At 43.3% G+C, this 57,671-nt stretch carries 44 protein-coding genes (2 of these 44 cut by a window edge); 30 read left to right on the top strand and 14 right to left on the bottom strand.

Features of this window, described 5'->3' with window-relative positions:
- The 4 genes from FFR00_RS08545 to FFR00_RS08530 form a co-directional block, all read left to right on the top strand.
- Positions 1–661 carry the 3' portion of a 3'-5' exonuclease gene (locus FFR00_RS08545; protein WP_137672976.1) on the top strand. The gene continues 41 nt to the left of window position 1, outside the view, so the window shows 661 of its 702 coding nt (coding positions 42–702); its start codon lies off the left edge, out of view; its stop codon occupies positions 659–661.
- A gap of 22 nt (positions 662–683) precedes the next feature.
- Positions 684–953, top strand: a complete 270-nt coding sequence (locus tag FFR00_RS08540) for a hypothetical protein (RefSeq protein ID WP_137672975.1) — start codon at positions 684–686, stop codon at positions 951–953.
- A 78-nt stretch (positions 954–1,031) separates the two neighbouring features.
- The gene (locus FFR00_RS08535; RefSeq protein ID WP_137672974.1) at positions 1,032–1,517 is read left to right on the top strand and encodes a GNAT family N-acetyltransferase; all 486 of its coding nucleotides are present in this window, start codon (positions 1,032–1,034) and stop codon (positions 1,515–1,517) included.
- Positions 1,518–1,759: 242 nt separating this feature from the next.
- Entirely contained in the window at positions 1,760–2,275 is a 516-nt protein-coding gene (locus FFR00_RS08530; protein ID WP_137672973.1) for a shikimate kinase, read from the top strand.
- Between the two features lie 242 nt (positions 2,276–2,517).
- Here FFR00_RS08530 and FFR00_RS08525 read toward each other — a convergent pair whose 3' ends face one another.
- Positions 2,518–4,296: a sodium:solute symporter family protein gene (locus FFR00_RS08525; RefSeq protein ID WP_137672972.1), complete on the bottom strand. Its 1,779-nt coding sequence runs from the start codon at positions 4,294–4,296 to the stop codon at positions 2,518–2,520.
- Between the two features lie 477 nt (positions 4,297–4,773).
- Here FFR00_RS08525 and FFR00_RS22015 point away from each other — a divergent pair, with 477 nt between their 5' ends.
- Entirely contained in the window at positions 4,774–5,496 is a 723-nt protein-coding gene (locus FFR00_RS22015) for a FadR/GntR family transcriptional regulator (RefSeq protein WP_137672971.1), read from the top strand.
- A gap of 551 nt (positions 5,497–6,047) precedes the next feature.
- Positions 6,048–7,883: a polysaccharide lyase family 7 protein gene (locus FFR00_RS08515; protein ID WP_137672970.1), complete on the top strand. Its 1,836-nt coding sequence runs from the start codon at positions 6,048–6,050 to the stop codon at positions 7,881–7,883.
- 51 nt (positions 7,884–7,934) lie between these two features.
- Here the strand turns inward: FFR00_RS08515 and FFR00_RS08510 are convergent, their stop codons facing one another.
- Complete coding sequence (locus FFR00_RS08510) at positions 7,935–8,189, bottom strand: hypothetical protein (RefSeq protein WP_137672969.1); 255 nt, start codon at positions 8,187–8,189, stop codon at positions 7,935–7,937.
- Between the two features lie 310 nt (positions 8,190–8,499).
- Between FFR00_RS08510 and FFR00_RS21810 the strand changes: the two genes are divergently transcribed.
- Positions 8,500–8,700 carry a hypothetical protein gene (locus FFR00_RS21810; protein ID WP_201798717.1) on the top strand — a complete coding sequence of 67 codons (201 nt, stop codon included), beginning with the start codon at positions 8,500–8,502 and terminating at the stop codon, positions 8,698–8,700.
- Entirely contained in the window at positions 8,679–9,113 is a 435-nt protein-coding gene (locus FFR00_RS08505) for an SDR family NAD(P)-dependent oxidoreductase (protein WP_201798716.1), read from the top strand. The genes FFR00_RS21810 and FFR00_RS08505 overlap by 22 nt, the downstream gene beginning before the upstream one ends.
- A gap of 132 nt (positions 9,114–9,245) precedes the next feature.
- On the opposite strand, the gene FFR00_RS08500 is transcribed toward FFR00_RS08505, so the two are convergent.
- Genes FFR00_RS08500 through imuA form a run of 4 tightly spaced genes read right to left on the bottom strand, consistent with a single transcriptional unit; the run spans position 9,246 to position 15,018 of the window.
- Positions 9,246–9,875 (bottom strand): CDP-alcohol phosphatidyltransferase family protein, encoded by a 630-nt coding sequence (locus tag FFR00_RS08500; RefSeq protein ID WP_137672968.1) that lies wholly within the window; start codon positions 9,873–9,875, stop codon positions 9,246–9,248.
- A gap of 48 nt (positions 9,876–9,923) precedes the next feature.
- Positions 9,924–12,983: an error-prone DNA polymerase gene (locus tag FFR00_RS08495; RefSeq protein ID WP_137672967.1), complete on the bottom strand. Its 3,060-nt coding sequence runs from the start codon at positions 12,981–12,983 to the stop codon at positions 9,924–9,926.
- On the bottom strand, positions 12,983–14,365 hold the full coding sequence (locus tag FFR00_RS08490; RefSeq protein WP_137672966.1) for a DNA polymerase Y family protein: 1,383 nt from the start codon (positions 14,363–14,365) through the stop codon (positions 12,983–12,985). Before FFR00_RS08490 ends, FFR00_RS08495 begins: the two co-directional genes overlap by 1 nt.
- A gap of 26 nt (positions 14,366–14,391) precedes the next feature.
- Positions 14,392–15,018: a translesion DNA synthesis-associated protein ImuA gene (gene imuA, locus FFR00_RS08485; RefSeq protein WP_161985126.1), complete on the bottom strand. Its 627-nt coding sequence runs from the start codon at positions 15,016–15,018 to the stop codon at positions 14,392–14,394.
- 221 nt (positions 15,019–15,239) lie between these two features.
- On the opposite strand from imuA, the gene fbp reads away from it, so the two are divergent.
- Positions 15,240–16,256: a class 1 fructose-bisphosphatase gene (gene fbp / locus FFR00_RS08480; protein ID WP_137672964.1), complete on the top strand. Its 1,017-nt coding sequence runs from the start codon at positions 15,240–15,242 to the stop codon at positions 16,254–16,256.
- A 2-nt stretch (positions 16,257–16,258) separates the two neighbouring features.
- Here fbp and FFR00_RS08475 read toward each other — a convergent pair whose 3' ends face one another.
- Entirely contained in the window at positions 16,259–17,077 is an 819-nt protein-coding gene (locus FFR00_RS08475; protein ID WP_137672963.1) for a DUF1853 family protein, read from the bottom strand.
- Positions 17,078–17,213: 136 nt separating this feature from the next.
- Here FFR00_RS08475 and FFR00_RS08470 point away from each other — a divergent pair, with 136 nt between their 5' ends.
- From FFR00_RS08470 to FFR00_RS08460, 3 genes are all read left to right on the top strand, one after another.
- Positions 17,214–17,417, top strand: coding sequence for a DUF2517 family protein (locus FFR00_RS08470; protein ID WP_137672962.1), 204 nt, complete (start codon positions 17,214–17,216; stop codon positions 17,415–17,417).
- A 77-nt stretch (positions 17,418–17,494) separates the two neighbouring features.
- Positions 17,495–18,247, top strand: a complete 753-nt coding sequence (locus FFR00_RS08465; RefSeq protein ID WP_137672961.1) for a Nif3-like dinuclear metal center hexameric protein — start codon at positions 17,495–17,497, stop codon at positions 18,245–18,247.
- Positions 18,248–18,318: 71 nt separating this feature from the next.
- Entirely contained in the window at positions 18,319–18,510 is a 192-nt protein-coding gene (locus FFR00_RS08460) for a bacterioferritin-associated ferredoxin (protein WP_137672960.1), read from the top strand.
- A gap of 13 nt (positions 18,511–18,523) precedes the next feature.
- Here the strand turns inward: FFR00_RS08460 and FFR00_RS08455 are convergent, their stop codons facing one another.
- The 3 genes from FFR00_RS08455 to cdd are packed head-to-tail and all read right to left on the bottom strand — an operon-like array spanning position 18,524 to position 21,919.
- Positions 18,524–19,885 (bottom strand): hypothetical protein, encoded by a 1,362-nt coding sequence (locus FFR00_RS08455; RefSeq protein WP_137672959.1) that lies wholly within the window; start codon positions 19,883–19,885, stop codon positions 18,524–18,526.
- A 2-nt stretch (positions 19,886–19,887) separates the two neighbouring features.
- Positions 19,888–21,063, bottom strand: coding sequence for a formate-dependent phosphoribosylglycinamide formyltransferase (purT, locus tag FFR00_RS08450; RefSeq protein WP_137672958.1), 1,176 nt, complete (start codon positions 21,061–21,063; stop codon positions 19,888–19,890).
- Positions 21,064–21,073: 10 nt separating this feature from the next.
- Positions 21,074–21,919 (bottom strand): cytidine deaminase, encoded by an 846-nt coding sequence (gene cdd / locus FFR00_RS08445; protein WP_137672957.1) that lies wholly within the window; start codon positions 21,917–21,919, stop codon positions 21,074–21,076.
- 170 nt (positions 21,920–22,089) lie between these two features.
- Between cdd and FFR00_RS08440 the strand changes: the two genes are divergently transcribed.
- Complete coding sequence (locus FFR00_RS08440; RefSeq protein ID WP_137672956.1) at positions 22,090–23,823, top strand: glycoside hydrolase family 36 protein; 1,734 nt, start codon at positions 22,090–22,092, stop codon at positions 23,821–23,823.
- A gap of 18 nt (positions 23,824–23,841) precedes the next feature.
- On the opposite strand, the gene FFR00_RS08435 is transcribed toward FFR00_RS08440, so the two are convergent.
- Entirely contained in the window at positions 23,842–24,384 is a 543-nt protein-coding gene (locus tag FFR00_RS08435; RefSeq protein ID WP_137672955.1) for a hypothetical protein, read from the bottom strand.
- Positions 24,385–24,461: 77 nt separating this feature from the next.
- The gene (gene sbcB, locus FFR00_RS08430) at positions 24,462–25,874 is read right to left on the bottom strand and encodes an exodeoxyribonuclease I (RefSeq protein ID WP_137672954.1); all 1,413 of its coding nucleotides are present in this window, start codon (positions 25,872–25,874) and stop codon (positions 24,462–24,464) included.
- 202 nt (positions 25,875–26,076) lie between these two features.
- Between sbcB and FFR00_RS08425 the strand changes: the two genes are divergently transcribed.
- The 6 genes from FFR00_RS08425 (at position 26,077) to FFR00_RS08400 (ending at position 38,383) form a co-directional block, all read left to right on the top strand.
- A complete protein-coding gene (locus FFR00_RS08425; protein ID WP_137672953.1) occupies positions 26,077–26,850 on the top strand; it encodes a dienelactone hydrolase family protein in 774 nt (257 codons plus the stop codon).
- A 197-nt stretch (positions 26,851–27,047) separates the two neighbouring features.
- Positions 27,048–32,123 carry a PAS domain S-box protein gene (locus FFR00_RS08420; RefSeq protein WP_137672952.1) on the top strand — a complete coding sequence of 1,692 codons (5,076 nt, stop codon included), beginning with the start codon at positions 27,048–27,050 and terminating at the stop codon, positions 32,121–32,123.
- Between the two features lie 82 nt (positions 32,124–32,205).
- Entirely contained in the window at positions 32,206–33,240 is a 1,035-nt protein-coding gene (gene pyrC, locus FFR00_RS08415) for a dihydroorotase (protein WP_137672951.1), read from the top strand.
- 497 nt (positions 33,241–33,737) lie between these two features.
- Positions 33,738–34,157: a CBS domain-containing protein gene (locus FFR00_RS08410; RefSeq protein ID WP_137672950.1), complete on the top strand. Its 420-nt coding sequence runs from the start codon at positions 33,738–33,740 to the stop codon at positions 34,155–34,157.
- Positions 34,158–34,223: 66 nt separating this feature from the next.
- Positions 34,224–38,084: an ATP-dependent RNA helicase HrpA gene (gene hrpA / locus FFR00_RS08405; protein ID WP_137672949.1), complete on the top strand. Its 3,861-nt coding sequence runs from the start codon at positions 34,224–34,226 to the stop codon at positions 38,082–38,084.
- A 2-nt stretch (positions 38,085–38,086) separates the two neighbouring features.
- Positions 38,087–38,383, top strand: coding sequence for a SelT/SelW/SelH family protein (locus FFR00_RS08400; protein ID WP_137672948.1), 297 nt, complete (start codon positions 38,087–38,089; stop codon positions 38,381–38,383).
- Between the two features lie 76 nt (positions 38,384–38,459).
- Here the strand turns inward: FFR00_RS08400 and sodB are convergent, their stop codons facing one another.
- The gene (gene sodB, locus FFR00_RS08395) at positions 38,460–39,041 is read right to left on the bottom strand and encodes a superoxide dismutase [Fe] (RefSeq protein ID WP_137672947.1); all 582 of its coding nucleotides are present in this window, start codon (positions 39,039–39,041) and stop codon (positions 38,460–38,462) included.
- A gap of 214 nt (positions 39,042–39,255) precedes the next feature.
- Between sodB and FFR00_RS08390 the strand changes: the two genes are divergently transcribed.
- The 9 genes from FFR00_RS08390 (at position 39,256) to FFR00_RS08350 (ending at position 54,227) form a co-directional block, all read left to right on the top strand.
- Entirely contained in the window at positions 39,256–39,594 is a 339-nt protein-coding gene (locus FFR00_RS08390) for a Grx4 family monothiol glutaredoxin (RefSeq protein WP_137672946.1), read from the top strand.
- Positions 39,595–39,755: 161 nt separating this feature from the next.
- Positions 39,756–41,489, top strand: coding sequence for a DEAD/DEAH box helicase (locus FFR00_RS08385; RefSeq protein ID WP_174235938.1), 1,734 nt, complete (start codon positions 39,756–39,758; stop codon positions 41,487–41,489).
- Between the two features lie 84 nt (positions 41,490–41,573).
- Positions 41,574–42,950, top strand: a complete 1,377-nt coding sequence (dacB, locus tag FFR00_RS08380) for a D-alanyl-D-alanine carboxypeptidase/D-alanyl-D-alanine-endopeptidase (RefSeq protein ID WP_161985125.1) — start codon at positions 41,574–41,576, stop codon at positions 42,948–42,950.
- A 198-nt stretch (positions 42,951–43,148) separates the two neighbouring features.
- Positions 43,149–44,528, top strand: coding sequence for a sodium-dependent transporter (locus FFR00_RS08375; RefSeq protein ID WP_137672944.1), 1,380 nt, complete (start codon positions 43,149–43,151; stop codon positions 44,526–44,528).
- A 143-nt stretch (positions 44,529–44,671) separates the two neighbouring features.
- Positions 44,672–47,296 (top strand): aminopeptidase N, encoded by a 2,625-nt coding sequence (gene pepN, locus FFR00_RS08370; RefSeq protein ID WP_137672943.1) that lies wholly within the window; start codon positions 44,672–44,674, stop codon positions 47,294–47,296.
- A 15-nt stretch (positions 47,297–47,311) separates the two neighbouring features.
- Complete coding sequence (locus tag FFR00_RS08365; RefSeq protein WP_137672942.1) at positions 47,312–47,530, top strand: DUF2835 family protein; 219 nt, start codon at positions 47,312–47,314, stop codon at positions 47,528–47,530.
- Between the two features lie 158 nt (positions 47,531–47,688).
- The gene (locus FFR00_RS08360) at positions 47,689–52,518 is read left to right on the top strand and encodes an NAD-glutamate dehydrogenase (RefSeq protein WP_137672941.1); all 4,830 of its coding nucleotides are present in this window, start codon (positions 47,689–47,691) and stop codon (positions 52,516–52,518) included.
- Positions 52,519–52,575: 57 nt separating this feature from the next.
- Positions 52,576–53,586 carry a quinone-dependent dihydroorotate dehydrogenase gene (gene pyrD, locus FFR00_RS08355; RefSeq protein ID WP_137672940.1) on the top strand — a complete coding sequence of 337 codons (1,011 nt, stop codon included), beginning with the start codon at positions 52,576–52,578 and terminating at the stop codon, positions 53,584–53,586.
- 89 nt (positions 53,587–53,675) lie between these two features.
- Positions 53,676–54,227, top strand: a complete 552-nt coding sequence (locus FFR00_RS08350; protein WP_137672939.1) for a cell division protein ZapC domain-containing protein — start codon at positions 53,676–53,678, stop codon at positions 54,225–54,227.
- Here the strand turns inward: FFR00_RS08350 and FFR00_RS08345 are convergent, their stop codons facing one another.
- Positions 54,228–54,866, bottom strand: a complete 639-nt coding sequence (locus FFR00_RS08345) for an arylesterase (protein WP_137673115.1) — start codon at positions 54,864–54,866, stop codon at positions 54,228–54,230.
- A gap of 21 nt (positions 54,867–54,887) precedes the next feature.
- On the opposite strand from FFR00_RS08345, the gene FFR00_RS08340 reads away from it, so the two are divergent.
- Together FFR00_RS08340 and FFR00_RS08335 are read left to right on the top strand one after the other, a co-directional pair.
- The gene (locus FFR00_RS08340; protein ID WP_137672938.1) at positions 54,888–55,586 is read left to right on the top strand and encodes an ABC transporter ATP-binding protein; all 699 of its coding nucleotides are present in this window, start codon (positions 54,888–54,890) and stop codon (positions 55,584–55,586) included.
- 10 nt (positions 55,587–55,596) lie between these two features.
- Positions 55,597–57,671: the 5' portion of an ABC transporter permease gene (locus tag FFR00_RS08335; RefSeq protein ID WP_137672937.1), read on the top strand. It continues 424 nt past the right edge of the window; only the first 2,075 of its 2,499 coding nucleotides appear in the window; its start codon is at positions 55,597–55,599; the stop codon falls past the right edge of the window.

Genomic DNA, 57,671 nt, shown 5'->3' with positions numbered 1-57,671 from the left:
CCGCGCAAAGGTGATAGCTAGTGGTGGTTTACCTAAAAAGTTTATTGGGCTGTTAGAAGCCACGCTTCCCAGTGAAAGCTCCAATATTAAAGACCTCGAGTTTCTCGCCTTCGATCTTGAAACCACCGGCTTGCACCCAGAAAACGATCATATTCTTAGTATTGGCTACACCGTGATGAAGAATTTGAGCATAGACCTAAACAGCGCCTCGCATTGTTACATCAACAGTGGCAACAAAGTTAAAGCAGAAACCGCGGTTATTAATCAGATTGTGCCAGAAATGCTCGCGCAAGGGATTAGCCTAGACCAAGCTATGGATCAGCTTTTTGAAGCGATGCAGGGCCGAGTATTACTGGTGCATGGCTGTTGTGTAGAGCAGCAATTTATTGATTATTACCTAAAGCAGCGATACCAGTTGAATACCTTGCCTTTGGTTTGGGTAGATACCCTAAGTTTAGAGAAATCTTTAATTGCCAATGCCAATCATCAAAAAACCGGGGATTTTCGATTGTCGGCCATTCGCCAACGTTATGGCTTACCCGAGTACCATGGGCACAATGCACTGATGGATGCGGTAGCCACTGGCGAGTTATTTCTCGCCCAAACTAAGCGCATTTTTGCAAAATCTCCGCAAGTGATTGGGTCACTGATTAAAAAATAAAGTTGTTACAAGGAAGGTAATAATGGATACACCTAAGAAGAAACGACCTTTTCTAACAAGGCTTGTTTGCGCGACTTGTTCAATGACGTTTCTCGGCGCAGCTTTCTATTTGCTTGTCTTTGGTTTCGAAGTAGCGGCAGCACTAATAGTGACGATTGCGTTTGGTGGCTTGGCAACTACCAGTGTTGTATACAGTGAAGGTTTGCTAGATTTTTTAGTTACTCTAACCGAAGTCTTTGTTGAAGGCCTTAGTGCTGTTTTCGAAGGAATCGCCAGCATTTTTAGTTTTTGATTTAGTTCGTGAGATATTAAAAGATGGTGTCAACCATCTAGTTTTCAGCTGTTAAGCTTTGAGAGGAAAATTTCAGCGGTGCGTGTTGTAAACTATAACAAAAATCGTTGGGGCGCTGCTGTTGCTGATTTGTTTGCCTCGATATACCCTGATTGGGACACTCAGCAATGTAACCGAATGGCATATGATGAAACCCATCCTTGGCATGTACTTACTTTGCTTGCTGTTGAAGGGTGTGACTTAGTCGGGCAAATCAATATTTTTAGGGTAGGCGAGTCAGCTGAAATGGCAAATGTCGGCTACCATGTTCATCCTCATTGGCACCGGAAAGGGGTTGCATCACTATTGCTAAGTGGTGCATTAGCTAAGATTACCAATATATTTAGTGATGGTTTGGTCATTCAGACTAATGAATCGAACATTGCGAGTATAGCGTTGGCAAGAAAACTCGGTTTCGTTGAGCTACCTAAGGAAATTTTCACTTACTATTGTCATTCACTTAAGTTTCATTCTGTTGATGACGGTGTTTGTTTCCATTTACCTTGTGCTAAAACAACCTTCTGACAAGTCCTCTTGTTGTTCAAAGAATCATGCTTGATTGTTTTTCACTCAACACCAATTGACAACGTCCTCTCCATCGTTAAGGATAAAGCTATGAATACTTATCTTACGCAAGCAGCGCTACGAATTATCATCATTCCTTAGGAATGGTGGGATTGTTAATGCGCTGTTGATGTGTAAAACCCACCCAAAGAGGTGGGTTTTTTGTATCTGCCTCATGAGGATTATTACTACAAGGAGTTCACATGAAGAAAATAGCGATTTTTGGTAAGCCGGGCAGTGGTAAATCCACCTTAAGCAAAGCGTTGGCCTCAGCGGTAGGCATTCCCTTATATCAACTCGATTCGCTGGTGTTTAAGGCAAATGGCGAAAGGGTAGCGCGTGAGATATATGACCAAACACATCAGGACATCTTGTCTCGCGAGCAGTGGATCATCGACGGCTTTGGTCCTTTAGCTTCCTTCAACCGGCGTTTAACAGCGGCAGACACTTTGATTTACATCGACCTGCCTTATCCAACCAGTTATTGGCTTGCGACTAAACGAATGCTTAAAGGCTTGTGGGTAAAGCCTGAGGGTTGGCCAGATGGTAGTTCGGTGCTAAAAGGCACGCTGCAGAGCTATAAAATGCTCAAGCTAAGTCCAACATTCTGGAATGATGATTTTGTAAAAGGCTTAACAGAGCGGTCTCAAGATAAAGAGTTGCATCATATTAAGAGTGTTGCTGAGCTAAATGGTTTTGTTAGGTGTGTGACTAAGTAGTGGCGTATACACTGGCAAATGGCGGCTTACTTTAAGCGAGAGCCTAGCAAACTCGTGTTGTTCGGCTCTTTAGAAAAAGCAAAAAGAAAAGCTAAGCAGGTTACGCTTAGCTTTTTATCTACTAGAAGAGACCCAGCTTTGGCGTTTTTACCAAGGCCTAGCACCAAAAAGGCAGTGTTTAGGCCAACACCCTAAACACTGCAAAAGAAGGAATGGTCAGTTCCTATATACTACAGGTCTTACTATGATTCTGATTCTACTGCTGGTTGGCTAGTAGGGGGTGTTTTGTTACTGGTGTTCGCTTTAATCAGTAGCACACCAACACAAAGGATAATGGCTCCACATAAGATAAACACTAAACGGTCACCCATGCTGTTTGGCAATACCACTAACAGCATAACAAAGGCACCTGCTGCGGCGATTAACTTACCTAACATGCTACGTTGTTTGTTATCTAGCACTTCTTGTTCTGCAGACTCGTTCACTAGTGGTGTATGCAAGTTGTTAAAGAACTTGTCTACATCTTTAGAACGCTCTTCGCTCAAGCCTTTGTAGAACAACTGAGACATTACAAAGAAACCACCGGTAAGAACAATGTGGCCAATTAGAGCAATGGCTACTTTAAGGTCTTTCCACTCACGGTTGGTTAAGTCTTGGTCTAGGTTGAAGATATCTTGGATATGCTCTGGACCAATCACAAAACCTACTACGTAAGATACACAAGCACCTACTAGTAGTGTTCCCCAGCCAGCCCAATCTGGTGTCTTCTTAATGAAGAAGCCAAGGAAGGCAGGAATGGTCATTGGGAAGCCAAGCATGGCACCGGCAAACATCATTGCGTCGAACAGGCTTAACCCTTTGAGCGAGTTAATGAATAGGGCGAATAAGATAATTAGTACACCAAACACTGTAGAGGTAATTTTTGAAACGGCGACTAACTCTTTTTCTGATGCGTCAGGGCGTAGTACTGGTTCGTAGAAGTTTTTAACAAAGATACCAGAGTTACGGTTAAGGCCTGAATCCATTGAGCTCATTGTTGCGGCAAACATTGCAGCGATAAGCAAACCTACCATACCTGCAGGCATGTAAAGCTCAACAAAGGCTAGGTATGCTGCGTCGGCAGCTTTGCTGCCCATTTCTGGGTGCATGGCGGCTAGATCTACGCCTTGGCCTGCTAAGAACCATGGTGGAATAAACCAAATCACCGGGCCTAAGGTCATTAAACAACAGGCTAACAAAGCCGCTTTTTTAGCATTTTTTGAATCTTTAGCCGCTAGGTAACGGTAAGAGTTAAGCATGTTATTGGTAATGCTGAACTGTTTAACAAAGATGAAGAATGCCCAAATAGTTAAGATGCTTACGTAGTTAAGGTTGTCACCAATAACGAAGTCACGCGGGAAGTCATCTAGAATGTTACCTACACCGCCAGAGTGGATAATGGCAACAATACAACAGGTTACTGTTACGGCCATAATCACCACCATCTGCATAAAGTCAGATGCGATTACCGCCCAAGAGCCACCCGTTACAGACATAATAAGTACGACTAAACCGGTTAGTACAATGGTCCAGGTCATGTCGAAGCCAAAAATACCAGAGGCAATAATGGCCAAACCATTTAGCCAAATACCGGCAGATACCACACTGTTTGGCATACCAGACCAAGTAAATACTTGCTCGTTATATTTACCAAAACGCATGCGGATTGCTTGAATTACCGTTACAACACGAAGTTGACGGAATTTAGGCGCGAAGTAGGCGTAGTTCATAAAGTAACCAAAGGCATTGGCTACGAAGATAATGGCAACGGCTAGGCCGTCGGTGTAGGCTTTACCGGCGGCACCGGTAAATGTCCAAGCACTAAACTGTGTCATGAAGGCGGTTGCACCTACCATCCACCACAACATCTTGCCGCCCCCGCGGAAATAGTCACTGGTATTATTGGTAAATGTACGGAACATCCAACCGATTGCGATTAGAAAACAAAAATAAATGAGTACGATAAGGACGTTTAAATCCATGCCTGTAATTCCTCTTCCATAGTAGATAACCTTACCTTAACAAGCACTATGGCATTATTGTATTACATAAGGAGCTAAGTGAGATTATGATCTCACTTTTATATCTTGTCAGATTGAAAACGTTATCTAGATCCCATCAAAATAGTCTCAAGCTTCTTATTTAATTTTTAGTTATCGGTGACTCTCTCGCACAAACAGTGTTTAGCTATTACGTTTAGGGGGAAGAGAAAATAACATTAATTGTAATACATATGTGGTGGTTTTTTAAGCGATACTGTCGGGAATAGGCAACACATTTAGTCATTTTTGGTAGTGACTGTATTGAAAAAAGTACAGTAATATCAAAATCCTATGTGCAGTTAGCTAGTGTAAATGTTGAAATCTGTTAACGTAGACACACTTTAGTTGAGCGGTATTGAATATGCTGCACTAAATTAATATGTATGGTTGATTTCATAGGATAGCAAAAGGACACCTATGGCTAACGAATTTGCAATGATTGAAGGCGCATCGCGCAGCTTACACTTACAGGTAGCAAGGGAAATAGCTAAAAGCATTTTGTCTGGCGCGCTTCCTCAAGACAGTATTATTCCTTCAGAGATGGAATTGTGTGAGCAGTTTGGCGTAAGCAGAACCGCGTTGCGTGAAGCAATTAAACACCTCAGCTCTAAAGGCTTGTTAGAATCGCGCCCCAAAATTGGCACCCGAGTGAAAACTAGGGACCATTGGAATATGCTGGATTCTCAGTTGTTAAGTTGGATGGCAGGGATAGGCGAAACCCAAGACCTGCTAACCGAGTTTTTAGCACTGCGACGTGCCATTGAGCCAGAGGCCGCAGCGCTAGCGGCAAAGAACGCTTCGGCTGAACAACGGGTATTGTTGTCTGAATGCTTTCAGCAGATGGTAGCCATTGCTAATGGCGATGAAGATGCCTCTGGTTGGGTACAGGCTGATTTACAGTTCCACCGTTTGGTTTACTTAGCAACCGCGAATAATTTCTATATTCCATTTGCTAACGTGCTGCAGGTAATGTTTGTGGGTTTCTTCAAACACTCTTCAAAAGAAGGGGGCACATGTATGGCCGAGCATACTGCTATTTATCAAGCCATTATGGCAGGTGACTCTGAAAAAGCCCGAGCAGCTAATTTAGAGCTCTTAAATAACAGTAAGCACCGCCTTCCAGAGGAAGATGTGGCTTAAAACGGTTAGTAATGAAAAAAAGCCTCGCGTCGCGAGGCTTTTTTATTTCATTTAGTTAGCTTACACCTTATATGCCATACAATTGGTAGCGTATTACCTCATTATATTTTGTCTTAAAAAATCACTAAATCCTCATTCATTACCGCTTTTGCACAAAAACATCCTGCCAACTTATTTCGTCCATTGGTTAAATTGACGGCTTACTCTGTAAATTCAGTGATATTTACATTAAATCACTATTCTTCGTTTAATTTACTGATTTTATTGCACTTATGTAATTGAAGTTAATTAACCAGGCTTAGTGAGCTGCCTCAAGTTTTTGGCAGAGAATTAGCTCGGTGGTCAGAAATGTGATCATCACAAAGGTGGTATTGTATTATTTATTGCTAAGGTTTATTTAACATTTCTAAGCAGTAGTGAATAGGAAATTACCGCAATGTGGTATAGCGGCTAGCCTGTTAGCGCATGGATGTGTAAGCGATGCCAACGACGAGAGCGAGGGCACGAAATGGACAGCCTTTATTGGGCGCATATACATAGGACATATAATAATGAAACTGACGCGAAATCGCATCACTGCTGGGCTAGGTGCCTTAGTATTGTTGCAATCTCCTGTATTGCTAGCAGAAACAATTTCTCTTACTAACCCCGGATTTGAAAGTAGCAGCCAATTTGATGGCTGGACAGATACCGATCCTTCTTCTTTGTCTGGTGTTGCTCAAACCGGGAGTAAATCAGTAAAAATTAACGGCAGTGGTGGAAGTGTAGAGCAAACGCTTAACATTGCGGCTAATACTTCCTATACGCTAACGGCCTTTGTTAAAGGCTCTGGCACTATTGGTTTGCGTTTTGGTTCGCAAGAATATACTAAGAAAATTAGCGCTAGCAGCGATTGGACGAAAGTGAGCGTAACCGCCAGTGCTGGCTCTGCTAACCAAGTGACGGTATTCGCAGAATACAACGGTGCTGAAGGCCGTTTTGATGATTTCTCTTTGAGCGGCAGTTCTGAACCTAGCTCTGTTACTCCGCCTGTCAGTGCTGGTTCATGTTCTTCGCCAGCTAACCTTACTATTGCGTCTGCCAGTGATAATGGCAGTAATGATGGTCATGGCCCAGAAAACGCTATAGACGGCAACCTAAGCACTGAGTCTCGTTGGTCATCTCAAGGTATTGGCAAGCAGATAGTGTTTGATTTACAAGCTAACGCCAATGTGACGAGTATGGATGTGGTGTTTTTAAAAGGCGACCAGCGTTCGAGTTACTTCGATGTGGCTACCTCTAGTGATAACAGTAATTGGACACCGGTATTAACGGGTGCGATGTCGAGTGGTATTGAAAGCGGTTATGAAAGTTTTGATATTAGCGACAGTGACGCTCGTTATGTAAGAGTTACCGGGCAAGGGAATTCTGCCAATAACTGGAATAGCATTATTGAAGCGAAAGTATTTGGCTGTATTGATGGAAGTGCTCCCGTTGACCCTGTCGATCCGGTTGACCCAGATCCCGTAGACCCAGTAGATCCTGCACCGGTTGATCCTAACCTTAATCCGTCTTTACCCCCATCGGGTAACTTTGATTTGTTAGATTGGACCTTAAGTGTTCCAGTAGATGATAACGGTGACGGTAAAGCCGATACGATTAAAGAACAAGCCTTATCAAGCGGTTATCAAAGCAGCGAGTTTTTCTATACAACGACAGACGGAGGCATGGTATTTAAAGCGCCGATTAGTGGTGCTAAAACATCCTCGAGCACCTCTTACACTCGCTCTGAATTACGTGAAATGTTGCGTCGTGGCGATACCAGCCATAGCACGAAAGGGGTTGGCAAAAACAATTGGGTATTCTCAAGCGCTCCTTCGTCGGCTCAAAATGCAGCGGGTGGGGTAAACGGGGTATTAGACGCAACCTTGGCAGTAAACCATGTAACAACCAGTGGTGATAGTGGTCATGTAGGCCGAGTGATTATTGGTCAGATCCATGCAAATGATGACGAACCAGTGCGTATTTACTTCCGTAAGTTAAAAGACAATGTACGTGGTTCAATCTACATTGCTCATGAGCCACGCAGTGGCAGTGAACAATACTACGAGATGATTGGTAGCCGAGACAATAGTGCCAATGATCCTGCAGACGGTATTAAATTGAATGAGCGTTTTTCATATCAGATTAAAGTAGTTGCAAATACCTTAACGGTAACTATTAGTCGCCCTGGTAAGAGTGATGTTGTTCAAGTGGTTGATATGAGTAATAGCGGTTACGATATCTCTAGCCAATATATGTATTTTAAAGCTGGGGTTTATAATCAAAATAAAAGTGGCAATGGCTCAGACTATGTTCAAGCAACTTTTTATTCTTTGAGTAATACCCACAATGGTTATTCTTACTAAGTTAACTGTTGAATAAATAAAAGCGGCAGCCTATGGCTGTCGCCTTCTATTTTAATGCGATGCATATATACGACGGCTGTATGATACGTTCTTAGGTCTAGTTAAATCGTTTACCTTGATGTAGCTATCTACTGTCGAATACTGTTTTATCGACGGCGCTGTGTACATGTTGCGCTGCATGTCCTCAGTTTTTTCCCACATGCTAATGGTAGAGTAATGCTTATTACAGCAAGGGCCGCTGGCCATACCTAGGCTAGAATAAAACATTCCCATAAATAAACTTAATGCGATTAGTATTTTATTCATTGTTCTTTCCTCTTATTGATTACACTTAAATAGAACGTTTGTTTTTGTGTTTATGTTCACGTTTATTTTAATTATTTTGTTTTTACTGCTTCTGAAATTTCGATGTTCTATTTAAATCATTTACTTAGCGCCTTTACCTGTTTAATTCGTTTTTAGTCTTTTAGATGCATTGAGCAAGTCACTGCTTGGCGATTTGCTAGGTAACTTACCTTGTGCCTCTGGTTTGTAACTCTGTTACTCGCGCCGTAAGCGTTAACTTAGCGTCATTCCAGAGCAGCAAGTGGCTGCACAAACAGAGTAGGGGTAAGCAATGAATCACTTTTTTAATTTAAATGAAAAGGTAGCGGTAATTACTGGCGGTACGTCTGGCATTGGTGCTGTAACTGCTGAGCGCTTAGGCGGAAGTTTTGTTAAAACCGACGTCTCTGATGAAACGTCGGTTAAAAACCTAATGGCTGTCGCCCATGATCTCTATGGAAAATCGATATTTTGGTTAACTGTGCTGGTGTAAATCGTGGTTACAACACGCTATTGGAGTCTGAGTACGGAGATTTCGACTTCAACTTTAAGGTTAATACCATGGGGGTGGTGTTTGGAATTAAACATGCGACTCCTCATATGCCAACAGGCGGTAGCATTGTGAATGTCGCCTCAGCCGCAGGTATGCAAGGGGGGCCATATTTAGCTCCCTATGTTAGCTCTAAGTGGGCAATGTTGGGTATAACTAGAACTGCCGCCTTAGAGCTTGGTGAGCAAAAAGCTGTGCCGCTTGGCCGAATCGCCGAACCAGAAGAAGTTGCGGCTATCATTCATTTTTTATCTGCGCCTGATTGCGTCTTTGTTAATGGCCAAACTATTGGTGTAGACGGTGGTTTTGCTGTAGGTATGAGCATGAATGCTTATAACTGCTTAGCCGAGAGTTAAGTTTACATAAACCGATAAGTATCTGGTGAGTGGTAATCACTGCCTGCTGCCACTTTGGTGCTTATTCATAGCTTTATTAGCCACCGGTAATACGCGGTATTACCGGTTTTTTTAGGTTCTAAAAACGCTTTGTTAGTCGCACTCTTTGGGGCTGGCGTCGATAAAAGTAGCTTTGGCCGCCAATATTCGAGTGACAGTGGTAATGCTGCACAATGCTGCAAAGGTAAACGCCAAAACGGCAAAGTACTGCGGAAACAAACAAAACAATACAAAGGTGGCAATGGTTTCGGTTCCCTCAGTTAACCCTCCCAGATAGTACAACGACTTATGCGGGTACACGGTATTATCTATGTCGCGTTTAGCGGCCATAATGGCAAAGGTTAAAAAGCTAGACCCGGTGCCCATAAATGTCCAAATAAGCACATTGGCTGCGATGGCATTTTGCTCTGGCGCGGCGAGGGCGAATCCCAATACAATGCCGGAGTAGAAAATAAAGTCACAGACAATATCTAAATATCCGCCAAAATCGCTACAGCCTTGTCGTCTTGCCAATGCGCCGTCTAAGCCATCAAAGATCCGATTGAGGATTATCAATAACAGAGCTATTTGATATTGTTGAAAGGCTAAAAATGGAATGGCACTTAAGCCAATAAAAAAGCCGATAATGGTGACTTGATTAGCACTAAGGCCTGCTTTGTCGAGGATTTGTGCGCTTAAATCTAATGGCGTCTTTATGATTTTTATGGCGTAGCGGTCTAACATTGTTGTCCTATTTACTTGCTGCTTAACTGTACATTGTCGTTGCTTAGTTCAGTGAAAATCGCGTGAACGCACTGAAAGATCGGCTAATAACCACGAACAGTCTTCTAGCTTCCCTGCAATAATGTGTATTACCTCATCGCAGCGCTCTAAACGACCATGAACCTTAAGTAAACGAGATGAGATAAGGGCTTGGCGCTGCGCTTTAGCGGTTGCTGACCAGACTATCACATTGCTGTTGCCTGTTTCATCTTCTAAGGTAACGAAGGTGACATCTGCCGAAGAACCAGGTCGTTGTCGACCCACGACTAAACCTGCCACCTTAACCAACTGACCGTGCTTACACTGATGTAATTGCGTTTGCGAGTAACAATTTTTTAGTGCTTGATGTTCGCGCAATAAATGCATGGGGTGGCGCCGTAAACTCAAGCGTGTAGCGAGGTAATCTTGTTTAATATCTTCAATTTCGCTAGGGGCTGTGAGGTTTACCTCGGCTTCATTGGGCATATCAAATAATGGCAGTGGCGCTTCTGTGCCACTCATTTGCCAGCGAGTTTGATGGCGATGACCCGCTAGGCAAGCAAAAGCATCGGCGGTAGCTAAAGACTCTAGGCTGGTTTTATCTAACTGTTGGGTGAGTTGATTTAAGTGGCTAAACCCTTGGCTAGGGCGGTTTGCTAATAGATGAGCAAATTTGCCTTTATTTAAGCCCTTAATTTGTTTTAAACCCAGCCTAATCGCCCCTTTAGCATGTTGACTGTAATCAAGGCTATGCTCCCAATCACTTTGGTTTATATCGATAGGTAGAATGGTTACGCCATGGCGCTGAATATCTTGAATTAGCTGGCTAGGGCTATAAAAACCCATGGGTTGGCTATTGAGTAAGGCACAGCAAAACGCGGCGGGCTCATGACATTTTAACCAAGACGATATATACACCAATAATGCAAAGCTGGCGGAATGCGATTCTGGAAAACCATATTCGCCAAAGCCTTGAATTTGTGAAAACACGCGCTCGGCAAAATCTGCAGGGTAGCCACGTGCTTGCATACCGTTAATCAGTTTGTCTTTAAAGTAAGCCAGTTTGCCGTTACGTTTCCAGCTGGCCATTGCGCGGCGTAACTGATCGGCTTCGCCGCCACTAAACCCTGCGGCCACCATCGCGAGTTTAATCACTTGTTCTTGAAAAATAGGCACGCCTAGGGTTCTGGCTAATACCGACTCTACTTCGGGGCTAGGGTAGTCTACAGTTTCTTCACCATTACGCCTGCGTAGATAGGGATGCACCATGTCTCCTTGAATGGGGCCTGGGCGAACAATGGCCACTTCAATGACTAGGTCATAATAGTTACGCGGTTTTAGCCGCGGTAGCATGCTCATTTGCGCCCGCGATTCCACCTGAAAAATTCCTACACTGTCACCTTGGCAGAGCATGTCGTAGGTGGCCTTATCATCTTGAGGAATATCGCTAAGGCTAATGGTGTGTTGTTCTCGCTGGCTTAAACTGGCTAAACAGCGGCGAATAGCACTTAACATGCCAAGGGCGAGCACATCTACTTTCATTAAATGCAGTGCTTCTAAGTCGTCTTTATCCCATTGAATTATGGTTCGGTCAGGCATGGCGGCATTTTCTATCGGCACTAAATCGCAGAGCTTATCCTGCGCAATCACAAAGCCGCCAACATGCTGTGATAAGTGCCGAGGAAAACCACGTAATTGCGATACTAACTCTGCAAAGCTGCGGGCATTATTTTCGGGTAACAAACCCGCCTGCACGATCTTATTCACCGTATTGCTGTTGCCATCGCGCCAATCAATATTGTGGTTTAGCCCATGTAAAATGTGCGCGGGGATCGCCAAGGCTTTACCTATTTCGTTAATTGCACTGCGAGTGCGATAGGTGACAATACTGGCTGCCAACGCTGCACGGTCACGGCCATATTTGTTGTAGATATATTGAATGACTTCTTCGCGGCGTTGGTGCTCAAAATCAACATCAATATCAGGTGGCTCATCGCGTTCTTTTGAAATAAAACGCTCAAACAATAAACCCACTTGCTGGGGGTTAACTTCGGTTATGTTTAAGCAGTAACAGACCACCGAGTTAGCGGCCGAACCGCGCCCTTGGCAGAGTATTTTTTGGCGCCTTGCATACGCCACAATGTCGTAGATAGTGAGAAAGTAGTGCTCGTAATGTAGCTCACTAATTAACGCCAGCTCATGTTCTATTTGTGTGCGTAACTCTGTCGATAGGTTATCTCCAAAACGTTGCTTAATGCCTGCTTCTACTAGTTGACGCAAATATTGCTCGGCGCTGTAGCCTTTAGGGACATTGTCTTTGGGGTATTGGTAGCGTATTTCGTTTAGGCTAAAGCTGCACTGTGCTGCCAGTGTTGCACTGCGTGTTAGCTCTTCGGCCAAATAGCGCTGTTGTAAATGCGACCACTGTAATAAACGCCGCTCGGCATTGCTGCTAAGTAAAAAACCTGCCTGCTGTACCGTGCTGTGTTGGCGAATGGCATCGAGTATATCGGTTAGTTTTTTTCTATTAGCAAGGTGCATGCGGGGGTTGATAGACGCTACGCAATCTATTTGTTGTTGTTTAGCAAGCTGGCGAAAGTTATCAAGCAGGCTAACAGGTTGCGATAAATCGTTATGCAGCAGCAAATAAATAGGCTGCTTCAGCTGCTGTTTAAGTTGACTAAGTTGAGTGGCTTGCAGATTTTTATTGGCTTTTACCAGCACCAAACACTGATCTAAGCCTTGATCAAACTGCGCCAAACTTAGTTGATAGCTGCCTTTTTTACTGTGTTTTCTGGCCTGAGTAACAAATCGGCAAAGTTGCTGATAAGCATTAAGGTTTTTAGCCAATACCACTAATTGGCATTGCTCATCGGTAGTGAATTGGCTGCCAATGATCAAGTTAATATTGAGTTGCTCGGCCGCTTGATGAGCTCGAACGACACCACTTAACGAGCAATCATCGGTAATTGCGATGGCTTGGTAGCCATAGCGTTCAGCTTGTTCCACCATTTCTTCTGGGTGAGACGCGCCATACAAAAAACTGAAGTTACTTTGTGCGTTAAGTTCGGCAAAAGGGAGAGTACTCATTAGGCAAACCAGCCATGTAAAAACCACTGTTTATTTTCTTGGAAAATCCACGCTATGCCTTGCTGCGGGCATTGCGCCATATAGTAATCTCGATTAATGCTTTGTTCGTCCCACCAACCACTGGCGATACGCTCTGGTGGCGAAAGCAAAGTGAAGTGCCGAATATTAATAGGTTTTAACTGAGGCAATAGCCAGCAGGGCCGAGGAAATAGGCTCGGGTAGCTAAGCGTGTCTTGCTGTTGCAGAGGTAAATACTGGCTGGCACGCTCGGGGCGATAATCGGCTTGGCAACTTAAGCGGCTGATGGTGTGCTCGCCTAAACGTACGCTGAGCTGATCAAACAATAAGTTGTCATCGCTGGATTGCTGCTGTTCAAATAGGCTACTCACCTCACTACCTAATGGATAAAGCGCCTGGCAATATAGGGAAAACTCAAGCACCGCCGCAGGCAGGCGTAGCGTGTCTAGTTTTAGCCTAAATAGGGCTAACCAATCTTGGCTGGTTTGTAATAAGCGAGCGCTTTTAAGGCTTACTTGCTCACTGGGTTTATCGCGAAAAGATAAAGTAAGCAGTAAGGTGTTACTGCTTAACTGGCGCTGCCTTAACCACTGCTGTAAATGCTGGCAGGCTTGCTTGAGGGGAAAGCTTAAACCTTGAATAGTGTGAGTTTCACTTAATAAGGGGAAACGTTGTTGATAGCAGGCCTTTGTTTGAATAAAAGTAAACGGCGTATTTTGCAACCCCAGCGCTTGGTCTAGAGCACCTAAGCTCTCTTCACCAAGGCGTTTACGCAATTCGGGACGGGGCAGGTTGCTAAGTTGTTTGATGGTATATAAACCCATTGCCTGCAAGCTAGTGACTTGGGCACTAGGAAGATCGCTATAACTTAAAGCGAGGTCGGGCAAATGCTTGGTACCTGTTTCAGGGTGCTTTATATCTTGCGAGCGCACTAACCAACGCGCGGCTATGGCTGTTTCTGCGTAAGCGATGCGAAAACTAACTTGCTGGCGCTGATAATGTTCTGCTAGTTGTTTTAGGTGCTTTTCTGGTTGCTGATAAATACTCAACATGCCAGCCCCGCTGATATATAAACCCTGCTCTTCATGTAAAGCCACTTGAGCACAATACTGTAAAGCTTGTTGAGCCAAGCTGTCGAAATAGGACTCGCATGATAAATCGGCTTGTTGGTACAAATGTAATTGTGGCGCTAGTTGGTAGGCTGTGTTTAGAGAGCTACCTAAATAGACACCTAGCTGATAAGCGACTTGGTTAAGTTGAATGATCTGTTTGTTGTGATGAATCGCCAAAGCGTGCTCAGCGGGGTGCTCGCGCTGTAGTAAGTCCAGCGCGAGCTGAGGAAAATCAAGGTAAATCCAGTACATGTGTTGCTTGCATCATTAGCACCGGCTTAATTAAGTCGTGGCATGCTTTGCTCGTAGAGCGGCGCGCCACCACGGCGTTTTAGCAGGTGGTAGTTAATTTGGTTAGGCGCCTTACTAGGGTGTAGGGCCATTCGTACACTGGCGCTAGAGCTTTGCTGTTGTTGCTGTAGCGGTCTAAATAAATAACTTAGGCAGTCGCCCTGTTCTGCAGCCAGTTGTAAACGGCGACTGGCTTTTAAATCTAAACCATCTACCCAACCTAATACCGCACTGCATGAGCCACTTTTTAAGGCTTGTTCAATGGTCCACGTTATATCGCTACATTGCTCTGGGCGAATAACAATGACTTTGCTTATGTCTACGCCATGTTGTTGTAGGGCAGGCGCATTAGGCATAAATGGCGGTGCTACCCAAATGATCCATTGAGATTGTTGACTCAATTTTGCCAGAGCAGGAAGCAGCAACTGTAATTCGCCAATTCCGTGTTGCTGATAAAGCACCTCGGTAATACCGCCTTGTGGCCAGCCATGGTTAGGTAGCTGTTGGTCAAGCTGTTCAAAGCCACTTGAATGAACGTCAAGATGACTGTGTTGCCATTGGCTGCCTTGCCATACCTTGTTGCTTTGTAGCAGTTGTTCAATTTGTTGTGCCATTGTTCGCTCCATGCTCTAAGTCAATGTCGAAGTTTAACTGTGTTTATATACAGTGTATGGATATACAGTATTACCTGTTCAAAGAATTTGCAAATATTTTTTTCAACTATATGTATGACAATTAGTCCTCGGCGCTAGTAATTTTTCGTAAATACTTGCAAAATAACATTGAGGACTGAAAAGGTTTTCATTAGGAAGCGTGCTAATAAATAGGGATAAAAATGATAACTCTTGGTGAATACATAATAGAAAAACAACACCAGTTTCCCGATGCAACAGGGGAGCTAACCCAGCTGTTGGGGGCTATTCGTTTAGCTTCTAAAGTCGTTAACCGTGAAATCAACAAAGCCGGCCTGGTTGATATTATTGGTGCCACGGGCATTGAAAACGTTCAAGGAGAGGTACAACAAAAGCTAGATTTGTATGCGAACGAGAAATTTAAAGCGGCCTTAGAAGCCCGTGGTGAGGTATGTGGTGTAGCCTCTGAAGAAGAAGATGAGTTTGTGAGTTTTGATAGCTCGCGCTCCATAGACAGTAAATACGTCGTATTGATGGATCCTTTAGATGGTTCGTCGAATATTGATGTAAATGTATCAGTAGGCACTATTTTTTCTATCTATAAGCGTATCAGTCCCTGTGGTACGCCTGCAGTATTAGAAGATTTTTTACAGCCGGGTAACCAGCAAGTGGCAGCAGGTTATGTGGTATACGGCTCCTCAACAATGTTGGTATATACCACGGGTCATGGGGTTCACGGTTTTACTTGCGACCCATCGCTAGGAGTGTTTTATTTATCTCACGAGAATATGTCCATTCCAGAAGATGGTGTGATTTATTCAATTAACGAAGGTAACTATCTTAAGTTTCCTACGGGCGTGAAAAAATACCTTAAGTACTGCCAAGAAATAGAACCGGACACTAAGCGCCCATATACCTCGCGTTACATTGGCTCGTTGGTCTCTGATTTTCACCGTAATTTATTAAAAGGCGGGATTTATATATATCCTTCCACGGCTTCGGCACCAGAGGGTAAGTTACGCTTATTATATGAATGTAACCCAATGGCCTTTTTGATTGAGCAGGCAGGTGGTAAAGCCAGCGATGGCTTTGATCGGATTATGGACATTGTTCCTAGCGAGCTTCATCAGCGTATTCCGTTTTTCTGCGGCAGTACTCAGATGGTAGAAACCGTAGAAGGCATGATGCGTGAATATTCCTCTGAAGAGCGAAAGCGCTAAATTTACCGGCTATGTAGCTTAGCATTTGCCCTAACGAGCCAATTGTTAGGGCAAATGAATATTCGTTTAGCAGATTGTTGGCCATTTTTAGGTAGATACAACTGTACTGGTCCTTTACTGAGGTCTAAGTCTTGTTCACATTCGCTGAGATGATAAGCCGCTGGATTTAACCATTGCTGCTTAGTTAAACGCTTCCACTGGCTTTGCTGCATGTATTGCCAGTGCTGAAGGTCATACCAATGAAGATCTTGTGGTTGAGTGTGATTAGGATCAGCAAGTTTAAATAAATAACCCGGTAATAAGATTCGTTGTTTAAATGTGTAATTAGGGTAGGGGCTGCGCAGTTTTTGAATCTGCGGATGGCGGCCAAGCGGCACCTGCTTTAGCAATAGTTTACTGAGCTTACTGTTGAGCCGATCCTGCTGGTTGGGCCCTAAATAATGTTCACTCTGCGGAGATGATTGAGTAGCTAGGTAAAACTTTACCGCCAGTTCCCAATGTTCTATCTGTTGCTGCGAATGATTAAGCAATAGAAAATCGATAGCTCCTTGAGTGCGACCATCTTGTTGCACCGCTACATTGTCGGCCAATAATTGCCAATCGGGGTGAAGCGCAATTAAACTGCGCCACAGTTGCTCAAAGTACAAACCTAAGCGAGGATTAACATCAACTTGCTCGGCTAATGCTAAATGCTGCTCTACTGCTTGTTGCCAGCTTTTCTGCCAACCCTTATCTACGGTAAAAGGAAGCGGGTTAATACCTAGCAGAGCAGGGGCGTGTAAACACCAACGTAAATCCTCAATGAAACTCTGCCTATCCAAAAATGTTACCCCTTTGTTATTTTTTTACATCTTTTTAAACCGATAGCTTTTTATTTCGACGTTTTCCACGGTTTTTGTAGTTTTATTACTAAATGTTGGCTACTATTTAGTGGTCAAACCAGTCGAGGTGTTCGAAATGAGTAAGCAATTTTCTACCAGCATTATCATCGTTCGTCGTATCGCGTTATTTCTAGTTGGCCTAGTGTCTTTCCCTTTTGTAGCAATGGCTGGTGTTAGAGCGCCATTTTACAGCGCATTACACCGCCAGTGGATCAAACGTAACGATCGTCCAAGCTGGATGCAACAAGCAGAGCAAAACAGCCAGTTTGTATTGTTTTAAGTAAAGCCTACCAGCTAAAGCTTGTTTCTGATCGGGTCTGCTACTTACAATGTGCCAAACCATTGTGAGTTAATGTAATGAAAAATACCCGATTAGAAAACATATTAAACCAGCATTTAGAAAGCGTTAAGTTTAAAGACTATTGCCCTAATGGTCTGCAAGTAGAAGGCCGTGAGCAGGTTAAGCGAGTGGTTACAGGTGTTACTGCCTGCCAAGCCTTAATTGACCAAGCTATTGAAGTAAACGCCGATGCTATATTGGTTCATCATGGTTTTTTCTGGAAAAACGAAGCTGCAGTCGTTACCGGTATGAAACGCCGTCGTCTACAAGCGTTGTTAAATCACGATATCAACCTTTATGCTTATCACCTCCCATTAGACGTTCATCCCGAACTAGGCAATAACGCACAGTTAGCCAAGCATTTGGGGATTACTTTAAAACGTGGTTTAGAGCCGTGGGATCCACGCAGTGTGGCAATGGTAGGCAAGCTCGCCGAACCTGTCTCAGGTGAAGCTTTTGCAGAGCGTATTGAACAAGTATTACAGCGTAAGCCTTTACACATCTCCAATCAGAAAAATATTCAGAAAGTCGGTATTTGTACAGGTGGTGGTCAATCATATTTAACATTGGCCGCAGAGCAGGGCTTAGATGCCTTTATTAGCGGTGAGATATCGGAAAATACCGTACATACAGCCAGAGAGATGGGTATTGACTACTTTGCGGCGGGTCACCATGCTACCGAGCGCTACGGCGCACAAGCATTAGGTGAGTGGTTGGCAGTAGAGCATGGTCTTGATGTCAGCTTTATTGATATAGATAATCCAGTATAAACTGAAAAAGATATTGCGAATGATAATGGTTCGCAATATAATTGCTGTATTGTTATTAGTGAGGTGCAGCAATGTTTGTATGTTTATGCCACGGAGTTACCGACAAGCAAATTAAAGAAGCGGTGCAGCAAGGCTGCGAAAGCTTAGCCGATGTACGAGAAAAGCACGGTGTTGCGTCGCAATGTGGTAAATGTGCCAGAATGGCTAAAACCATCATTGATAAAGAATTAGAAATAACCCCAAAATACTACGAAGTAGCCTAACATATTGGGCTACTTACTCCGCATCATCGCGGTGGATCAGCAAGTCAAAACCTTTATCCCGCCAATATTGAATCAATTCAGATTGTACTCCTAGGATCGCCAGCGACACTTGCTGATCTTGGCAGCGTTGTTTTACGCTTTGCCAAAAAGCGCGGTTATCATTATTCACGTTTAGCAAAATCCACATATCCAGTGAAATCACTAATACATCTACTAAATCTAATACCGTAGGGTGGTTTTTGAGTTGAGCTACTAAGTTAGGCTGCCAAGCTAATTTTACTTGTTGTTGCTTAATTCTTATCAGGCTCGACAAATTATCCATGGGAAATTCAGGGCTAAAGGCCAGCATGATGTTGCTATAGTGCTTGGCAATACACGTTAGCTCTATGTTGTTTTTTAACAGCTCATATTTGAAGTGATGCCAATACACCGCGTTAACCGGTTCACTAAATTCGAGTGTTTCGTCGCTTTGGCGCTGCGTTTCTGGCCAGTCCCAATATCCTATTAGTTCATTTTCATAGGTACAATGAATTAAGTAGTGGCTATGTTTAGTAGTATGGCTGAGCTGATTAAGTTTATGTCGATAAAGCCGGAAAAATTGACGGCTAAGGTAGGCAACTTGATGCGTAAACTGGTTATAAAGCAAAGACGTATAAAGGTTTAAACCATAGTGTTTAGTGAGCAAGGTAATGCTGTTTTTAAGGGTAGATTGTTCTTGAAACAATAAAAACAAGCCAGGACGGTGTAACACTGAGGCGAGACTTTCTATCACGTCGATGATTTCTGGGTCATCATCAAATACCGATACCACTACCAAATTTGCCTGCTGCAATAGCATTTGCACATTGTCTTGTTTAGCTTGCCAGGTATGGGTTTCGCCAAACCCTAGGTTTTTCATCTGCTGTTGTAAATCTTGGTCTGCCACTGGGCTATAAATGTAGACCGATTTGTTCGCTGCCCACTCACGATATTGCGCATTAATTGAATTACACCAATGGGTAAACTGCTCAATCAACTCTTGTTGGCTTTCGCAGTAAGTAAAGTCCGGTAAATTAAAGGCCATATTGGGCATTTGCCCTACCAAAAATACCGAAATCTGCGATTGTTCTTCTAATAAACCCGCTAATAACGTGAGTTGGTTGCTATCAAGCTGAGCGCAGTTAAATACAATGGCATCAAATTCATTAGACTGCTGCAGTTGTAACTGCAATTCGTCAATTTGCGTGACTTCTACATTTTCTAAGGGATAGTGAGATGGGATGGCAGTTTGCTGAAACCACAATATTCTGAGTAATTTTGAGGAGACAGGGGTGGTACTTGGCGCCAGTAATAGCGCCAATTCATCGTCATTTATGGAAAATGACCCCGAGGTCATGCTTAGTAAGTGACCTTAACCTTAGCGGCTACGTGCTTAGCGTTAGTTACCGCTTGCTCGATGCTGTCGCTAAGATTTAGCGCTACGCCTAAACGGCGCTGGCCATTAATATCTGGCTTGGAGAATAAACGCAATTGGCTGTCGGGGAAATCTAAAGCCTCGGCTAAACCACTATAGCGAATATTTTCTGAGTTACCGTCGCCCATAATGACAGCAGAGGCGCTGGCGCCAAACTGGCGAACTTGTTTAATCGGTAAACCCAATATGGCTTTTGCATGTAAGGCAAACTCAGATAAGTCCTGAGAAATTAGGGTAACCATACCGGTATCATGGGGCCGCGGTGATACTTCACTAAAGAACACTTCGTCACCTTTAATGAATAGCTCTACACCAAATAAACCATAACCACCAAGTTCGGTGACAATTTTACGCGCTACATCTTGAGATTTAGCTAATGCTTGCTCAGACATGGCTTGAGGCTGCCATGACTCACGGTAGTCGCCGTCTTCTTGGCGATGACCAATGGGTGCACAAAAATGAATACCGTCTACTGCACTAACGGTGAGCAGGGTAATTTCGTAATCAAAATCAACAAAGCCTTCTACGATAATTCGGCCCGCGCCAGTACGGCCGCCTTCCTGTGAGTAATCCCAAGCGGCGTTGATTTGGCTGTTATCACGTAGCGTCGATTGGCCTTTACCCGATGAACTCATTACCGGTTTAAGTACGCAGGGCAAACCTACATTGGCAACGGCCTGTTGGCATTCTTTTAAGCTATCGGCAAATTGATAAGCAGAGGTCGGCAAGCCTAGTGTTTCTGCTGCTAAACGGCGAATACCTTCGCGGTTCATGGTGAGTTGCGTAGCGCGAGCGCTAGGGGTAACAGCAAAGCCTTGCTGCTCCAACTCAACTAAAGTTTGGGTTGCTATGGCTTCAATTTCTGGAACAATGTGCTGCGGTTGTTCTTTTAATATCAGCGCCTTAAGCGCTTCGCCATCAAGCATATCAATCACATAACTGCGGTGAGCTACGTGCATTGCAGGAGCATTGGGGTAGCGATCTACCGCGATAATCTCAACGCCGTAACGTTGTAATTCAATGGCAACTTCCTTGCCGAGTTCGCCAGCTCCGAGCAATAACACTTTCGTTCCAGAAACGCTTAGCGCAGTTCCTAACATTTAAATACTCCTACGTTGAAGGGTAGCTATGGTGGACCATAGGTTTTTGAGAATGTTCCGCAAAATTCTGTAATTCTTGCTTAAAGCTGAATTGATTGTCCTTATGTTCCCATAATTCGAAACGTTCTACTTTGTCTAAGCTCAGATGATTTAGCGTTAGCTGTGATAATAAAGTGAGAAGCGGCGAGAGAGAAGGGTTAAACGCAACGTTTTCTAGGTAACAGCTCCAAGCGAGCACTTTGTCGCCAGCGTAAGCAAACATCGCACTTTGTACTTGGGTGTAGGGCGCGTAGCTGGCTTTTGCAAAATCGGGCGCTTTTGAGGCGGTGCTTAACGCTAAACGGGCTAGCGGAGTAGTAACACCTAAATCTTCAGGACCAAAGGATTGTGGTAACAACTCTGGAAAATTATAGCTCTGCTGATTAAAGCGAACACTTAGCTGATTGGCATTGGCTAATTCATTAATGAACTGGCGGCAATAACCACAGGGCGCAGCGTTAATCACTAAGTGAGTGAGCTCGCTGGCTTGGTGGCTTAAGGCATTAAAAATCGCGCTTTGTTCGGCGTGCAAGCTGCCAGTGAGCGGGCCATAGGCTAACTCGTAATTAGCGCCTAAAAACAGTTGTTGCTGTTTATCTACTGCCACTGCACCAACATTAAAATTAGACTTGGGTGCAAAAGAGAAGCTCGCGGCTAGTGGTAATAGTCGTTCGGCTAATTCAATTGTCGTGCAGTTTAACCTTTGGCAAAGCGCAGCGGTTTGTTCGCTATTTAAGCGACTTGGTAATAGTTCACTATTAACAACCGTTTTTAGCGCATTGAGCAGAGATAGATCTTGTGGGGTGGTTTCAGACATATTATCGTTCCCTTTATTTTGTCGAAGCTAGCAAGAAATCATGATTTAGTCATGATTAGTTTGCTAAGGCTTCGATTATAATCTGCCGCAATCGTGTTTACTGAAGATAGATCACTAATATCTAAGGTAGATGCTAGCGTGTAATTTATTGTAACTAAAGGTGTTGATAAGTGTTTTCTAACTTAGACTCTGTTCTTCAATTGGTTCGCCAGTGGCAACTGCCTTCGCCACAACATCAAATCTTATACACCCCTCAGTGGGACAAGCAACAATGTGTGGTACGAATCGACAACTTGTCTGCGAATAGTTTGCAATTGGGTCCAATTGATTTGTTTTCAGGGCAATTACCTGAGAACGCCCAATTTCATGGTGAAGGGTTTCAAATGCTGGCGCAAAATTATGGCAGCGCCGAGCACATTACAGCCATTGGTCGTTGCCCTGATGCTGGTGAGTATCGCTTAAGTGAAGACCGCGATCATTTCACCGCTTACAATCAGTTACTTATTGAGTGTGACGGGCAATATACCCTTTTAGGTTTTAGTTCCTGCGAGCGTTTTAATGGCTACTTTAAAGTGTACCCTGATGGTCGATTGATCATTGGTATTGATACCGATACCTTAGCTGTAGCCGCTCGTCACCATATAACGAGTGAAAGCTTGTTTGTGGGCCAGAATGCTAGCCGCGAAGCACTGCTTGAAGAATTTGCGGAGGCTATTGAACAGCAGCACCCACGCCTACAGTGGCCGAGTAAACCAAACGGTTGGTGTTCTTGGTATCACTATTACGCCGATATTAGCGCCGCTGATATTGAAGAGAATTTACAGCAATTAATTAGCCCTCATGATCAACTTGAGTACTTATTAATTGACGACGGTTACCAAGAGTTTATGGGGGATTGGTTATACCCTTCCGAGCGTTTCAGTGGCGGGGTAGAAAGCCTATGCAAGCGGATCCGTGAGCAAGGTAAAGAGCCTGCTATTTGGGTGGCACCGTTTATTGCCCAAGCTGAATCTCGTTTGTTCCAACAACACCCAGAGTGGTTTGTAAAAAATCAATTTGGCCAACCCTTAGCGGCTGAAGAAGTTACTTATGGCGGCTGGCGCTGTACACCTTGGTATGTGTTAGATACCACTCAGCCAGACGTGAACCGTTATCTACATGATGTATTTAGCCATATGTACCACCATTGGGGCGTGCGTTACTTTAAATTGGATGCCATTTACTGGGGTACCCTGGCTAAAGGTTATCGAGCCGATCCCAATAAAACACGTATTGAAGCCTATCGTATGGGCATGGAAACGATCAATAAAGCGTGCAATGGTGATGCATATATCTTGGGCTGTAATGCGCCGATGTGGCCGTCGTTAGGTTTAGTTCACGGTATGCGTATCGCCGATGATGTTGATCGAAACATTGGCCGCTTTAAGCAAATTGCTAAAGAAACGTTTTTCCGCAATTGGCAAGACCAACGTTTATGGCATAACGACCCAGATTGTGTGACTTTAAATAATATTCCACATCAGCAAACTAACGCCGCCGCTTACAATTGGCACCGTATAAGTGTGTTGGCCAGCAGCGGGTTAGTATTTTCTGGTGACCGCCTAAATCAGCTAAATGCTCAACAGCGCGACGTGCTAACAGTACTAGAGCAAAATAGTGCAGACGCCGCACGTTTTGACGATTTTTCTTTGCAACACGCAAAGCAATATCAACAACAGCAGTTAGTGCGCCAATACTGGTTTAACTGGAGCGAGCAACAAAGCTTACATATAGAGATTGAGCTTGATAGTGAGCAGTGGCAAGTTCTATGGGCAGATGCTGACTTCACGGTGCAAGGCAAGGGTAATAAACAAACTATTGTTTTAGTGCCAAACAGTGCAGTGGTATTTGAAAGAAAAGCGTAGTTGCAGCTGAAAGTGGGTTTAGTACTTAAATTCTAAGCCCACAGAGAAGTTACTGTCGCCGTAACCTGGTATGTCGTGACTTGAAACAATGGTTTTCATTGACACCTTGTCATTGAGTGGCGCAACAAAACCTAAACCTACGGCAATATCAGTTTTGTCTACCAAATAAGACATTTGACGTTGTCCTAGGCTGTGGTAAATCGAGTCTTCATGAAGTTGGTTATATACCGAATACTTAGGGTCGTAAATGTGACTAAATAACTCTACGCGAAAAGAATTAAAAGGGGTTTGAATTACCGGTACCGCCACCATGTCGTAAAGCTCTGATTTAGAGAAATAACTATTAGTGAGAGTGGGGGAGAAATCGGTATCTTCGTAAGTCTTTTCGAAAATATCGCCTAATAGAGCAAATTGCTCAGCACTTAAACGAAGTAAAGAAGACGGGCGTAAGGATAAATGTTCGTCGGAAGAGAAGCACGGGGAGGAAAAACATAAAGTCATAGCGACAGCAATACTTGCTGTTGATGCTACCGACAATTTTACCTTCTGAGCCATTTCCATTGAATTTTCTTGTTCATCCCTAATGCGCCGCCAATTATAACCTAGTCGGCGGAATAAAGTAGCATTTTGCTCACGTTTTAAAGGTTTTCTATATAGTTATGCAGACTTTTTAACACATTTATCTTATTAGTATCATTTTGATACTCGTTCATTAGCATTTCCAACTCTGGATAAACCACCGCAATTTGCTCGGCCAGTGTGGCTTGGCGATGGGCTTGCCATTGCTGTAATTCGTTTTCGCTTAAGTATTCGGGGTAATTACGCCCTTTAAAACGTAAAATCAAACGGTTCAAGCGAGGGTCACTAAACTGAAACTGCTGTTTAGTAATTAGCTGCGGATCACTCGATCTTAATACCTGCATCAGGTTTTTATCTGCATTGCCCACAAAGCCTTTATATAAAGAGGTATCTGGGTTGTCGTCTTCGGCAAACTCGCGCTCAATGGCGAATACTTGATTAAGTTTTGCTTCTATTTGCGGCTTGTTTCGTACCATTAAGTCTAAGCTTTGACGGCACTGGCTGCGATTAAGGCCAAGCTCTTCGGCGCGTTCAGGTGTTAGTGTACTGGCGGGGGCTAACACTGGGCACTTGTTGGTATGAATTAGCTTCACCGGAATGGGAAGCTCACCATCGGCCAAATTAGCGTGTGAAGTATAAAGGCGTTGGTGAATTTGCTCCGCGCTTAACTCAAGCAATACACTGGCATCTTTATTTAAATCGACCACTATCATGGCGTTTTTATTTACTGGATGCCAGGCAACTGGCAATACCCATGAAGCACAGCCTTGAGCGGCGCCAAACATACCTGATATATGCACCAGTGGTTTGTTATTAAGTAAATCAAACTGCTGAGCCACTGCTTTTTTGTTACGAAGGTTAAGCAAATAGCTAAAGAGTTTAGGTTGTTTGTCTTTAATCAGCTTAGCCATAGCGATGGTGGCGTACACGTCTGATACCGCATCGTGTGCATTGGCATGGCTTAGGCCATTTGCTGCTGTTAGCAACTCTAAGCGAAAGCTCACTAGACCATCATCGTTAGTTGGCCATTCAATGCCTTCTGGTCGAAGCGCGTAACATGCCCGCACCATGTCTATTAAATCCCAGCGCGAATTTCCATTTTTCCATTCACGCTCATAAGGATCTAAAAAGTTACGAAATAGAGTGTAACGCGTAACTTCATCATCAAAGCGAATACTGTTATAGCCAACACCACAGGTACCAGGAACACTGAACTCTTGATTTATACGCGCAATAAAATCACTTTCAACTAGGCCTTTTTTTTGCGCCAACTGTGGTGTGATACCTGTTACTAAACACGCTTGAGGGTGAGGAACATAGTCATTTGGCGGCTGACAAAACCATTCGATAGGTTTACCGATAGGATTAAGATCCCAATCTGTTCGAATTGCAGCAAACTGACAAGGGCGATCTTTGCCCGGATGAATACCAAAGGTTTCGTAATCGTGGAACAGAAAAGTGTTGTCGCTCATGACCTGTTTTTAATCTTGTCGCTGTAAGTAAAAGCTATATCGCTAACCATAACACAAATCTGTTTGAGGTCGCTTGAACGGTGCAATAAACGCTTAGTTTGCTTAGCTTTTCGCCAAAAGTTTTTGATTTATCCGCCACAGAAAACTTTTCTACTACACTGTGCGTATTGTTAGAGCAAACTACACAACATAGGGATATGCAATGAAAACGCTCACTCTACTCGGCGGCATCATGCTCGCTTCAAGTGCTAACGCAACCATGGTTAGCCAAACGGTAACCCATACCATTGGTGATAAAAGTTTCGAGTCTACCTTAGTATTTGATGATGCAAAGAAAGGGCTACCGGCTATTCTGATGGTTCCAAATTGGATGGGCCCTACCGAAGGCTCGTTAACTAAGGCTAAAAAAATAGCAGAAATGGGCTATGCGGTAATGATGGCCGATGTCTATGGTACTGACGTTAGACCCTCTAATGCAGATGAAGCAAAAGTGGCGGCAACAGCGCTTCGCAGCGATAGGCCCTTACTACGTGCTAGAACTAAGGCTGCGCTAGATGCGATGAAAGCCAATTTGCCCAGTGCAAATACAGACGCCGATAGAGTCGGTGCAATCGGTTTTTGCTTTGGCGGTGGCGCGGTGCTTGAATTAGCGCGTGCGGGCGAAGCCATCAATGGTGTGGTGTCTTTTCACGGTAACTTAGATACCCCGAATCCTACAGACGCTAACAACATCACCTCGCCAGTATTAGTGCTGCATGGCGCTATAGACCCTTTTGTTCCGGCAAAACAAGTGGCCGATTTTGAGCAAGAAATGAGCGCAGCAAAAGTTGATTGGCAGTTTGTGGCCTACGGCGGTGCAGTTCACTCTTTTACTAATCCAGCGGCTGCAATGACCGGGAAAGCGGAATATCACCCTAAAGCAGCAGCGCGCTCATTTATTGCCATGGATAACTTTTTTGCTGAATCTTTCAATTAGAGTTGAGAGAGTTTTAGTTAAACGCCCTTAATTAATAAGGGCGTTTTTATTTAGCTAAAGTAGTAAGCTTATCTTTTGAATTTAATTGATTTTTAGCTTTATGGCCTAAGCATTGTATTTAGTTTTGATTGGGGATTATAGTTAAGTGATTGACCCTAAAAGATGGGGTGACTAAATGCGAGCGACAAGGAAAGTATATGCAAGTTGAGCAATTGTTATGGGTACTGTTTGCCTTACTCATTTTAATCGTGATGCTTTTGAACAGGTTGCGTAAATCAACCATTGAAAATGTCAGCTTATTACTTAGCTCGCGTAAAAGTATTTTAGTGATTGTTGCCATATGTACGGCAGCTATTGCTTTTATCGCTGCGGTAACCAGTATTGGCCTGCAACAACTAAAACATCATCAGTTCTCCCAGTTAGAAGATGTTATTGAATCAGTGCTTGATACTTCTGATGCTGGCTTGGACGAATGGAAGCAAGGCTGGCAATCTAAAGTTGATGCGATTGCCTTAGATCCCACCTTTAAGCATTTTTCTACAGTGCTAATTGAAGCAGAACATTCAAAAGACAGTTTAATTGATGACCCCGCATTAGAAGGCTTGCGTCAGTCTGTTGAAAATTATCGTGCGATTTTTGATGATTTAGGTTTTTTCATCATTTCTAGAGACCGCATAAATATTGCCTCAATGCGAGATGAAAACCTTGGTGAAATCAACGTTATTACTCGTTACTACCCACATTTGCTGAATCGCGCGTTTAACGGTGAAACGGTGATTATTCCGCCCATTCGCCCCGAGATAAATTTAGACGGCATGTTGCAAGGTAAAGTGCAAAATGTGCATTCCACCATGTTTATTGCCGCACCGATAAAAAATCGAGATGGTAAGGTTGTGGCATTGTTGACTCTGCGCATGGATCCGCAGACCGAGTTCTCGCAACTATTAAAAGGTGCTCGTATTGGTAAAACCGGCGAAACCTATTTGGTTAGCCGTTCAGGTTATATGATTTCACCCAGTAAATTTGAAGATGAGTTGACCGCTTTAGGTTTACTTAATGACAAGCAATCTTCAGTACTTAACATTAAGCTTCAAGTCCCTAATCGTAAAGGCGGTGATCCAGTCTGGACGGAGAGCGGCTATTCAATTATTGCCAAGCAAGACGGCGGCAATTTTATTGGCTACAAAGATTATCGAGGAGTAGCCGTTGTTGGTGCATGGCGCTGGGATCCGGAGCTAGAAATAGGCTTAGTATCCGAGATTGATCATGAAGAAGTGATGCAGGGTTACTTACGTTTTCGTAATATTGTGTTGTTGGTACTGGGTTCGGCCCTCGCATTTTGCATTCTATTGTTTGTTTTGGTGTTTGCCTTAGTTCGCAAAATAAACCTGCGTTTAGAGCGCTCTAAAGCAGAATTAGAGCAAGAAGTAGAAGACCGCACAGCAGAGTTACAGGTACGCGAAAAAACCTTGTGGGATCTCTACGAAAACGCCCCTATTGCTTATGCTTCGCTAAATGAAGACGGTAAGTTTTTAAAACATAATCTTAGTCTTGCGGAGTTAATCGATCAGCAGAGAGATCAATTTAAACATCTGCATTGGCACCAATTAGGTGTAGATGATGCGAACCAGCAGTGGGCTAAACAGCTGCTGCAAAGTGCGCTACAAGGAAAAAGCTTTAACGATGAAACATTGAGCATTATTTGCGCTGATGGCCAGCAAAAAAATGTCAGTGTTAATATTGCGCCAGGTGTTGTGGAAAACGACAAAATCGTTGAAGTAAAAGTCTCACTTATTGATATGACCGAGCGCTACCAAGCGCGTTTGGCCTTGGCCGATAATGAAGAAAGGATCCGCACCATTGTGGATACCATTGCCGACGGTATTGTGCTGATAGAGCAATCTGGCATTGTGCGTAGTTTTAGCCCTGCTGCTCAGCAAATATTTGGCTACACCGAGCAAGAAGTTGTAGGTAATAACGTTAAAATGCTCATGCCAAAGTCTATTGCCGACCATCACGATCAAACCTTAGCTGATTATCAACCAAAACCAAACTCGGTCGTTATTGGTAACGAGCGCGCAGTATTTGGTTTACGTAAAAGCGGTGAAGAGTTTCCCATGGAACTGGCAGTTAAAGAGGTGTTCCTAAAAGGAAAACGCCACTTCACCGGTATCATTCGCGATATTACTGAACGTAAAAAAGCCCAGCAAAAATTGGCCGACAGCGAACGTCAATTTAGAACCCTGACCAACAACTTACAATGCGTAATTTATCGGGTAAAACTGGTAGAAGGTGAAGCACCAGAGTGGTTGTATGTTAGCGAGCAAGTGCTTGAGCAAACGGGTTACCCAGTCGAAGACTTTGTAGGGCCTAATGCGCCCCGGCGTTATAAAGATCTTGTTCACCCTGATGATTATCAAGAAAGCATTGACCGTTCGAAAGATCTCAATCAAAAAGGCGGCGCTATTTCTCAAGAGTTTAGAATTATTGATGCTCACGGCCGCGAAAAACACGTGCTGCAAAAAGCTTTTGTTTCCCTAGGTGAAGAGGGGCAAGCTACTTTTTCTGATGGCGCTATCTTCGATATTTCTGAAATTAAACAAGTAGAGGCGCAATTACGCGAAAGTGAAGAGCGATTAGATTCTGCGGCGTCTGGCGCAGGCTTAGGGATGTGGGATTACTATCCGCAAGAAGACCGGATAGAAGTGAATGCTATTTACGAGAGTATGCTTGGCTACGCTGCTGGCGAATTACGTGCGGGTGATGGATTGTGGGCACGTTTAAAAGGGGATACCGAAGCGTGGCTTAAGTTAATTCATCCTACAGATGCAATTCGTAACAATGACAAGCTAGAAGAGCACTTAGCCGGGGAAACGGATTTATTACGTAACGAAATACGTTTGCGCTGTAAAAACGGCCAATACCGCTGGATATTAAGCATTGGCCGCGTGTCCGAGCTCGATGATGAGGGACGACCAATACGAATTAACGGTATTCATGTTGATATTAACGAGATTAAACAACTGGAAGACCAGTTAAATGACGCTCGCGCTCAAGCAGACAGTGCTAACCAAGCTAAGAGTGACTTTTTAGCCAATATGTCGCATGAAATAAGAACACCAATGAACGCGATTATTGGTATGTCTTACTTAGCGTTAGAAACTGAACTAGACAATAAACAGCGAAATTACATTGATAAGGTACACCGCTCGGCAGAGGCTTTGTTAGGCATCATTAACGATATTCTCGACTTCTCCAAAATAGAAGCTGGCAAGCTAGACATCGAAGCGATTGAGTTTCGTTTAGAAGATATTCTGGACAATTTAGCTAATTTAGTAGGCTTACGTGCCGAACAAAAAAACCTAGAGTTACTATTTGATATAGACCCTAACATGCCAACAGCACTGTTAGGAGATCCACTTAGATTGACACAAATACTCGTGAACTTGTGTAACAACGCGGTGAAGTTTACCGAGCAAGGCGTTGTAGTGGTAAAAATAGAGGCTAAAGAAACCACCGACGCTCAAGTACAAATGTATTTCTCGGTAAGTGATACCGGTATAGGTATGACACCTGAGCAGCAAGCCAAGTTATTTAAACCTTTTTCACAAGCCGATAGTTCGACCACACGTAAACATGGCGGTACAGGATTAGGGTTAGCGATTTGTTTAAAACTAACTGAAATAATGGGCGGGAAAATTGCGTTAAGCAGTGAGCTAGGTAAGGGCAGTTGTTTCTATTTCGACTTACCGATGGCGATTCAGAAAAACGCCAAGGCCTTACGCGATACAAACAATTCGCAGCTATCTAACTTAAAAGCGCTGGTGGTTGACGACAATCCAAGTGCCAAAGAAATCAATGTTCAGGTACTACAGGGCTTTGGAATTTCGGTAGAGTCTGCCGCTAGTGGTAAAGAGGCTTTAGTCGTGCTGCAAGAGTCTGATGTACAGCCTTTTGATATGGTGTTTATGGATTGGAAAATGCCAGAAATGGATGGCATTGAAACAGTACGTAAGATTGAAGCGCTAGGTATCGATTTAGATGTAGTGATGATCACTGCATTTGGTCGCGATGAATTAAGTAAAGAAGCCAAAGATATTAAAATAGACGCCATTCTTACCAAGCCAGTGACCCCTTCTCATTTATTCGATACAGTTATTGACGTAAGGCGCATAGAAGTGTTTGAGCAAACTAGACGAGAAGCTCAACAGCATGGAGCAAACCAAGATATAGCTCATTTAGGTGGCGCAAATATACTGGTGGCCGAAGACAATGAAATTAACCAAGAGTTGATTACTGAGCTGCTTAAAACCAATGGTATTTCCTGCGTTGTTTGTGGGGATGGAATGCAAGCGGCCGAGTATCTAAAAACGCATCAAGTAGACGGTGTATTAATGGATTGCCAAATGCCAGTAATGGATGGGTACACCGCCACCAAAGTGATACGTCATCAGTTGGCCTTAAAAGACCTGCCGATCATTGCGCTTACGGCAAATGCATTAGCGGGCGACAGAGAAAAAGCTATAGAAGCGGGCATGAATGATCACATACCCAAACCCATTAATGTAAATAGCTTGTTTAGCGTGATGGCTAAATGGATTACGCCTAGTGCGCCAGCACTTGAGTCTGCAGCTGACCCGGCGATTACCGCTAGTGACAACGGATACCAAGCACTGCCAGTTGTTAAAGGCTTGGATACTGCGGTTGGTCTAGCCAATGCAGCTGAAAACAAAACCCTATATTTGAAATTGATAGCCAAATTTGCCAGTGTTAATAATACGTCTTTGGTTGATTTACAGCAGGCATTTCAGCAACACCAAACAGCCGATGTCCAACGTATTGCACATACCATAAAAGGCGTGGCAGCAACTTTAGGTGCGCAAGTTGTTTCAGATTTAGCCGCAGTGATAGAACTGGCAGCAGAGCAGGGCGAAGTATTAAGTGAACAACTAGACGAACTGGCGAGTCACTTGCAACCACTACAAGCAGCCTTACAACAATTTGAGCTTAGTAGTGAGCGGCAAGCTCAACCTGAATCGGCTGTTCAATCGAATGTTAGCGATGAAGAAATACTCTCTGATTTACAAACTTTGTCACAATTGCTGGATGACTTTGATAGCGAAAGTAATGATTTTCTTGATCAACATGAGGCTATTTTGCAGCGGTTCCCGTCTCAGGCAAAACGCTTGCAGCAGTTGATAGAAGAATATGATTACGAAGCTGCCGAGACCATTGTTAATGAAATGCAGCAATTAGTTGCAAATAATTCATAGGCATAGCCAAGGCTCACAAGACTTGTTTAGTCACTTGGGGTAGACTTCCCGCGAATTGTTAATATCGACTCAGGGGATTGTTGTGACTCAAACACTTACTATTACTAGACCAGACGATTGGCACTTACATTTACGTGACGGAGCAATGCTTAATGTTGCAGCAAATGCGACCGCTAAGCATTTTTCGCGCGCGATTATTATGCCAAATCTTACTCCGCCGGTTACCCAAGTCAGTGACGCTAAAGCTTATTATCAGCGTATTAAACAAACCCTGCCTGAGCAATGTCAGTTTGAACCGTTAATGACTTTATATTTAACCGACGCCACGAGTCCTGAAATGATCGCCGAGGCAGCAGCCAGCGGCATTGTTAAAGCTTGTAAGCTGTACCCAGCAAACGCAACAACAAATTCTGCCCACGGCGTAACCAATGTAAGTGCTTTACGTCCAGTTTTCCAAGCAATGGCTGAGCAAGGTTTATTGCTGTTAGTGCATGGCGAAGTAACGCATTCAGATATCGACATTTTTGATAGAGAAGCTGCGTTTATTGACGCACACATGCGCGACTTAGTCGCTTCTTTGCCAGACCTTAAAATAGTGTTTGAGCACATTACTACTGCAGAGGCCGCCGAGTTTGTGATGAGTGCGCCAGATAATGTCGCAGCAACTATTACTCCGCAGCATTTAATGTACAACCGAAATCATTTGTTAGCGGGAGGTTTACGCCCTCACAACTATTGTTTACCCGTATTAAAGCGTCAAACTCACCAACAGGCGTTGCAAAAAGCAGTGGCTACTGGCACTAAGAAGATATTTTTGGGAACTGATTCTGCACCTCACGTGCAAGGAGCCAAAGAAAGTGCATGTGGTTGTGCGGGTTGTTACAGTGCGCCGGCTGCCATTGAACTATATGCAGAAATTTTTGACCAGCTAGGCATACTGGATAAGTTAGAAGGGTTTGCAAGTTTTAATGGCCCTGACTTTTACGGTTTACCACGTAACAGCGAAACGATTACGTTAAGCAAGCAAGCATGGCAAGTGCCAGAAAGTGTAATGGTTGAAGATGAGACCTTAGTACCGTTTTTTGCTGGTGAAACCCTACAGTGGCAAGTTAAGTAGGCAAAAAAAAGCCCTTTGCTATAGCAGCAAAGGGCTTGCGTAATTGTGTAAAGGTGTACACAGCAATAGGTAACTAAACGCGTGACTGAGTTAGCTACTCAGTCGCGATAAATATTATCCTCAGCGGCTTTAGTTCACCATTCCCCAAATGGGTGAAATTGCTCCTTTAGCTATTTATTTATTGATATTCAATAGCTTGCATAAACTTTTTGCTTGTTAAACAAGCAAAAAAAAGCCCTTTGTTTATAAAAACAAAGGGCCTGCATAATTTGTGTAAAAGGTGTACACAGCAATAGGTAACTAAACGCGATGACTGAGTTAGCGACTCAGTCGATATAAATACTACTCCGCTAAGCTGTCCTCTACTATTACCCAAATGGGTGAAATTGCCTAACATCCCTAAAATAGTGGTTTCCAGCAGAGTTGATTGGCTTGCTGGTGTAATTGTCTCTGGACAACTAAGCTCAAAGTAACAGCACTTATTAGGAGTATTGGTTATGCCAGAGAATCTTAAAGTTCGCGATTACATGCTGACTCGTCCGGTGTGCTTTACCTCTAAGCAGCCGATTGCCGAAGTGGTGCATAGTTTATTGGAACACAAGCAGCTAGGCGCGCCAGTGATTGATGAACAAAAACATGTCATTGGTTGGATATCAGAACAAGACTGTTTAAAGAGTTTGTTAGAGGCCACCTACCATTGCGAAACCGTATCTTTAGTGGAAGACGTGATGCGTAGCGATGTACTTATTGTAGGCCCAGACACTAGCATACTAGAACTTGCTCAAAGCATGCTTCAGCAAAAGCCCAAAATGTACCCAGTTATCGAGCGGGGCAAACTTTTGGGCATTATCACGCGCGAAGAAGTGCTTGGTGGTATCGATAAACATTTGCATAGTTGCTACAAACAAGTGAGTTAGACTTGTTTTCTCAGTGATTATTGTTAGCATTTGCGCCTCGTATGCAACCCTACGAGGCGTTAATTCTTGCAGTCGGCTTTTTCAGATCTAAAACAACAAATTTCTCTCGCGCTAGCCAAAGACCGTTATCGTCTGCAGCGGCAGCTTGCTCAGCTAAAATCAGAAGATCAGGCCAAGCAAAGTGCCGCTTTTGAAAAATTCAGTTCAAGCTTAGCTAAATCTCTAGATTTAGCTAAGCGTCGTCGTAGCGCTATTCCACGTATTGAATACCCACCACAGCTGCCGGTTGCTGAACAAAAGCAAACTATTTATGAGGCGATTCGCGACAATCAAGTGGTGATCATTGCCGGTGAAACAGGCTCCGGTAAAACCACTCAAATTCCTAAGATTTGTTTAGAGCTTGGCTTGGGTAGTCGAGGTTACATTGGCCATACTCAACCTCGTCGATTAGCCGCCAGAACAGTCGCTGCGCGAATAGCCGAAGAAATAGATACACCGATTGGTGAATTAGTGGGTTATAAAATCCGCTTCAACGACAAAATTAAAAACGATAGCTTAATCAAATTAATGACCGACGGTATGCTCCTGGCAGAAATGCAGCAAGATCGGTTTTTATCGCAGTACGAAGTACTGATTATTGATGAAGCACACGAGCGAAGCCTAAACATTGATTTCATTTTGGGCGTATTAAGGCAATTGCTACCTAGACGCCCTGATTTAAAAGTAATTATTACTTCGGCGACTATCGACCCGCAGCGTTTCTCCAAGCATTTTAACAATGCTCCAGTGATTGAAGTCTCCGGGCGAACTTACCCCGTAGAAACTCGTTATCGCCCGTTGCATGAAGGCGAACAGACTAAAGATGTATTAGAAGGATTAGCGGAAGCGGTTGAAGAACTATATCGCGAGAAGCCGGGTGATATTCTTATCTTTATGAATGGTGAACGAGAAATTCGCGATGCAACTGATTATCTGCAAAAACGAAATTTCCGTGATACCGAAGTACTGCCGCTTTATTCTCGTTTGTCTAATGCAGAGCAAAACAAAATTTTCTCTTCGCATCGGGGAAGGCGCATTGTATTAGCGACCAACGTTGCTGAAACCAGTTTAACGGTTCCGGGTATTCGTTATGTGATTGACCCTGGTACTGCTCGTATTAGCCGCTATAGTTATCGTTCTAAAGTACAGCGATTACCTATCGAAGCCATCTCTCAAGCCAGTGCCAATCAGCGTAAAGGCCGTTGTGGGCGGGTTGCCGAAGGTATTTGTATTCGTTTATATAGCGAAGAAGACTTTGAAGGCCGCGCAGAATTTACTGATCCAGAGATTCTGCGGACCAATTTAGCCTCGGTTATTTTGCAAATGCTTGGTCTAAAATTGGGTAAATTGGAAGATTTCCCATTTATTGATATGCCCGATCAGCGCAATATTAAAGATGGTTTAAATTTACTTGAAGAAATTGGCGCGTTAAAAGATGGCTTAAGTAAACCGAGCTTGAGCCCGCTTGGGCGCGAAGTGATTAAGTTTCCCATTGATCCTCGTTTAGCGCGAATGATGGTGGCAGCTAAGCAGTTTGGCTGTGTTCAGGAAATGATGGTGATTTGTGCTGCGCTATCCATTCAAGACCCAAGAGAACGGCCCAATGATCGCAAACAAGCGGCGGACCAAAAACATTCTCGTTTTGTAGATAAAGATTCAGACTTTTCTAGTTACCTATTGTTGTGGCGCTATCTACAAGAACAGCAAAAAGCCTTGTCGGGTAATCAATTTCGCAAACAATGTAAGCAAGAGTTTCTAGCCTATATGCGAATTCGCGAATGGCAAGACTTAGTCTTTCAACTGTCCACGGTAGTTAAAGAGCTCGATTATTCAGTTAATCAAGAAGAAGCTAATTACGACGCGATTCACCAAGCCATCACCGCGGGTTTGTTAAGCCATTTAGGCTTTAAAGATAAAGACCGTGAATTTTTAGGTGCACGTAATGCTCGTTTTGTGGTGTTCCCTGGTTCTAGCCAAGCTAAAAAGCCACCTAAATGGGTAGTGGCGGCTGAACTAGTGGAAACCTCTCGCTTGTTTGCTCGGGGGGTCGCTAAGATTCAACCCGCTTGGTTAGAAGAACAAGCTAAGCACCTGATAAAAAAATCATACAGCGAGCCACATTGGTCAACTAAACAACAGGCTGTAATGGCTTACGAAAGTGTTCGTTTATACGGCGTAAGCTTGGTGAACAAACGTTTGGTTAACTACGGGCGTATCGACCCGGTGGTTGCGCGTGAAGTGTTTATTCGTTCAGCATTGGTAGAAGCCCAATGGCCTGCTAAGCATGATTTCTTTAAACAGAACCAGCAATTGCTTGATGACGCTGAAGCGCTAGAGCAAAAGCAGCGTCGTCGTGATGTGCGAGTTGATGATCAAGTGCTATTCGATTTCTATGCTGAGCGAATTCCCGAAGACGTAGTATCGGCTAGCCATTTTAATCGCTGGTGGAAAAAAGCCAGCGTGCAGCAAGCTGACTTACTGAGTTTTTCTAAGCAAATGCTCTATCAGCATGATGCTAGCCATATAACAGAACAACAATATCCAGAGCAATGGCAGTTTGAACAAGTATCGGTGGCCTTGAGTTATGTATTTGAGCCGGCCGAGATCGATGATGGTGTTAGTGCGCATATTCCTTTGGCACTATTAAACCAATTAGACTTCTCGCGTTTTGATTGGCAAATCCCTGCGTTTAGGGAAGAGCTGATTAGCGGTTTAATTAAATCTCTGCCAAAGCCGATTCGACGCAATTTTGTGCCGGTGCCTAACTACGTAAAAGCGTTTTTGCAAGCAGTGCCAAATGCAGAAGGGCAGCTGTTTGAAGTATTAACTAAGCAACTGCTTAGAATGACAGGAATGAAGATCCCCGAAGATGCTTGGAATATGGATTCGGTGGCCGATCACCTAAAAGTTAACTTTAAGGTGATTGATGATAAAGGCAAAGTAGTGGCGCAAGGACGAAGCTATCAAGCTCTGCAAAATAAGTTACAAGATCAAGTTGAACAAAGTATTGCTGAAATTGCCCCTAGTTCTTTTGCTGAGCAAGCTAAGGTAACAGAATGGAGTTTTGGTGAGCTGCCTTCAATGATTGAAGAGCAGCGTCAGGGTTATCAAATCACTGCGTTTCCCGCGCTAGTGGATCAAGGTAAAACCGTTGCGTTGAAGTTATTTGATAAACAAGAGGAAGCCAGCTGGAGCCAAACACGCGGTTTAAGTAAGTTATTGCAGCTTAATATTCCTTCGCCATTGAGTTATTTACAACAGCATTTGCCAAATAAAGCCAAATTGGGTTTGTATTTTAATCCTTTCGGCCGAGTGGATGTATTGCTTGATGATTGTTGTTTGGCAGTAATAGATAAATACTCCCAGCTGCATCAAGTCGATAACCCTGATGACTTCGCATCTTTATGTGACACAGTGCGAGCAGAATTAGCCACCGAAACCCTAGAAGCAGTGGTACAGGTAGAGCAAATATTAAGTTTGCACTACCAAATTAACAAGCAGCTAAAAGGCAAAGTAGGTTTTGACCGTGTATTGGCACATGCCGATATAAAAGCGCAACTGGCGGCATTGGTGCACAAAGGTTTTGTTCGAGAGGTTGGCTTACAGCGTTTAGCCGATGTGCAACGTTATCTTAAAGCCATAGAGCGCCGCTTAGAAAAGCTAGCGATAGATTCTCATAAAGATCGCTTAGCGATGCAGCAAATTGATACCGCTATCGAAAGAGAGAAAGAGCTGGCGTTGCCAGTATACAGTAAAGAGGGTGAAGAACTGCGCTGGATGATAGAAGAGTTACGCGTATCTTTATTTGCTCAGCAGTTAGGGACTAAATATCCTGTTTCTTTAAAGCGGGTGCTTAACCACATTACTGATTTACAGAAAAGGAAATAAGCATGTCGGTAGAGCAAGATGTCGCCTTACCTAAAGTAGCAATATATTACTGCAGTTTATGCGGCTGGTTATTAAGAGCTTCGTGGTTAAGCCAAGAGTTGCTGACTACTTTTTCTCAAGAGCTCGGCGAAGTTGCGCTGCGTCCGGCCAGCAAAGGGCGCTTTCAAATATATGTTAACGACCAATTGATTTGGTGTCGCGTTGCAGATGAAGGCTTCCCTGAAGCGAAGATCCTTAAGCAGCGAGTAAGAGATGTGATTGCTCCAGATATGAGCTTGGGTCATAGCGATCGCAAATAAGCGGCAGGTAAAAGTTAGATAACAAAAAGGGCGCTACTAATAGCGCCCTTTTTTATTGCCTTGCTAGGTATTTAGCTTATGCGAAGTTTGCAGCAGCAAATTCCCAGTTAGCTAAAGCCCAAAAAGCGTTCAAGTAATCAGGGCGAACGTTACGGTAATCAATGTAGTATGCGTGTTCCCACAAATCACAAGTGAATAGTGGTGTAACGCCTTCATCAGTTAAAGGTGTAGCAGCGTTGCTAGTATTAACGATGGCTAAACTACCGTCAGCGTTTTTAACTAACCAAGTCCAGCTAGAACCAAAGTTGTTAATTGCACTATCAGTGAATTTTGCTTTGAACTCATCGAAAGAACCGAAGCTTGCGTCAATTGCTGCTGCCAAAGCACCAGTAGGTTGACCGCCAGCGTTTGGCGCTAAACAGTTCCAGTAGAAGGTGTGGTTCCATATTTGAGCAGCGTTATTGAATACACCACCAGTAGAAGTTTTAATAATCTCTTCTAGGCTTTTTTCTGCTAAATCGGTGCCTTCAACTAAGCCGTTTAACTTTACTACGTAAGTGTTGTGGTGCTTGCCGTAGTGGAAAGACAAAGTCTCTGCTGAGATGTGTGGCTCAAGCGCGTCTTGTGCGTACGGTAAAGCAGGTAATGTAAATGCCATTGTTTTTTCTCTCCTTGTTATAATTGGCTGAATCAGCGCAATCTTTTATATAGTAAAAACTTTACAAACGAGTTTAGCACTAGTGCTTTATGTGGCAAAGCAAAAACACTAAAAAAAATTGATCTAGCGCAAAGTGGTGAAATCGGCGACTATTTTTGCTAGGGTACGCCCAACACCTAGAATAGACTTAGTGTAAAAATTAGAGAAGTTTAAAATGGAAACGATTGACAAAATCAAACAGCAAATTGCTGAAAACCCAATTCTACTTTACATGAAAGGTTCGCCTAAGTTCCCAAGCTGTGGCTTTTCTGCGCAAACAGTAGAAGCCGTTATGCAATGTGGTGAACGTTTCGCGTATGTAGATATTCTACAAAATCCAGACATTCGTGCAGAGCTACCAAATTACGCTGATTGGCCAACCTTCCCACAACTTTGGGTTGAAGGTGAGCTAGTGGGCGGTTGTGACATCATCATGGAAATGTTCCGCACTGGTGAGTTACAACCTCTTATAAAAGAAACTGCTGAAAAGTACCCAGCAGCGGAAGAAGAATAGAAAGATAGCCTATACTAAAAGCTACTAACCGCTCACTAGAGCGGTTTTTTATTGTCGCCTATCAAGACGGCTAATGTTTTTCCATAAAAATGTAAAATCAATGAGACTTTTTGTGATCAAAAGCGTATAGTGCGCATCCTTTAAATAATTGTGGGCCAAATATGACCGAATCCAGCAGTTCAAGTTTTGAGCAATTCGCTCTACCTGAAACCATTTTAAAAGCTATTTCCGAGATTGGATTCGAGACGCCGTCTCCTATTCAGGAAAAAACCATTCCATTGCTGCTGGAAGGACATGATGTACTTGGCTTAGCACAAACAGGTACCGGTAAAACCGCTGCTTTCTCTTTGCCGTTAATTGCAAAGTTAGACCCTAAGCTAAACGCGCCACAAATGTTGGTTCTTGCTCCTACGCGTGAACTAGCTAACCAAGTAGCCGATGCCATTAAAGACTTTAGTCGTCATATTCCTGGTTTACGCGTGCTGCCTATTTATGGTGGTGCAGATTACGGACAACAAATTAAGGAGCTACGTCGTGGCCCACAAATTGTTGTTGGTACGCCTGGACGTACTATCGATCACCTAGATCGTGGCAAGCTTAAGCTTGACCAACTAAAAGCCCTAGTATTAGACGAAGCAGATGAAATGCTACGTATGGGCTTTATTGATGATGTTGAACGCATTATGCGCGATATGCCTAAAGAGCGCCAAACAGCGTTGTTCTCAGCAACGATGCCGCCGGCAATCAAAAACATCACTAAAAATTACATGTCTGAGCCAAAAGAAGTAAAAATTGCGGCTAAGACTCAAACTGTATCAAATATTGAGCAGTTCTATTGGCACGTTGCTGGTTTAAACAAAATAGAAGCGTTGGCCCGTATTCTAGAAGTTAACAGCGACAGCGCTTCAATTATTTTTGCCCGCACAAAAACCTCAACCACTGATATTGCTGAGCGATTGGAAGCTAAAGGTTTCAGTGTTGCTGCACTGAACGGCGACATGAACCAAAGCATGCGTGAGCGCACGATTACTCGTTTGAAATCTGGCAAGCTAGACATCGTAGTAGCAACTGATGTTGCAGCACGTGGTTTAGATGTAGAACGCATTGGCTTAGTGGTTAACTTTGACATTCCATACGATGCAGAAGCTTACGTTCACCGTATTGGCCGTACTGGTCGTGCTGGACGTAGCGGTAAAGCGGTAATGTTTGTTGGTTACCGTGAACAGCGTTTGTTGCGCAACATTGAACGCGTAACACGTCAAAAAATTGAGCAAATGCAGCTACCTACTCGTGAAGAGATTGAGAAGAAACGTGTTTCTAGCTTCCAAGAAAAGCTTGCTGCAGCAGTAGAAAATGCACAATTAGAAGATTACCAAACGATTGCTTCTGAACTTGCGACCAACCTTGGCATGAGCGAACTTGAACTCGCTACAGCTTTGTTGTTCCAAGCTCAAACAGCACGTCCGTTTAAATTGCCTACCGACCCAGAACCTCGTTCTTCACGCTTCAGCAATGAACGCGGACAACGTGGCGAACGCTCGCAACGCGGCGAACGTGGTGAGCGTAATCATCGCGGTCAACGTGGTGGAGAGCGCGGTGAACGCCCAAGTCGTAACGAAGCTGGTGCCGCTAAACGTAAACGCCGCACTGCAGATGTTGAAATGAACACTTACCGCGTAGACGCAGGTAAAGAACATGGTGTTCAAACTAAACACATTGTAGGCGCCATTGCCAACGAAGCGAATATCAGCAGCGATTACATTGGTAGCGTAAAATTGTTTGATAGCTACTCAACGGTAGAGCTACCAAGCGGTATGCCTGAGAAAACTTTCAATCATCTAAAACGTAGTTTTGTTCGCCAACGTGCGATGCGTTTAGAGTTGATAGCTCAATAGGCAGTTAAAATAACAAGCAAAAGGTGAACTTCGGTTCACCTTTTTTATATACTCTCGGTACTGATTTTATGAATGCCGATTAACATGCCCCTGTTTATTAAAATTTCCCTTCTCTGGTTTTGTTTTTTCTCACTGGCTAGTCAAGCTGAACTAGTTTCGCCTCCTGGAACCATTGTTAGCTTTGTTGGGCCTAATGGTTCTCAAAACAGCCAATTGTTGCTTACCCCGGCTAGTACTTTAAAGGTGATTACCGCCACTGCAGCCATTAAACAACTTGGCGCAGATTATCGCTTTAATACCCAAGTGAGTGTGAAGGCTAGTCCCGAAGGGCTGCATCTTCGCTTACATATGCGTGGAGACCCCAGTTTTACCTCCCATGATCTTAAATCTCTATTAGCTCAAGTCACTAAAGGTTTTGGAAAAAAAGTGGCCTCAATAACCATAGATGAGGGGGTTTTTAGTGGTCATAGCCGTAGCCAAGGCCAAGTTTGGAATGATATAGGCATTTGTTTTGCCTCACCTGTGAGTGCGCTGAACATCGATAGCAATTGTGTCAATGGCAACTTAAAGCCAGGAGAATTAGGCCAGTTAAGCAAACTTCATGTGAGTGATACTCAGTTATTGAGTATTGATAACCAGATAACCACGGTGAGTAGAGAGCATCAAGATTGCGAACAAAGCTTGATAGTGGGGGATAACAACCAGTATCAACTCAAAGGTTGTATTAACCAAAACGCTAGGATGATGCCGTTACGTTTTTCGATTAATGATGAACAGCAATATTTCACGCTTAAGTTACGCAGGGTATTACGTCAACTTGGGGTGACTTACCAAGGTAAAATAAGTTATCGCACCCAGTTATCTGCATATGAATCAACATTCAGTCACCGCTCGGTTCCGCTCATCGATTTAGTAGAATTCATGCTGGTGGAATCGGACAACCTCACTGCCGATAGTTTGTTTAAGACGATTGCCGTGGAGCAACAACGGGCGGGTAGTTATCAAGCCGCTAGCGAGTTGGTTAAGCAACAATTAACCGAGCTAGGTCTAGATCTTAGCTATACGGCTTTAAGAGATGGCTCTGGTTTATCTCGAGAAAACTTGGTCAGCGCCGAGTTGCTCTACAATCTGCTTGAGCTTTGGTTAATAGATCCTGATTTAACCCCGCTTATTGATAAGTTGCCAGTAGCTGGGGTGAGTGGCACTTTAAAGTATCGACGCAGTGTAACGCGCCCACCGTTGAAAGCACATATTCATGCTAAAAGTGGCTATGTAAACGGCGTAATAAACCTAGTGGGTTTTATTGAAAAACAGGGAGAAATGACGCCCTTTGTATTTATGACAAATGGGGTATCGTTAAATGAGCAACAAACTAAGGCCCTAAGGCAACGACAAATAATTCATCCAGTACTAGGCTATGAAAGGGACTGGCTTAAACAACAGTTAGCTGCAATAAAATAGCAATTTATGCATTGTTGAAGAATTATTATTCGGCATATTAAACTGACTATTGAGTGTTATATAGATTGCTTGTAATGACGGATCGCATAAATTCAGCATAAAGATTCATTTTATCTGTAATTCTCATTCTGTTTATGCTTAGATCGGCGGCCTAAAACACGGACGCAATTAGCAAACACAATATAAAAAGAGAAAATCATGAGTAATAACACTTCAGTGAGCAATCGCTGGTCGAGTAACTTTGCTTACATTTTAGCGGCTACCGGTGCTGCTGTAGGTTTAGGTAATATTTGGAAATTCCCTTACATTATGGGCGAAAATGGCGGTGGTGCCTTCGTTCTAGTGTATCTACTATGTATTCTTTTCATTGGTATTCCGGTGATGATGGCCGAGGTTTATTTAGGTAAACAAGGCCGTTCGACACCGGCGAACGCTGTCGCAAAAGTGGCCTTAGAAAATGGTCGCTCTAAAAACTGGGCTTTCATTGGTGGCATGGGCGTACTTGCAGGCTTTTTAGTATTGAGCTTTTACATCGTTATTGCCGGTTGGGCGGTTGCGTATGTATTCAAATCTGCTGGTGGCGACATTTCTGCTGCAGCAGGCGATGCGAAACAAATTGGTGCGCTATTTGGCGATTTAACCTCTGATCCAAAGCAACTTATTCTTTGGGCTACGTTGGTAATAGTTGGCACTGTAGTCGTTTTGGCTAAGGGCGTTACTAAAGGCCTAGAGCGCATCGTTACCTTGTTAATGCCTGCGCTATTTGTATTGCTTACCATTATCATGATCTATGCAGCTATAACCGGTGATTTTGCCGCCGCAGTTAGCTTCATGTTTAGTCCTGATTTTTCTAAACTGACCATAAATGGCGTGCTTATGGCTCTTGGCCATGCCTTCTTCACGCTAAGTTTGTCTTCGGGCATTATGATGGTTTATGGCGCTTACCTGCCTGAAGGTGCGTCTATTGCTAAAACCTCTATCTACATTGCTATCGCCGATACCGTTGTTGCACTAATGGCTGGTTTAGCCATTTACCCAATTGTATTTGCCAATGGCATTGAGCCAAGTGCGGGCCCAGGTTTACTTTTTGTATCGTTACCTATTGCCTTTGGTACTATGCCGCTAGGTGGAGTGGTATCAACAATATTTTTTGTAATGGTTACGGTAGCGGCATTTACGTCGGCATTAGCATTGCTTGAGTCTACTTCAGCATACCTTGTTGAGCGTAAAGGTTTCCGCCGTAATATTGCTGCTATTGTATCTGGTGGCGCGGTTTGGTTATTAAGCCTAGGTACGATTGGTTCATTTGCAGGTTGGGAGATATTCCAATTTGAAGAAAGCCCAATGGGTAAAAACTTCTTTGAAGTTTTAGATTACATTACCGCGAACATACTTCTACCACTTGGTGGCTTATTCATTGCCGTATTTGTCGGTTGGATTGTTCAAGCTGACAATGTTAAGAAAGGAATGGGTTTAGAAAGCCAAGCTTTTCAAATGTTCTCTAAAAGCGTGCGCTTCATATCGCCTATCGCTATTGCAGTAGTATTTTTGAATGCGGTGGGTTTACTGTCGTTCTAAGTTTATTGCTATTAAAAAGTCGGCTTAGGCCGACTTTTTTGTTTTTAGCCTTAAGCTGAAAAGGTTAGCTGCTCTAACTAATATCTTTTACAATAACTTCATCTTAATTCGTGTATTTTCGACATTCTATAAAAGGACGTTTCATGGCCGACTCTTCAGCTCAACCTACAGCCAAATTCCGCTCAGACTACCAAGCACCTGCTTACACAATTGATAGTGTGGCCTTAGAGTTTGATTTAGAACCTCAATCTACTCGAGTTACTGCGGTGTCATCCGTCGTGCGTAAAGCTGAACACGCTTGTGACTTGATATTAGATGGCGAAAAGCTTGAGTTAGTTAGTTTGCGAGTTAACGGCGAGACACACCAAGATTATCAAATGAGTGATTCTCAACTGGTCATTCGAAACCTTCCAGAACAGTTTGAACTAGCCATTGTTACTCAAATTAATCCGGCAGAAAATAAAGCCTTTGAAGGCTTATATCAATCGGGTGATGCGTTTTGTACCCAATGTGAAGCAGAAGGTTTTCGCCGCATTACTTTTTTCTTAGATCGTCCCGATGTACTGGCGACGTATTCTACCAAGATTATTGCTGACCAAGCTCAATATCCATTTTTGCTATCCAATGGTAATAAGGTTGACCAAGGCGAATTAGAAAACGGCAAACACTGGGTCAGTTGGCAAGACCCATTTCCAAAACCTAGTTATTTGTTTGCTTTAGTCGCAGGTGACTTTGATTTACTCGAAGACAGCTTTGTGACTCAGTCTGGTCGAACGATTGCATTAGAATTATTTGTTGATAAGGGCAACCTAAATCGCACCGAGCATGCAATGGCGTCTTTAAAAGCCTCTATGAAATGGGATGAAGAGCGCTTTAATCTTGAATACGACTTAGACATTTACATGATTGTGGCGGTTGATTTTTTCAACATGGGTGCGATGGAGAATAAGGGCTTAAACGTATTTAACTCAAAGTATGTATTGGCCAACAAAGAAAGTGCTACAGATAACGACTTTTTAGGCATTGAAGCCGTGATCGGTCATGAGTACTTTCACAACTGGACGGGTAACCGCATTACTTGTCGTGATTGGTTTCAACTGTCGTTAAAAGAAGGGTTAACCGTATTTCGTGATCAAGAGTTTAGCTCTGATTTAGGCTCGCGCGCGGTAAACCGTATTAAGAATGTTCGAGTACTGCGTAGCCACCAGTTTGCTGAAGACGCAGGCCCAATGGCGCATCCAATCCGCCCCGATAAAGTGATTGAGATGAACAACTTTTACACCCTTACGGTGTATGAGAAAGGCGCAGAAGTGATTCGTATGTTACATACCTTATTGGGCGAAGAGGGCTTTCAGGCTGGTATGCAAACATATGTAGAACGCCATGATGGCCAAGCAGCCACCTGCGATGACTTTGTTAGCGCAATGCAAGATGCCAGTGGAAAAGATTTAACGGTGTTTAAACGCTGGTATAGCCAATCGGGTACACCGATACTTAATGTTGAAAGTACTTACGATGAAGTAAACAAGCAATTCAGTTTAAGTATTCGCCAACATACTCCTGCAACGGCCGAGCAAACCAACAAACAAGCGCTGCATATTCCGGTATCTATTGAGCTATTGGCTAACAGTGGACAGGCTTTTGCGCTAGAAATTAATGGTTTAGCTGTGTCAGAGGTGCTGGAGTTAACTGAAGATAAGCAAACGTGGTTGTTTGATAACATTAGCGAACAACCTACTTTGGTCATGCTGCAAGAATTCTCTGCGCCGGTTAAGTTAGATCTGTCTTATTCTACCGAGCAGCTATTGCTGATTATTAATCATGCTTCAAATACCTTCGCCCGTTGGGACGGTATGCAAAAATTAGTGACTGGGTGGATGGTTCAAGCGGTGAGCGCTATTCAGCAAGATAAAGCCCTAGAAATTGATCAAGCAATTGTGGCTACGTTCCGCCAGTTACTGGAAGATCAAAATATCGATAAAGGTTTATTGGCAGAGTTGCTAACGATTAGTGGTGAAAATGAAATCGCCGATAGTTTTGAGCGAGTAGATATTGATGCTATCGCTAAGGCGCGTGATTTCTTTATCGATAAATTGGCAGAGCACTTAGCCGAGCAGTTCTTGTTGCTAGAACAACGCTGCGCTGAACAAGACCAACAAAGCTTAGCCCATTCAGATATTGCCTTGCGCTCATTACGCGCGGCTTGTTTACAGTACTTGGCCTATAGCAAACCTAGTCTAGTGGCAGACGCTTATTTTGAAAGCCCATTAATGACCAATAAACTTGCTGCCATGTCTGCTGCAAATAATGCTGCTATCGAACAGCGTGCAGCCATGTTTAACGATTATGAAAAAAACTGGCAGCACGATGGTTTGGTGATGGATAAGTGGTTAGCATTACAAGCGAGCTTTTCAGAGGATGGCGCATTAGAACGGGTTAAGGGTCTAAGCCAACACCCAAGCTTTACCATGGAAAACCCAAATCGAGTTCGTTCCTTAATGGGTAGCTTTGCTAATAACAATGCTCGTCATTTCCATGCTAAAGATGGTTCTGGTTACCGCTACTTAACAGATATTCTGTGTATTCTTAATACTCAAAACCCACAGGTAGCGTCTCGTTTAATCACACCATTAATTCAAACGGTGAAACTTGACGATGAACGCAAAGGACTGATAATTAAGCAATTAGAACGATTAGCTAGCTTGGACGATCTTAGTAAAGATTTATTTGAAAAAGTCACTAATGGTTTACAGCAACTAAAGGCTTAATTAACCAAGTATCCGATGAAGCAGTACATTTTTAATTTACACATTTCTTACTTGGAATTTGAACGGGTCTACAAAGGTAGCGCCCGTTCAGTTATCGCTACCGACCAAACCGGTAAGCGGATCCAAATTCCTGCACTTCGCTTTTTACCTTTTTTAAATTCTGGTGGAGTGAGCGGTCGTTTTGTCTTATCTACCAATAACGAAAATAAATTCCTATCGCTTCAAAAAATCTAGTCAACAATGTTGTAAAAATGTAAAAGCATGGTCTAATTGTTTGTAAGGTTTAGCGTATATCTTATCGATTATTCTCTAAACCGAACTACACTAAAATAAACAATAAGCCGTTGTTTTAAACAATAATAATTTTACTCTACTAGGATAAGGAATGCGTTATGACAAGAGCGCAGCAACACGCCTCCGTACTGCTTAAAAAAGTCTACCAAATTGTTAATCAGAAACTTGATTCAAAGGCTGCGCCATTAGCCGAGGAGTTTCTCTCTCGGCTGTTTTCTGGCATGGGCAGCGACGATCTCGCCAATCGCAGCGACAGCGATTTATATGGGGTAGGGGTGGGCTTATGGAATGCCCTCAATCTTACTCAAACCTGCGACCGTCATATCAATGTTTATAACCCTGAACTAAGCCGCCATGGCTGGCAATCTACTCATACTATTATCGAGATTGTGGTTCCAGATTCCCCTTTTTTGGTGGACTCTATGCGGATGGCGTTAGGGCGTAGTGGCATAAATACCCATCTGCTAATGCATCAGCCAATGCGTTTAGATAGAGATGCGAACAATCAAATCACCGCAGTGCATGATGTGCAGCATGCTGAGTTGGGCAATCAAACCGTATTCATGATTGAGATTGATCGCCAAAGTGACGAAAAAGCGCTGCGTCGTTTAAGCAAAGAATTAAATACCGTATTAGACGAAGTCAATGTAGTGGTAAATGACTGGGCTTTGATGTTAGAAAAGCTGAAAACGGTTAGTAATGAATTGGCTAAGAGTAAAGGTTTAGCGGGTGAAGAATCGTTGAGCCAAAGTACCGCCTTTTTGGCCTGGATGGCAGATAATAATTTCACTTTGATGGGCTACCGCCACTACAGTTTGAAAAAGATAAAAGGTGATTTACAACTGATTCCGGACGAAAGCGGCAGCTTAGGTTTGTACCGAGAATATGTCACCAGTCAAGTGGTGACCCTATCGAGTTACACAAGTGCCGGACGAGATCTCGCCACTAATCAAACGCCCTTGGTGCTTAATAAAAGCAATCACAAGTCACGAGTACATCGTCCCGCCTATATCGACCACGTTGGCGTGAAGATTTTCGATAGTAAAGGCACAGTAATTGGTGAACATCGCTTTATCGGTTTATATGCTTCATCCATTTATAACCGCAGTGCCTTAGAGATCCCGTTAATCAATCAAAAGCTTGCCAGAATTATGGTGAACTCCGATTTGCCGGCCGGCTCCCACGCTTACAAGTCTTTGCTGAATATTATGGAGACTTATCCGCGCGATGAGTTAATTCAAGCCACCGAAGATGAGTTGCTCGATATTGGCTTGGGTGTCGAACAGATTCAAGAACGCGATTTAGTGAAGCTGTTTGTACGCAAAGACATCTATGGTCGTTTCTATTCTTGTTTGGTATACACCACCAAAGAGCGCTACAACACGGCTTTACGTATTCATAGCCAGCAGATTCTAAAGCAACATTTTAAATCTAAAGAAGATGTGGAGTTTTCTACCTATTTCACCGAAGGGTCAATGGCACGAACTCATTACCTTGTGAGAGTAGATAATAATCAGGAGTTCGACTTGAGCGAGTTACAAACCAACCTCATTGAAGCGGCTAGAACTTGGGAAGATAGGCTAGTTGACTCACTGATTTCTAATTTTGGCGAAGAACGCGCGATTCAGTTAAGCAACAAGTACCAAACAGCCTTTCCACGTTCTTATAAAGAAAACGTGCTACCAGGCTCTGCAGTGGCAGACATTATTCAGTTTGAAGACTTAAGTGATGAAAACCAACTCGGTATGTTGTTTTATCGCCCACAGGAAGAAAAGCTCAATACCAACCATGTACGCTTAAAGCTATTTCACTTAAATGAGCCTTTGCACTTATCCGACATTCTCCCGATGTTAGAAAATATGGGGCTTCGCGTTATTGGTGAAACACCTTATCGGCTAACTACTAGCGACGACAAAGTGTATTGGGTACTAGATTTCGCGATGTTGTTTGTTGGCGCACAAGACTTAGATATTGAACAAAATCGAGATAACTTCCAGCATGCCTTAGCCGAGATTTGGTCTGGCCAACTTGAAGATGATGGCTTTAACCGTTTGGTATTAGCTGCACAAGCCTCAGGGAGAGATGTGGCGTTATTGCGCGCTTACGCTAAATATATGCGCCAAATAGGTAGCAATTTTAGTCAAAGTTATATTGAAGAAACCTTTGCTAATTACCCTGATATCTCAATGCTACTCATGGAGTTGTTCCGTCGCCGTTTTAATCCGGGTTTAAAACGTTCAGATAAAACGGAAGAGAAAATAGAAGCCAAGCTAATTAGCTTGTTAGATGGCGTAGAGAACCTTGATGACGATCGAATCATTCGTCGTTATTTGGAAATGATTAAAGCAACGTTACGTACCAATTTTTATCAGCTTAACCAAGAAAAAGGCATTAAAGATTATATCTCATTTAAGATGAATCCAAGCCTGATCTCCGACATGCCACAACCTGTTCCGATGTTTGAAATCTTTGTCTATTCTCCTCGAGTAGAAGGGGTGCACTTACGCGGCGGTAAAGTAGCTCGTGGCGGATTACGTTGGTCTGATCGCCGAGAAGACTTCAGAACTGAAGTGTTGGGTTTAGTTAAAGCACAACAAGTAAAAAATACGGTGATTGTTCCGGTTGGCGCAAAAGGTGGTTTTGTTTGTAAACGCCTACCAAGCGCCAGTGATAGAGACGCGTGGCTAACGGAAGGTAAAGAGTGCTATCGCATCTTTATTCGTGGTTTGCTAGACATTACCGACAACAATGTAAAAGGTGAAATAGTCCCGCCTAAGCAGGTGGTACGCCGAGATGAAGACGACCCTTATTTGGTAGTAGCCGCCGATAAAGGCACGGCAACCTTTTCAGATATTGCTAACCAATTAAGCCACGAGTATCAATTTTGGATGGGAGACGCATTTGCTTCTGGTGGCAGCAATGGCTACGACCACAAAGGCATGGGCATCACCGCTCGTGGTGCTTGGGAATCGGTAAAACGTCACTTTCGAGAAATTGGTGTTGATTGCCAAACCACAGACTTTAGCTGTGTTGCAGTAGGCGATATGGCTGGAGATGTATTTGGTAATGGTATGTTGTTATCTGAACATACTTGTTTAGTGGCTGCATTTAACCATATGCACATTATTATTGATCCAACGCCTGATGCTGCGAGTTCATTTGTAGAGCGTAAACGCTTATTTGAGTTACCTCGCTCATCTTGGCAAGACTACAACACCAGCCTAATTAGCGAAGGCGGTGGCATTTTCTTGCGTAGTGCTAAATCAATTAAGTTGAGCCCACAAATTCAACAACTGCTAGCAACCAAAGAAACTAATGTAACGCCTAACGCGTTAATCAAACTTATTTTGTGTTCACCCGTCGATCTGTTCTGGAATGGCGGTATTGGAACTTATATTAAATCTACCAGCGAATCAGACTCCGATGTGGGAGATCGCGCCAACGACAGCCTACGGATTAATGGTAATCAGTTAGGCGCTAAAATTGTTGGCGAAGGCGGAAACCTTGGAATTACACAGCTGGGTAGAATTGAGATTGCAGCCAATGGCGGACGTATAAACACCGATTTTACTGACAACGTAGGTGGCGTAGATTGCTCTGATAACGAAGTAAATATCAAAATTCTGCTAAATGGTTTAGTCACGAACGGGGATCTTACCGAGAAACAACGTAACAAGTTGTTGGTGGATATGACCGAAAACGTTTCAGAAATAGTGCTCGAAAATGCCTATCGCCAAGGGCAGTCGATTAGTATTACTGAGCAATTAGGGGCCAGCACGGTTAAAGAAATCATTCGCTTTATGCACGCGCTAGAGCGGGATGGTTTACTCAACAGAAGCCTGGAGTTTTTACCTACAGACGAAGAATTAATAGAGCGCCAATCTAATGGTTTAGGGTTAACCCGCCCAGAATTATCTGTGTTGGTGGCTTACGGGAAAATGGTACTCAAAGAGTGGTTCAATGTTGAAGAAGTCACTGAAGATCCATATTTGAGTCAAACCCTAGTTAAATCTTTTCCAGTATTGCTACAAGAGCGCTATGTAGAGCAAATGCATAGCCATCCTTTACGTCACGAAATTGTGGCGACTCGATTGGCAAACAAAGTGGTAGACGACGTTGGTTTTAACTTTGTAACGCGCTTAGTCGAAGAAACTGGTGCTCATCCAGCAGAAATTTGTACTTGTTATGTGATTGCCTGCCAAGTATTTGGTGTGTGGGAGTTGTTTGACAAGATTGAGAGCCTCGATAATAAAGTTAACGCACAGTTGCAGCTTAAGATGATGGATAACATGCGTCGAATTATTCGTCGCGCTACACGTCGTTTCTTAACGCTACGCGATCGTTCGTTAAGTATTGCCCAACAAATAGATCGTTACCGACCTAGTTACTTACAGTTACAGCGAAGCTTAATGGAAGTTCTTGCTCCAGAAGAAGTAAAACTAGTAAACGCCGAATCGAAAGAATTGCAAGACCAACATGTACCTGCGGATATCGCTTGTGCAATGGCTAAAATGAATTCGATTTATTCGGTACTAGATCTTACTGAAGTCGCTGAGCAGGCTGAGCAAGATATTGTAGCGGTAGCTAAGCTTTACTTTAACTTGGGCGCAAACATTGGTTTGCACTGGTTCTTAGTGCAAATAAATCTGCAAAGCGTTGATAATCATTGGCAGGCATTAGCAAGATCCTCGTTTAGAGAAGATCTGGATTGGCAACAACGTCAACTTACCGTGAGTGCACTTAAGTGGGCCGCTAAAATGGAAAGTAGCGACGCGCTAGATGATTGGTTAGCTGCCCATGAAGGCCTGTTAGACCGTTGGAATCACATGTTAGCGGACTTTAAGACTGGTAATACTCATGAGTTTGCTAAATTTTCAGTTTTATTGAGGGAATTGAACCTTTTAAATTTAAACTGCTCCGTAAATTAGTATAAAATACTGCCCCCGAAGCCCTGCATCTTCGGGGGTCTTATACTAGGAGTTTAAATGTATTACCCACTTGCTCGAAAACTAATTTTCCAACTTGATCCAGAACGCGCTCACGATCTTACTATCGAGATGTTTAAACGCACTGGTGGAACACTGTTAGATCGTGTTTATCGCCAACATGTACCTTCTAACCCGGTAGATCTAATGGGGCTTACATTCCCTAATCCGGTGGGCTTAGCCGCTGGTTTAGATAAAAACGGTGAGTGTATTCAAGCATTTGACGCAATGGGCTTTGGTTTTGTTGAAGTAGGTACGGTTACACCACGTGCACAGTCGGGTAATGACAAACCACGTATCTTTAGGGTATTAGAAGCCGACGGTTTAATTAATCGTATGGGCTTTAATAACTTAGGGATCGATAATTTAATAAATAATGTAGAACAAAGTCAGTTTAAAGGGATCCTTGGGATCAATATTGGGAAAAACTTTGATACTCCTGTTGAGAAAGGAAAAGATGATTATTTAATAGGCATGAATAAAGCGTTTCCACATGCTTCATACATTGCTGTTAATATATCTAGTCCAAATACCCCTGGTTTACGATCTTTACAATATGGTGAAGCATTAGAAGATCTATTAAAGGATCTGACTGAACGTAAAGATCAATTAACTCAGCAATATAATAAACACGTTCCTTTATTGATCAAAATTGCACCAGATTTATCTGAAGATGAAATTGAACAGATAAGTGACTCTTTACTCAAATATAAACTTGATGGCGTTATCGCCACCAATACCACCCTTGAGCGTTCTATGATTGAGGGTATGCCGCACGCCGCTGAAGCCGGTGGCTTGAGTGGTCGTCCTTTGCAATTAAAGTCTACCGAAGTGATTCGAAAATTAGATCATTATTTGAAATCTGAGATCCCAATTATCGGGGTAGGTGGAATAGATTCAGCCATGGCTGCAAAAGAAAAAATGGATGCAGGCGCTAAATTAGTTCAGGTTTATAGTGGATTTATTTACAAAGGCCCGGAATTGATTAAACAAATATCGAATGCGGTATAAAAAATAGTAAATATATTTGTTTTTGTTGGGCTCACGTAGTACATTTGTTTATTAAGTGAGCTCAACACGGATAGTTCTGTTTTTAAATAATGTTAATTCAACCTAATAAACAATGGCACTGGGTATTTGATTCTAATAAGGGAGTAATGACTCTTGAGTTAGGGCCGAATATGTTGTTTGTGTCTAAGTTGTGTAAAAAGCGTTGTGTTCAACATGCCCAAGAAGACAGCCCATTTACTGCCGAGCACACTCAGCTTTATTATCAATTTCTAGAGCAATTAGAATCCTTTAATTGGTCAGATCCCATCAAAGTTCAAATTTGCCTTAATGCTGTTGCCTCAGCGCAATTTCTAAAACCTTTAATGCCGCAAAGTTGGTTTTTCAAAAGTATCGCGACTTCTTCGCAAAATCTGCTGGAACTGGGTAGCTTGGCTGTTTTACAAACCGAGCATTCGCAAACGCGTTGTGTAGTGGTTGAGGTTAGCGAGCAAACGTATACGTTAATGACGATAGAAGCGGGCATGGTGTTAGATGAACGTAAAACACTGAATCAGTTTGAGGCCATTAAGGTGATGCAAGATCGCGTAGCGTCTTTGTCACAACTACTACAAGACCAAAATGGCTTTGCTCAAACGGGCTAACTAGTTGTAAAGCAAATCGAGTAATTGCTGCTGCATTTGCTCGCTAATCATTGGCTGTGCCTGTTGATTAGGGTGAATCCCATCGTTTTGCATCAAATGTGTTTGAGTCGCTATATCTTCAATAAAAAAGGGCAGGTAGCTAACTTGCTTCTGTTCAGCAATTTTTGGGTAAAGTCCTTCAAAGGCTTGGCGGTATCGCTTTCCATAGTTAGGGGGAATACGGATCTGCATTAATGCCACCTGCACATCGTGTTGCTTTGCCAAGTCGATTATTGCGTTTAAGTTGTTTTCAATATTACTGGTTGGGTGACCTTGTAAACCGTCGTTCCCACCTAATTCAATCAGTAACCAATCAATGTTATGTTGTTCCAGTAAGCTAGGAAGGCGTCGTAACCCGCCAGCTGTAGTTTCGCCACTAATACTGGCGTTGATAAGATCTACTGGCTGATTATTCACGTTGTAGTATTGTTGACTGAGCGCAACCCAACCTTGGTCGATTGTCATGCCATAACCTGCGCTTAAACTGTCGCCTAATATCAAAATAGATTTTGAATTAGAGAAAGCTTTTGTATTCAATGTAAAAAAGAGTAAAACAAATAGTGCGAACAGCGAAAAACTTTTACTTTTGTGTCTAACCATCATTCTTGAGCACCTACTTTTATGCCAACAACCGAATCAACTTTAGCGCCTAACATAATCATAAACGCCAGCGGACTCAATCATCATGTTGCAACTCATGCCGGAAACCTGAGTTTATTGAACGATATAAACCTGCAAATAAAGCAAGGTGAGTCTTTGGCCATAGTAGGCGCATCTGGTTCGGGGAAAACCACCTTGTTAAGTATTCTGGCAGGCTTAGATAGCGCTAGCCAAGGCAATGTTAACTTGTGTGGGCAAAACTTGGAATCTTTGGACGAAGAGCAAAGAGCCAGTTTAAGACGTGAAAACGTAGGCTTTATTTTCCAACAGTTTTTATTGGTCCCTGCTTTATCGGCGCTTGAGAACGTTATGTTACCTGCTGAGCTTAAGGGGGTAGCTAACGCTAGGCAATTGGCAGAACAGTGGTTAGAAAAAGTAGGTTTGGCAGAAAGACACGACCATTATCCAAACCAACTCTCTGGTGGTGAGCAGCAAAGGGTAGCAATTGCTCGCGCATTTATCAGCCAACCAAAAGTGTTGTTTGCCGATGAACCCTCGGCAAATCTCGATAACAGTAATGGTCAAATTATTGAAGATTTATTGTTTGAACTAAATCAGCAGTCAGGCACAACGCTTGTACTAGTGACTCACGAGCTTAAGTTAGCAGAACGTTGTGCAAGGCAAATTACTTTGCAAGCTGGCAGAATTATCAAGCAATAAGGAACAAACCATGAAAAGTTTGATATGGCGTTTGTTTCGAGCTGAATTACGCCGAGGCGAGTTAACCATTGTTGCCGCAGCCATTGTATTGGCTGTGAGTTCTGTATGGCTGTTTACCAGTATTACCGACCGCATGGAACAGGCTATTTTTAATAAAAGTGGTGACTTTATTGCCGCAGATAGGGTGGTGCGTAGTGCTCATCCGGTAGATTTACCCTTAGCTGAACAAGCGGATGACCTCGAGCTCGATTACGCTGAGCAACTGCTTTTTCCATCAATGGTTTATGGTAACGAAAACCTAGTGCTTGCCAGCGTCAAAGCGGTGTCAGAGCAATATCCCTTAAAAGGTAGCTTACGGATTAGCTCAGATGTGGCTGGCAGTGATGCCGCGCAAAAACAGGGCATTGCGGTTGGAGAGGCTTGGTTGGCTGAACGATTATTTTATCAACTTAAGGTTGATGTAGGTGATGCCATAGAAATAGGTGAAGCTGAGTTTATTATTAGCGGGCGAATTGTTAATGAACCTGATGCGCCGTTTAGTGTGTTTATGACGGCCCCCCGAGTCATTATTAATATTAATGATGTAGCCAAAACGGAAGTAGTACAACCTGGTAGCCGTTTGGCGTATCGCTACATGTTTGCTGGAGAAAAGACTAATTTAGCTGAATTTGAAAACTGGGTGAAACCGCTGTTAGCCGACAATCAACGTTTAGTTAATGTAAGCAGTGGTGATTCGCCCTTGGCTGGCGCTTTGCAGAAGGCGCAGCAATTTTTATTATTGGCTGGCCTTATTGGCATTTTATTGGCCAGTGCAGCTATTGCTGTTGCTAGCCGTTTATATTGCCAGCGACATTACGACACGGTCGCAATGTTTAAAGTATTAGGCGCTAGCAAGCCGCAAATTAGGGCCATTTATTTAGGGCATTTTTTTGCGGTTATCGTGGCCTCTATTGTGATTGGCGTTGGGGTGGCGTTTATCGTTCAATGGCCTGTGGCAAATTACGTAGAAAGCTTGCTGAATATAACACTTCCTAGTGCCGGCGCCTCGCCTTACTTAATGGCGATAGGCAGCGGACTTATCTGCGGGATTACCTTTACTCTTCCTACACTTATTCAACTCTTCGACATCGCACCTATGCGAGTGATTCGTCGCGACAGCGATGATGGAGTGGTAAACCCACTGTGGGTTGGAATTTGGATGCTGTTAAGTGTATTTGTATTGCTGCTGCTTTACAGCGGTTCGCTAATGTTGAGCTTAATACTGCTAGGTGTTGGTATTGCAGCAGTGGCTTTGTTGCTGGTTATTAGCCAGTTACTGTTGTGGTTTGGTAAAAAACGCGCCGCTAGCCTGCGTAATTTGAGCCTTAAAATTGCAGTTTCATCATTGTACAAACGTGCCAAACAAAATCGAGTGCAACTGATTGGTTTTACGGTGGCGATTAAATTGGCCTTGGTGGTTTGGGTTATTCAACAAGATTTGATTAGTGAATGGCAACAACAGTTGCCTGAGGGTGCGCCCAATCACTTTATGTACAATATTAGCGAGCCTCAGAAACCGTTAATCAACGCGCGCTTTGAAAACGAGAATGTAGAACTTACTGAAATGTTCCCTATGCTACGTGGCCGATTAGTCTCTATTAACGACGAAGTGGTAAGCCAACAGCGCGAGGGTGAATACTCGGAAAAAAATTCATCACGTAGGCGTGGTGCTGGGCGAGAGCTTAATTTGAGTAGCGTGGCTAACTTGCCTTACCGGAATGCGCTATTAGAAGGAGAATGGCTAAACGCGAGCAGTGTAAATGAAGCCTCGGTAGAACAAGATTTTGCTCAGCGCCTCAATATTACTGTTGGCGATAAACTTGGCTTTATGGTGGGTGCGAGCGAGATAGTGGTAAATGTGACCAGTGTCCGCAGCGTTGATTGGAATACAATGCAACCCAACTTTTATGTGCTGCTTAGCCAAGACATTTTAAAAGATTTTCCCACTGGCTATTTAACCTCCTTTAATTTACCTGAAAACAAAAGTGCCTGGATGGCTGAAACCATGGCCAGTTTTCCTACCTTGGTTCTTATTAATGTAAAAGC

The sequence above is a fragment of the Agarivorans sp. Toyoura001 genome (genome assembly GCF_005405585.1).
In the GTDB taxonomy this organism is placed as follows: domain Bacteria; phylum Pseudomonadota; class Gammaproteobacteria; order Enterobacterales; family Celerinatantimonadaceae; genus Agarivorans.
This window is presented reverse-complemented; position numbering and strand designations above follow the sequence as displayed.

What these genes read in the sequence shown, in the direction of transcription:
- FFR00_RS08540 (WP_137672975.1), top strand. Translation starts at nt 684, where the DNA reads ATGGATACACCTAAGAAGAAACGACCTTTTCTAACAAGGCTTGTTTGC.
- FFR00_RS08530 (WP_137672973.1), top strand. Translation starts at nt 1,760, where the DNA reads ATGAAGAAAATAGCGATTTTTGGTAAGCCGGGCAGTGGTAAATCCACC.
- FFR00_RS08525 (WP_137672972.1), bottom strand. Translation starts at nt 4,296, where the DNA reads ATGGATTTAAACGTCCTTATCGTACTCATTTATTTTTGTTTTCTAATC.
- FFR00_RS22015 (WP_137672971.1), top strand. Translation starts at nt 4,774, where the DNA reads ATGGCTAACGAATTTGCAATGATTGAAGGCGCATCGCGCAGCTTACAC.
- FFR00_RS08515 (WP_137672970.1), top strand. Translation starts at nt 6,048, where the DNA reads ATGAAACTGACGCGAAATCGCATCACTGCTGGGCTAGGTGCCTTAGTA.
- FFR00_RS08510 (WP_137672969.1), bottom strand. Translation starts at nt 8,189, where the DNA reads ATGAATAAAATACTAATCGCATTAAGTTTATTTATGGGAATGTTTTAT.
- FFR00_RS21810 (WP_201798717.1), top strand. Translation starts at nt 8,500, where the DNA reads ATGAATCACTTTTTTAATTTAAATGAAAAGGTAGCGGTAATTACTGGC.
- FFR00_RS08500 (WP_137672968.1), bottom strand. Translation starts at nt 9,875, where the DNA reads ATGTTAGACCGCTACGCCATAAAAATCATAAAGACGCCATTAGATTTA.
- FFR00_RS08495 (WP_137672967.1), bottom strand. Translation starts at nt 12,983, where the DNA reads ATGAGTACTCTCCCTTTTGCCGAACTTAACGCACAAAGTAACTTCAGT.
- FFR00_RS08490 (WP_137672966.1), bottom strand. Translation starts at nt 14,365, where the DNA reads ATGTACTGGATTTACCTTGATTTTCCTCAGCTCGCGCTGGACTTACTA.
- imuA (WP_161985126.1), bottom strand. Translation starts at nt 15,018, where the DNA reads ATGGCACAACAAATTGAACAACTGCTACAAAGCAACAAGGTATGGCAA.
- fbp (WP_137672964.1), top strand. Translation starts at nt 15,240, where the DNA reads ATGATAACTCTTGGTGAATACATAATAGAAAAACAACACCAGTTTCCC.
- FFR00_RS08470 (WP_137672962.1), top strand. Translation starts at nt 17,214, where the DNA reads ATGAGTAAGCAATTTTCTACCAGCATTATCATCGTTCGTCGTATCGCG.
- FFR00_RS08465 (WP_137672961.1), top strand. Translation starts at nt 17,495, where the DNA reads ATGAAAAATACCCGATTAGAAAACATATTAAACCAGCATTTAGAAAGC.
- FFR00_RS08460 (WP_137672960.1), top strand. Translation starts at nt 18,319, where the DNA reads ATGTTTGTATGTTTATGCCACGGAGTTACCGACAAGCAAATTAAAGAA.
- FFR00_RS08455 (WP_137672959.1), bottom strand. Translation starts at nt 19,885, where the DNA reads ATGACCTCGGGGTCATTTTCCATAAATGACGATGAATTGGCGCTATTA.
- purT (WP_137672958.1), bottom strand. Translation starts at nt 21,063, where the DNA reads ATGTTAGGAACTGCGCTAAGCGTTTCTGGAACGAAAGTGTTATTGCTC.
- cdd (WP_137672957.1), bottom strand. Translation starts at nt 21,919, where the DNA reads ATGTCTGAAACCACCCCACAAGATCTATCTCTGCTCAATGCGCTAAAA.
- FFR00_RS08435 (WP_137672955.1), bottom strand. Translation starts at nt 24,384, where the DNA reads ATGGAAATGGCTCAGAAGGTAAAATTGTCGGTAGCATCAACAGCAAGT.
- sbcB (WP_137672954.1), bottom strand. Translation starts at nt 25,874, where the DNA reads ATGAGCGACAACACTTTTCTGTTCCACGATTACGAAACCTTTGGTATT.
- FFR00_RS08425 (WP_137672953.1), top strand. Translation starts at nt 26,077, where the DNA reads ATGAAAACGCTCACTCTACTCGGCGGCATCATGCTCGCTTCAAGTGCT.
- FFR00_RS08420 (WP_137672952.1), top strand. Translation starts at nt 27,048, where the DNA reads ATGCAAGTTGAGCAATTGTTATGGGTACTGTTTGCCTTACTCATTTTA.
- FFR00_RS08410 (WP_137672950.1), top strand. Translation starts at nt 33,738, where the DNA reads ATGCCAGAGAATCTTAAAGTTCGCGATTACATGCTGACTCGTCCGGTG.
- FFR00_RS08400 (WP_137672948.1), top strand. Translation starts at nt 38,087, where the DNA reads ATGTCGGTAGAGCAAGATGTCGCCTTACCTAAAGTAGCAATATATTAC.
- sodB (WP_137672947.1), bottom strand. Translation starts at nt 39,041, where the DNA reads ATGGCATTTACATTACCTGCTTTACCGTACGCACAAGACGCGCTTGAG.
- FFR00_RS08390 (WP_137672946.1), top strand. Translation starts at nt 39,256, where the DNA reads ATGGAAACGATTGACAAAATCAAACAGCAAATTGCTGAAAACCCAATT.
- FFR00_RS08385 (WP_174235938.1), top strand. Translation starts at nt 39,756, where the DNA reads ATGACCGAATCCAGCAGTTCAAGTTTTGAGCAATTCGCTCTACCTGAA.
- dacB (WP_161985125.1), top strand. Translation starts at nt 41,574, where the DNA reads ATGCCCCTGTTTATTAAAATTTCCCTTCTCTGGTTTTGTTTTTTCTCA.
- FFR00_RS08375 (WP_137672944.1), top strand. Translation starts at nt 43,149, where the DNA reads ATGAGTAATAACACTTCAGTGAGCAATCGCTGGTCGAGTAACTTTGCT.
- pepN (WP_137672943.1), top strand. Translation starts at nt 44,672, where the DNA reads ATGGCCGACTCTTCAGCTCAACCTACAGCCAAATTCCGCTCAGACTAC.
- FFR00_RS08365 (WP_137672942.1), top strand. Translation starts at nt 47,312, where the DNA reads ATGAAGCAGTACATTTTTAATTTACACATTTCTTACTTGGAATTTGAA.
- FFR00_RS08360 (WP_137672941.1), top strand. Translation starts at nt 47,689, where the DNA reads ATGACAAGAGCGCAGCAACACGCCTCCGTACTGCTTAAAAAAGTCTAC.
- pyrD (WP_137672940.1), top strand. Translation starts at nt 52,576, where the DNA reads ATGTATTACCCACTTGCTCGAAAACTAATTTTCCAACTTGATCCAGAA.
- FFR00_RS08350 (WP_137672939.1), top strand. Translation starts at nt 53,676, where the DNA reads ATGTTAATTCAACCTAATAAACAATGGCACTGGGTATTTGATTCTAAT.
- FFR00_RS08345 (WP_137673115.1), bottom strand. Translation starts at nt 54,866, where the DNA reads ATGGTTAGACACAAAAGTAAAAGTTTTTCGCTGTTCGCACTATTTGTT.
- FFR00_RS08340 (WP_137672938.1), top strand. Translation starts at nt 54,888, where the DNA reads ATGCCAACAACCGAATCAACTTTAGCGCCTAACATAATCATAAACGCC.